Source organism: Pseudomonas sp. H3_D04, assembly GCF_054669175.1.
In genome coordinates this window covers 739,920-796,379 of record NZ_CP162801.1, presented here as the reverse complement: position 1 = coordinate 796,379, position 56,460 = coordinate 739,920, and the positions used below count along the sequence as shown (strand labels likewise).

At 58.5% G+C, this 56,460-nt stretch carries 57 protein-coding genes, 1 tRNA gene and 1 pseudogene (1 of these 59 cut by a window edge); 22 read left to right on the top strand and 37 right to left on the bottom strand.

Annotated features, from left to right (window positions below):
• Positions 1-83: 83 nt before the first annotated feature.
• Positions 84-572, top strand: a complete 489-nt coding sequence (locus AB4N91_RS03840) for an RDD family protein (protein WP_077748705.1) — start codon at positions 84-86, stop codon at positions 570-572.
• A gap of 137 nt (positions 573-709) precedes the next feature.
• Here the strand turns inward: AB4N91_RS03840 and nadA are convergent, their stop codons facing one another.
• From nadA to AB4N91_RS03740, 20 genes are all read right to left on the bottom strand, one after another.
• Positions 710-1,768, bottom strand: a complete 1,059-nt coding sequence (gene nadA / locus AB4N91_RS03835; RefSeq protein ID WP_077748706.1) for a quinolinate synthase NadA — start codon at positions 1,766-1,768, stop codon at positions 710-712.
• A 1,091-nt stretch (positions 1,769-2,859) separates the two neighbouring features.
• Positions 2,860-3,999, bottom strand: coding sequence for a dTDP-4-amino-4,6-dideoxygalactose transaminase (gene rffA, locus AB4N91_RS03830; protein ID WP_102595471.1), 1,140 nt, complete (start codon positions 3,997-3,999; stop codon positions 2,860-2,862).
• Positions 4,000-4,236: 237 nt separating this feature from the next.
• Positions 4,237-4,312 (bottom strand) — tRNA-Lys (locus AB4N91_RS03825).
• Between the two features lie 63 nt (positions 4,313-4,375).
• On the bottom strand, positions 4,376-5,068 hold the full coding sequence (queC, locus tag AB4N91_RS03820) for a 7-cyano-7-deazaguanine synthase QueC (protein WP_154501453.1): 693 nt from the start codon (positions 5,066-5,068) through the stop codon (positions 4,376-4,378).
• Between the two features lies 1 nt (position 5,069).
• Positions 5,070-5,717: a 7-carboxy-7-deazaguanine synthase QueE gene (queE, locus tag AB4N91_RS03815; protein WP_010457446.1), complete on the bottom strand. Its 648-nt coding sequence runs from the start codon at positions 5,715-5,717 to the stop codon at positions 5,070-5,072.
• 167 nt (positions 5,718-5,884) lie between these two features.
• Complete coding sequence (gene ybgF, locus AB4N91_RS03810) at positions 5,885-6,724, bottom strand: tol-pal system protein YbgF (RefSeq protein WP_077748707.1); 840 nt, start codon at positions 6,722-6,724, stop codon at positions 5,885-5,887.
• A gap of 6 nt (positions 6,725-6,730) precedes the next feature.
• A complete protein-coding gene (gene pal, locus AB4N91_RS03805; RefSeq protein ID WP_003178634.1) occupies positions 6,731-7,228 on the bottom strand; it encodes a peptidoglycan-associated lipoprotein Pal in 498 nt (165 codons plus the stop codon).
• A gap of 52 nt (positions 7,229-7,280) precedes the next feature.
• Positions 7,281-8,549 (bottom strand): Tol-Pal system beta propeller repeat protein TolB, encoded by a 1,269-nt coding sequence (tolB, locus tag AB4N91_RS03800; RefSeq protein WP_187699818.1) that lies wholly within the window; start codon positions 8,547-8,549, stop codon positions 7,281-7,283.
• A 29-nt stretch (positions 8,550-8,578) separates the two neighbouring features.
• Positions 8,579-9,658, bottom strand: a complete 1,080-nt coding sequence (gene tolA, locus AB4N91_RS03795; protein WP_010457470.1) for a cell envelope integrity protein TolA — start codon at positions 9,656-9,658, stop codon at positions 8,579-8,581.
• Entirely contained in the window at positions 9,658-10,110 is a 453-nt protein-coding gene (gene tolR, locus AB4N91_RS03790) for a protein TolR (protein ID WP_161807482.1), read from the bottom strand. The genes tolA and tolR overlap by 1 nt, the downstream gene beginning before the upstream one ends.
• A gap of 23 nt (positions 10,111-10,133) precedes the next feature.
• Positions 10,134-10,829, bottom strand: a complete 696-nt coding sequence (gene tolQ, locus AB4N91_RS03785; RefSeq protein ID WP_008147369.1) for a protein TolQ — start codon at positions 10,827-10,829, stop codon at positions 10,134-10,136.
• Positions 10,819-11,286 carry a tol-pal system-associated acyl-CoA thioesterase gene (ybgC, locus tag AB4N91_RS03780; RefSeq protein ID WP_010457477.1) on the bottom strand — a complete coding sequence of 156 codons (468 nt, stop codon included), beginning with the start codon at positions 11,284-11,286 and terminating at the stop codon, positions 10,819-10,821. Before ybgC ends, tolQ begins: the two co-directional genes overlap by 11 nt.
• A gap of 126 nt (positions 11,287-11,412) precedes the next feature.
• Positions 11,413-12,474 carry a Holliday junction branch migration DNA helicase RuvB gene (ruvB, locus tag AB4N91_RS03775; protein WP_008147374.1) on the bottom strand — a complete coding sequence of 354 codons (1,062 nt, stop codon included), beginning with the start codon at positions 12,472-12,474 and terminating at the stop codon, positions 11,413-11,415.
• Entirely contained in the window at positions 12,475-13,089 is a 615-nt protein-coding gene (ruvA, locus tag AB4N91_RS03770; protein ID WP_077748709.1) for a Holliday junction branch migration protein RuvA, read from the bottom strand. It lies immediately after the preceding gene.
• A gap of 115 nt (positions 13,090-13,204) precedes the next feature.
• Positions 13,205-13,729: a crossover junction endodeoxyribonuclease RuvC gene (ruvC, locus tag AB4N91_RS03765; RefSeq protein WP_008147379.1), complete on the bottom strand. Its 525-nt coding sequence runs from the start codon at positions 13,727-13,729 to the stop codon at positions 13,205-13,207.
• Between the two features lie 126 nt (positions 13,730-13,855).
• Positions 13,856-14,602, bottom strand: a complete 747-nt coding sequence (locus tag AB4N91_RS03760) for a YebC/PmpR family DNA-binding transcriptional regulator (protein ID WP_008072427.1) — start codon at positions 14,600-14,602, stop codon at positions 13,856-13,858.
• 120 nt (positions 14,603-14,722) lie between these two features.
• Complete coding sequence (gene aspS, locus AB4N91_RS03755) at positions 14,723-16,498, bottom strand: aspartate--tRNA ligase (RefSeq protein WP_042932630.1); 1,776 nt, start codon at positions 16,496-16,498, stop codon at positions 14,723-14,725.
• Between the two features lie 94 nt (positions 16,499-16,592).
• Positions 16,593-16,814: an FmdB family zinc ribbon protein gene (locus AB4N91_RS03750; RefSeq protein WP_010457489.1), complete on the bottom strand. Its 222-nt coding sequence runs from the start codon at positions 16,812-16,814 to the stop codon at positions 16,593-16,595.
• A gap of 135 nt (positions 16,815-16,949) precedes the next feature.
• Positions 16,950-17,288 (bottom strand): ribbon-helix-helix domain-containing protein, encoded by a 339-nt coding sequence (locus tag AB4N91_RS03745; RefSeq protein WP_010457491.1) that lies wholly within the window; start codon positions 17,286-17,288, stop codon positions 16,950-16,952.
• A 264-nt stretch (positions 17,289-17,552) separates the two neighbouring features.
• Entirely contained in the window at positions 17,553-18,023 is a 471-nt protein-coding gene (locus tag AB4N91_RS03740; protein ID WP_010457493.1) for a Dps family protein, read from the bottom strand.
• 307 nt (positions 18,024-18,330) lie between these two features.
• Here AB4N91_RS03740 and AB4N91_RS03735 point away from each other — a divergent pair, with 307 nt between their 5' ends.
• Positions 18,331-18,933 carry a cold-shock protein gene (locus tag AB4N91_RS03735; protein ID WP_010457494.1) on the top strand — a complete coding sequence of 201 codons (603 nt, stop codon included), beginning with the start codon at positions 18,331-18,333 and terminating at the stop codon, positions 18,931-18,933.
• 61 nt (positions 18,934-18,994) lie between these two features.
• Here AB4N91_RS03735 and AB4N91_RS03730 read toward each other — a convergent pair whose 3' ends face one another.
• Together AB4N91_RS03730 and AB4N91_RS03725 are read right to left on the bottom strand one after the other, a co-directional pair.
• Positions 18,995-19,201: a SlyX family protein gene (locus tag AB4N91_RS03730; protein ID WP_010457497.1), complete on the bottom strand. Its 207-nt coding sequence runs from the start codon at positions 19,199-19,201 to the stop codon at positions 18,995-18,997.
• A gap of 3 nt (positions 19,202-19,204) precedes the next feature.
• Entirely contained in the window at positions 19,205-19,630 is a 426-nt protein-coding gene (locus AB4N91_RS03725; RefSeq protein ID WP_042933027.1) for an HIT domain-containing protein, read from the bottom strand.
• 875 nt (positions 19,631-20,505) lie between these two features.
• Here AB4N91_RS03725 and AB4N91_RS03720 point away from each other — a divergent pair.
• Positions 20,506-21,774 carry an OprD family porin gene (locus AB4N91_RS03720; RefSeq protein WP_010457501.1) on the top strand — a complete coding sequence of 423 codons (1,269 nt, stop codon included), beginning with the start codon at positions 20,506-20,508 and terminating at the stop codon, positions 21,772-21,774.
• Positions 21,775-21,940: 166 nt separating this feature from the next.
• Here AB4N91_RS03720 and AB4N91_RS03715 read toward each other — a convergent pair whose 3' ends face one another.
• Both AB4N91_RS03715 and AB4N91_RS03710 read right to left on the bottom strand, forming a co-directional pair.
• Positions 21,941-22,783, bottom strand: a complete 843-nt coding sequence (locus AB4N91_RS03715) for a mechanosensitive ion channel family protein (RefSeq protein WP_010457503.1) — start codon at positions 22,781-22,783, stop codon at positions 21,941-21,943.
• A gap of 148 nt (positions 22,784-22,931) precedes the next feature.
• The gene (locus AB4N91_RS03710; protein ID WP_007906601.1) at positions 22,932-23,417 is read right to left on the bottom strand and encodes a YajQ family cyclic di-GMP-binding protein; all 486 of its coding nucleotides are present in this window, start codon (positions 23,415-23,417) and stop codon (positions 22,932-22,934) included.
• A 139-nt stretch (positions 23,418-23,556) separates the two neighbouring features.
• On the opposite strand from AB4N91_RS03710, the gene AB4N91_RS03705 reads away from it, so the two are divergent.
• The 3 genes from AB4N91_RS03705 to AB4N91_RS03695 are packed head-to-tail and all read left to right on the top strand — an operon-like array spanning position 23,557 to position 27,141.
• Positions 23,557-24,474, top strand: a complete 918-nt coding sequence (locus AB4N91_RS03705; protein WP_010457507.1) for a putative 2-dehydropantoate 2-reductase — start codon at positions 23,557-23,559, stop codon at positions 24,472-24,474.
• 45 nt (positions 24,475-24,519) lie between these two features.
• Positions 24,520-26,556 carry a sensor histidine kinase gene (locus AB4N91_RS03700; protein ID WP_042933026.1) on the top strand — a complete coding sequence of 679 codons (2,037 nt, stop codon included), beginning with the start codon at positions 24,520-24,522 and terminating at the stop codon, positions 26,554-26,556.
• A gap of 3 nt (positions 26,557-26,559) precedes the next feature.
• Entirely contained in the window at positions 26,560-27,141 is a 582-nt protein-coding gene (locus AB4N91_RS03695; protein WP_010457512.1) for a cob(I)yrinic acid a,c-diamide adenosyltransferase, read from the top strand.
• 114 nt (positions 27,142-27,255) lie between these two features.
• Here AB4N91_RS03695 and AB4N91_RS03690 read toward each other — a convergent pair whose 3' ends face one another.
• The 4 genes from AB4N91_RS03690 to secA all read right to left on the bottom strand — a co-directional run bounded on the left by AB4N91_RS03690 (position 27,256) and on the right by secA (position 33,007).
• Positions 27,256-28,206, bottom strand: a complete 951-nt coding sequence (locus AB4N91_RS03690) for a Nudix family hydrolase (protein ID WP_010457514.1) — start codon at positions 28,204-28,206, stop codon at positions 27,256-27,258.
• On the bottom strand, positions 28,203-28,835 hold the full coding sequence (locus AB4N91_RS03685; protein ID WP_010457515.1) for a glutathione S-transferase family protein: 633 nt from the start codon (positions 28,833-28,835) through the stop codon (positions 28,203-28,205). The genes AB4N91_RS03690 and AB4N91_RS03685 overlap by 4 nt, the downstream gene beginning before the upstream one ends.
• Before the next feature lie 97 nt (positions 28,836-28,932).
• Positions 28,933-30,150, bottom strand: coding sequence for a bifunctional glutamate N-acetyltransferase/amino-acid acetyltransferase ArgJ (argJ, locus tag AB4N91_RS03680; RefSeq protein ID WP_010457517.1), 1,218 nt, complete (start codon positions 30,148-30,150; stop codon positions 28,933-28,935).
• Between the two features lie 121 nt (positions 30,151-30,271).
• Complete coding sequence (gene secA, locus AB4N91_RS03675; RefSeq protein WP_010457520.1) at positions 30,272-33,007, bottom strand: preprotein translocase subunit SecA; 2,736 nt, start codon at positions 33,005-33,007, stop codon at positions 30,272-30,274.
• Between the two features lie 307 nt (positions 33,008-33,314).
• Here secA and AB4N91_RS03670 point away from each other — a divergent pair, with 307 nt between their 5' ends.
• Positions 33,315-33,770 carry a DUF721 domain-containing protein gene (locus AB4N91_RS03670; protein WP_008147416.1) on the top strand — a complete coding sequence of 152 codons (456 nt, stop codon included), beginning with the start codon at positions 33,315-33,317 and terminating at the stop codon, positions 33,768-33,770.
• 68 nt (positions 33,771-33,838) lie between these two features.
• Here the strand turns inward: AB4N91_RS03670 and AB4N91_RS03665 are convergent, their stop codons facing one another.
• A complete protein-coding gene (locus AB4N91_RS03665; RefSeq protein WP_010457524.1) occupies positions 33,839-35,326 on the bottom strand; it encodes a helicase HerA-like domain-containing protein in 1,488 nt (495 codons plus the stop codon).
• A 188-nt stretch (positions 35,327-35,514) separates the two neighbouring features.
• On the opposite strand from AB4N91_RS03665, the pseudogene AB4N91_RS03660 reads away from it, so the two are divergent.
• The 5 genes and pseudogenes from AB4N91_RS03660 to AB4N91_RS03640 form a co-directional block, all read left to right on the top strand.
• Positions 35,515-36,498 (top strand): annotated as a pseudogene (locus AB4N91_RS03660) (HAMP domain-containing protein); the annotation flags it as partial.
• Between the two features lie 141 nt (positions 36,499-36,639).
• Entirely contained in the window at positions 36,640-37,404 is a 765-nt protein-coding gene (locus AB4N91_RS03655; protein WP_427701491.1) for a methyl-accepting chemotaxis protein, read from the top strand.
• Between the two features lie 194 nt (positions 37,405-37,598).
• Entirely contained in the window at positions 37,599-38,720 is a 1,122-nt protein-coding gene (locus AB4N91_RS03650; RefSeq protein ID WP_102594735.1) for a glycosyltransferase family 4 protein, read from the top strand.
• Entirely contained in the window at positions 38,713-39,489 is a 777-nt protein-coding gene (locus AB4N91_RS03645; RefSeq protein ID WP_154912398.1) for a DUF2334 domain-containing protein, read from the top strand. Before AB4N91_RS03650 ends, AB4N91_RS03645 begins: the two co-directional genes overlap by 8 nt.
• A complete protein-coding gene (locus tag AB4N91_RS03640) occupies positions 39,486-40,481 on the top strand; it encodes a lysylphosphatidylglycerol synthase transmembrane domain-containing protein (RefSeq protein ID WP_154912397.1) in 996 nt (331 codons plus the stop codon). Before AB4N91_RS03645 ends, AB4N91_RS03640 begins: the two co-directional genes overlap by 4 nt.
• On the opposite strand, the gene AB4N91_RS03635 is transcribed toward AB4N91_RS03640, so the two are convergent.
• Positions 40,468-40,644 carry a hypothetical protein gene (locus AB4N91_RS03635; RefSeq protein WP_010457533.1) on the bottom strand — a complete coding sequence of 59 codons (177 nt, stop codon included), beginning with the start codon at positions 40,642-40,644 and terminating at the stop codon, positions 40,468-40,470. The two genes, AB4N91_RS03640 and AB4N91_RS03635, sit on opposite strands and share 14 nt — an antisense overlap.
• A gap of 86 nt (positions 40,645-40,730) precedes the next feature.
• The gene (purU, locus tag AB4N91_RS03630; RefSeq protein ID WP_102594732.1) at positions 40,731-41,579 is read right to left on the bottom strand and encodes a formyltetrahydrofolate deformylase; all 849 of its coding nucleotides are present in this window, start codon (positions 41,577-41,579) and stop codon (positions 40,731-40,733) included.
• Positions 41,580-41,919: 340 nt separating this feature from the next.
• Between purU and mvaT the strand changes: the two genes are divergently transcribed.
• Positions 41,920-42,297 carry a histone-like nucleoid-structuring protein MvaT gene (gene mvaT / locus AB4N91_RS03625; protein WP_007933316.1) on the top strand — a complete coding sequence of 126 codons (378 nt, stop codon included), beginning with the start codon at positions 41,920-41,922 and terminating at the stop codon, positions 42,295-42,297.
• Positions 42,298-42,396: 99 nt separating this feature from the next.
• Here the strand turns inward: mvaT and sbcB are convergent, their stop codons facing one another.
• Entirely contained in the window at positions 42,397-43,827 is a 1,431-nt protein-coding gene (gene sbcB / locus AB4N91_RS03620; protein WP_010457539.1) for an exodeoxyribonuclease I, read from the bottom strand.
• 182 nt (positions 43,828-44,009) lie between these two features.
• On the opposite strand from sbcB, the gene AB4N91_RS03615 reads away from it, so the two are divergent.
• The 8 genes from AB4N91_RS03615 to AB4N91_RS03580 all read left to right on the top strand — a co-directional run bounded on the left by AB4N91_RS03615 (position 44,010) and on the right by AB4N91_RS03580 (position 51,700).
• Positions 44,010-44,735 carry an RDD family protein gene (locus tag AB4N91_RS03615; protein ID WP_010457542.1) on the top strand — a complete coding sequence of 242 codons (726 nt, stop codon included), beginning with the start codon at positions 44,010-44,012 and terminating at the stop codon, positions 44,733-44,735.
• Positions 44,732-45,709 (top strand): stage II sporulation protein M, encoded by a 978-nt coding sequence (locus tag AB4N91_RS03610; RefSeq protein WP_460112133.1) that lies wholly within the window; start codon positions 44,732-44,734, stop codon positions 45,707-45,709. The genes AB4N91_RS03615 and AB4N91_RS03610 overlap by 4 nt, the downstream gene beginning before the upstream one ends.
• Positions 45,696-47,240 (top strand): DUF4129 domain-containing protein, encoded by a 1,545-nt coding sequence (locus AB4N91_RS03605; RefSeq protein ID WP_200666883.1) that lies wholly within the window; start codon positions 45,696-45,698, stop codon positions 47,238-47,240. The genes AB4N91_RS03610 and AB4N91_RS03605 overlap by 14 nt, the downstream gene beginning before the upstream one ends.
• Positions 47,237-48,400, top strand: a complete 1,164-nt coding sequence (locus tag AB4N91_RS03600; protein WP_077748718.1) for a DUF4350 domain-containing protein — start codon at positions 47,237-47,239, stop codon at positions 48,398-48,400. Before AB4N91_RS03605 ends, AB4N91_RS03600 begins: the two co-directional genes overlap by 4 nt.
• Complete coding sequence (locus AB4N91_RS03595) at positions 48,397-49,398, top strand: AAA family ATPase (RefSeq protein WP_010457549.1); 1,002 nt, start codon at positions 48,397-48,399, stop codon at positions 49,396-49,398. The genes AB4N91_RS03600 and AB4N91_RS03595 overlap by 4 nt, the downstream gene beginning before the upstream one ends.
• Complete coding sequence (locus tag AB4N91_RS03590) at positions 49,395-50,726, top strand: DUF58 domain-containing protein (RefSeq protein WP_460112132.1); 1,332 nt, start codon at positions 49,395-49,397, stop codon at positions 50,724-50,726. Before AB4N91_RS03595 ends, AB4N91_RS03590 begins: the two co-directional genes overlap by 4 nt.
• A gap of 106 nt (positions 50,727-50,832) precedes the next feature.
• On the top strand, positions 50,833-51,051 hold the full coding sequence (locus AB4N91_RS03585) for a hypothetical protein (RefSeq protein WP_010457552.1): 219 nt from the start codon (positions 50,833-50,835) through the stop codon (positions 51,049-51,051).
• 265 nt (positions 51,052-51,316) lie between these two features.
• The gene (locus AB4N91_RS03580) at positions 51,317-51,700 is read left to right on the top strand and encodes a DUF6124 family protein (protein WP_010457553.1); all 384 of its coding nucleotides are present in this window, start codon (positions 51,317-51,319) and stop codon (positions 51,698-51,700) included.
• A 147-nt stretch (positions 51,701-51,847) separates the two neighbouring features.
• Here the strand turns inward: AB4N91_RS03580 and AB4N91_RS03575 are convergent, their stop codons facing one another.
• A complete protein-coding gene (locus AB4N91_RS03575) occupies positions 51,848-52,207 on the bottom strand; it encodes a PilZ domain-containing protein (protein ID WP_010457554.1) in 360 nt (119 codons plus the stop codon).
• Positions 52,208-52,451: 244 nt separating this feature from the next.
• Positions 52,452-52,829 (bottom strand): tetratricopeptide repeat protein, encoded by a 378-nt coding sequence (locus AB4N91_RS03570; protein ID WP_010457555.1) that lies wholly within the window; start codon positions 52,827-52,829, stop codon positions 52,452-52,454.
• A 157-nt stretch (positions 52,830-52,986) separates the two neighbouring features.
• Between AB4N91_RS03570 and pyk the strand changes: the two genes are divergently transcribed.
• Positions 52,987-54,438, top strand: a complete 1,452-nt coding sequence (gene pyk, locus AB4N91_RS03565) for a pyruvate kinase (RefSeq protein ID WP_010457556.1) — start codon at positions 52,987-52,989, stop codon at positions 54,436-54,438.
• 92 nt (positions 54,439-54,530) lie between these two features.
• Here the strand turns inward: pyk and AB4N91_RS03560 are convergent, their stop codons facing one another.
• The 3 genes in view from AB4N91_RS03560 to AB4N91_RS03550 are tightly spaced (at most 31 nt apart) and all read right to left on the bottom strand, a layout consistent with a single transcriptional unit that may run on beyond the window.
• The gene (locus AB4N91_RS03560) at positions 54,531-55,280 is read right to left on the bottom strand and encodes an enoyl-CoA hydratase-related protein (protein WP_010457557.1); all 750 of its coding nucleotides are present in this window, start codon (positions 55,278-55,280) and stop codon (positions 54,531-54,533) included.
• A gap of 31 nt (positions 55,281-55,311) precedes the next feature.
• Positions 55,312-56,247: an iron-sulfur-binding ferredoxin reductase gene (locus tag AB4N91_RS03555; protein WP_102594723.1), complete on the bottom strand. Its 936-nt coding sequence runs from the start codon at positions 56,245-56,247 to the stop codon at positions 55,312-55,314.
• Positions 56,240-56,460 carry the 3' end of a GGDEF domain-containing protein gene (locus AB4N91_RS03550; protein WP_145309188.1) on the bottom strand. 886 nt of this gene lie beyond the right edge of the window, so 221 of the gene's 1,107 nt are visible here — the last part of the coding sequence; its start codon lies beyond the right edge, outside the window; it ends in the stop codon at positions 56,240-56,242. The genes AB4N91_RS03555 and AB4N91_RS03550 overlap by 8 nt, the downstream gene beginning before the upstream one ends.

The following is a 56,460-nucleotide window of genomic DNA, read 5'->3' as shown; positions in this document are numbered from 1 at the left end:
GAAAAAGCCCCTGATGCTGACATCAGGGGCTTTTTTGTGCGCGTAAATCCGTAAAATAGCTTTTTTTCCGTCCAGAGGCTGTCATGTCGAAACACCTGCTCAACCCCCAGGGCGACTTTCCCGCCGCCACCCTGGGCCGTCGCCTGGCAGCGATGTTCTATGACTTCCTCTTGTGCACCGCCCTGCTGATCGTCACCAGCGGCATTTACAAGATGATCCAGATGGCGATCATCGGCGAAGACAAAATGCGCACATTGACCGAATCCGGCGCGCTGGACGGTGATCCGCTGCTATCGACGGTGTTGCTGTTTGTGTTGTTTGGTTTTTTTGCCAAGTTCTGGACCTGGTCCGGTCAGACGCTGGGTATGCAGGTGTGGTGCATTCGCGTGCAGAACGCGGATGGTTCGTCCATCAGCCTGTGGCAGGCGCTGCTGCGGTTTGTCGTGTCGATCGCATCGCTGTTGTGCGTTGGCCTTGGGTTCTTCTGGTCGCTGTTCGATAAACAGAAACGCAGCTGGCATGACATGTACTCGAACACGCAGCTCGTGCGCATTCCGAAGAAGAACAAGTAGCTGCGGGAAGCAAAAACCACTGTGGGAGCGAGCCTGCTCGCGATGGCGGTGCCTCAGTCAACATACATGTGACTGACGGACCGCCATCGCGAGCAGGCTCGCTCCCACAGTTTTTATCCCACAGTTTTTGCGAGTACTTAAGCGTTACCGGCCAGTTTCATCCGAGCAGCCTGGGTGAAGTCGAGCATCCGCTTCAACGGCCGAATCGCCTGCGGAATCAACGCCGGATCCACAAAGATCTCGTTCGTCCCCTCCTTCAAGCACTTCAGCGTGCGCTCAAGGGTGTTCATCGCCATCCACGGGCAATGTGCGCAACTGCGGCACGCTGCGCCGTTACCAGCCGTTGGGGCTTCGATGAAGACCTTGTCCGGGCACAGCTGCTGCATCTTGTAGAAGATGCCGCGATCGGTGGCGACGATCAGGGTCTTGTTCGGCAGGCTCTGTGCCGCCGCAATCAACTGACTGGTGGAACCGACGGCGTCCGCCAGCTCGATCACCGAGGTCGGCGACTCCGGGTGCACCAGAATCGCGGCGTCCGGGTACAGCGCCTTCATGTCTTCGAGCTGCTTGGACTTGAACTCTTCGTGAACGATGCAGGCACCGTCCCACAGCAGCATGTCCGCACCGGTCTGGCGCTGGATATAAGTGCCCAGATGCTTGTCCGGGCCCCAGATGATGGTTTCGCCGTTATCCATCAGGCTTTCGACGATCTCCAGCGCGCAGCTGGACGTTACCACCCAATCCGCCCGGGCTTTGACCGCCGCCGAGGTGTTGGCATACACCACCACCGTGCGTTCCGGATGCTGATCGCAGAACGCCGAGAACTCATCCACCGGGCAACCCAGGTCCAGCGAGCAGGTCGCTTCCAGGGTTGGCATGAGAATGCGTTTTTCAGGATTGAGGATTTTCGCGGTTTCGCCCATGAACTTCACACCGGCGACCAGCACAGTCTTGGCCGGGTGAGCACTGCCGAAGCGCGCCATCTCCAGTGAGTCGGAGACGCAACCACCGGTTTCTTCGGCCAGGGCCTGAATCACCGGATCGCAATAGAAGTGAGCAACCAGCACCGCGTCCTGAGCCTTGAGCTCGGCAGCGATGGCGGCACGGTAAAAAGCTTCCTCTTCAACGGTCAGCGGCTTGGGCTGCTTGGCGTCGAGGTGGGCTTGAACCAGAAGGCGTTCGGAAATTTGCGTCATGTTCGCAAGACCTGCAGGCGCTTTCGCGCGAAAGTCGAGTATACACCCGGCTCCAGACCCTTCAGGGTACCGCCGGGAGAGTGAGTATCATCAGGCACGGACAGCGGTGAAGCTGCGCAAGGCTACAGAATATCGCTCGGAGACAAAAGACCATTTCAACCAGAATCCGATATTTAACAGGGTGTTACTCAAATCCCGAAACACGTAAAAATTGCCAACACTGACAGTGTGCAATGCTGATCCGCCAAAACCCCCAGCTGCTTATTAAAAAACCAGGGGTGCAATAAGATAAAGCCACAGAGCAGAAGGTACGCATACGCAATCCCCACATAAAAATACAGCAACAGCAAACAAACAAACAAACAAACAAACAAACAAACAAACAAACAAAGCATGCGCCTCGTTTTGACATAGGCCGCAATAGCCAACATAACAAAAAAGTATGACAACTGAGATTCCGGCGTTCTCAATGCCGATTGTTAATATACCCAACCATAGCCCCAAAGCCATACTCTCTGGTCGGATGCGCTAGAAGCGGATTACCGAAATTAAAAAAATCGGAGCGAACAAAATGATAACACCATATATCAATGCACGCCCACATTCAACTTACAGCTCACGAAGAATAAAAACAATTAGAAAAAATGTGAGTGGCGTTAAAACAAAACCAAAAGAATATTGACTTCGCCCCCACTTAACCCCAAATACTGGAGGGTATACACAATCGCACCGGATGCCCAGCAACCGGGCACCGTCAACGACCCCAAAGCTCCTTAATAACTGAGGTAGGTTTCTTCATCCCAAGCGTTAACATAGATGAAATTTACAGACTCAAAGTAGGCGTAAATCATAGGGAAGGCGTAAGACAGATATGCCAACACCACAAAAAGCACGCTCAGCCCCCCCCCGGATACTTTCTTTGATGCCTGCTTCAATGCTACGAAAACATAATGCAAAAATCCCATATCAGGAAAGCAAACCTTAATACGCCAGTTTTGGAGACACTTACTTCAACATACTACTTACTTTTATCATAGGTGCCATATACCCGCCTCATTAACATAACCGTGCTGCACTCACTGTCGAGAAGATTACCCAACAGCTCGCGCCAAAACCTCCACCACTTTATCTTGCTGCTCGGACGTCAGGCCAACCCAAAGAGGCAAACGCAACAAGCACTCTGACAGTGCGTTGGTGACCTCCATGGAACCATGAACTCTTCCGTAGCGCTGCCCCGCCGGTGATGAGTGAAGAGGCACATAGTGGAATACGGCATAGACATCGTTACGCTTAAGCTCTTCCAGAACAGCTTGTCGATCAACACTTGGTGCCAGCAACACGTAATACATGTGCGCATTGTGCTGACAATCATCCGGGACGATTGGACGACGCAACAATCCCTTCCGCTCCAGTGGAGCAAGTGCAGTATGGTAATAGTCCCAGATCGCCAAACGTCGATTGGTGATGCTGGTAGCTTCTTCAAGTTGTGCCCAAAGAAATGCAGCGATCAACTCTCCAGGCAAAAAGGAAGAGCCTACTTCTTGCCAAGTATATTTATCTACCTGACCACGAAAGAAACGACTGCGATCAGTGCCTTTCTCTCGAATGATTTCTGCGCGTAACGACAGTTGCGGCTCATTTACCAAAAGAGCACCGCCCTCGCCCGAAATAACGTTCTTCGTTTCGTGAAAACTAAAAGCACCAAGATCACCGATGCTTCCAAGAGCCCGTCCTTTATAGGCAGACATCACACCTTGAGCAGCATCCTCAACGACTTTGAGTCCATGTTTACGAGCGATGTGCATGATCGTGTCCATCTCACAGGACACACCCGCATAATGAACAGGAACAATCGCCTTGGTGCGTGGAGTAATAGCCGCTTCAATCAGCGTTTCATCCAGATTCAATGTGTCTTTACGAATATCTACAAATACAGGAATAGCACCACGCAGCACAAAAGCATTGGCGGTTGAAACGAAGGTATAGGAAGGCAAAATCACTTCATCACCAGGTTGTACATCAAGTAACAACGCGGCCATTTCAAGTGCAGCGGTACAAGAGTGAGTAAGCAGCGCTGTATTACAGCCGGTGGCCTGTTCAATCCAATGATGACAGCGCTTGGTAAAAGATCCATCACCAGCCAGCATATTCCCGAACTTGGCCTCTGCTATGTAGTACAGCTCTTTACCCGTCATATAGGGACGATTGAATAGTATCTTTTCAGTGCTCATGCCTGCTCCGACTAGGTAAGTCTCTGCCACTTCCACTTTGTCTCAGTATGTCAGATGAGCCTGCCATTACGAACGGCCACGTCAAAAAATAGCCCAGCCATGGTCTGCATGGATTACGCGCCTGCCAAAGCCATGTACCACCGCCCGCATCGCGCCGCGCACTTTCTTCCGGACAAAAAAAAATCCGGAAATCCTCACTTGCGTGGGCCTTCCAGACTTTTAAAACTGCTACAAAAATGGTGGGTCGTGTGGGATTCGAACCTACGACCAATTGGTTAAAAGCCAACTGCTCTACCAACTGAGCTAACGACCCGCTGTGTGGTGGCGCGTATAATACTGATTTTTAAGGACTATTCAACACCTAATTTGAAATAAATCAAAAATAAGGTGTTGGGTCGCTCACGCCGGCCGCTGCAAAGCCTTCTGCACGCAGTCGGCAGCTGTCGCATTTACCGCACGCACGACCATTATCGTCCGCCTGATAGCAGGAAACGGTCAGCCCGTAATCGACCCCCAGCTTCACGCCTGCCTGGACGATCTGTGCCTTGCTGAGGTTCTGCAGTGGCGCCTGGATGCGGAAGCCATTGCCCTCTACACCGGCCTTTGTCGCCAGATTGGCCATGCGCTCGAAGGACTCGATGAATTCGGGACGGCAGTCCGGGTAACCGGAATAATCCACCGCGTTCACGCCGATGAAGATGTCGCGCGCGCCGAGCACTTCAGCCCAACCCAGCGCCAGAGACAGAAACACCGTGTTGCGCGCCGGCACATAAGTGACTGGAATGCCTTCCCCCAACTCTTCAGGAATGTCGATGCTGCTGTCGGTCAGTGCCGAGCCGCCCATACCGTTCAAATTGAGGCCGATCACCTTGTGCTCGACCACGCCCAGGTCGCGGGCGACTCGTTCTGCGGCGTGCAACTCTACTTGAGACCGCTGACCGTAATCGAAGCTCATGGTGTAGCAGCTGTAGCCTTCAGCACGGGCCATGGCCACGACCGTCGCGGAGTCGAGACCGCCGGATAGCAGGATGACCGCACGTTTTTCAGCAGTGTTCAGTTGTTCAGTCATCTCAGCGCCCCGGCTCGTCATTCCAAAGATATTTATGCAGCTGCAATTGCAGACGCACTGGCAGGTTGTCCGCCACCACCCAGTCAGCCAGATCCCGCGCATTCAGGTCATGGTGGCTTGGCGAAAACAGCACTTCGCCCGCACGCGTGTCCAGGCCGTACTGAATCAGCTTGGACACCGCCCAGTCGTAGTCTTCCCGCGAGCAGATGACAAACTTCACCTGGTCGTTGGGCGTGAGCAGTTCGATGTTTTCGTAGCGGTTGCGGTGTGCTTCTTTCGACCCTGGGGTTTTCAGGTCGACAACGCGACTGACCCGGGAATCTACCGCCGAGATATCGAGAGCACCACTGGTTTCCAGTGACACTTCGTAACCGGCGTCACACAACTGCTTGAGCAATGGGATGGCATTGGGTTGCGCCAGCGGCTCGCCACCGGTGACACAGACGTAACGCGGACGGAAACCGGCCACTTGCTCGAGGATGTCGTCGAGGGGGCGAATGGTGCCGCCGGTGAACGCGTAGGCGCTGTCGCAGTATTGGCAACGCAATGGGCAACCGGTCAGGCGCACAAAAACTGTGGGCAGCCCGGCAGTCCGCGTTTCACCCTGCAACGAGTAGAAAACTTCGGTGATTCTCAATGTGTCTTGCATAGTCGCCACGGGCATAACAGCTAAACAGGCTGTCCGCCTCCGTCAGGCACTTCAAGGAACCCCGCCAACGCGCAGATCCCAAAAAGCGTGTTTCAGAAAAAGGGCGTGAATTCTAACGAAAAAACCCGCGACAGGCGCGGGTTTCTTCAAAACGGGTCAAGCAGCCCTTACATTTTTTGCAGATCACGCTGGGCCAGCTGCGCAGCGGAAGTGCCCGGATACTGGGACACAACCTGTTGCAGAATGCCTTTGACCTTGTCGGTGTGACCGAGGCGGCGTTCTACATCAGCCAGCTTGTACAGCGAATCAGGCACTTTGGGGTGCTTGGGGTATAGCTGCGAAACCTTGGCAAATGCCTGACCTGCACCTTGCAGATCGCCTTTGGCCAAATTGACTTCGCCCAACCAGTATTGGGCATTGCCCGCGTACTGGCTGTTCGGGTACTTGCGCAGGAACGCGGCAAAAGCCTGACTGGCCTTGTCGAAGTCCTTGGCTTTGATCAGGTCGAAGGCTGCATCGTAATACAGTTTTTCCTTCGCCGGATCAGCCGGTTCGCTACCCGCAGCAGGTGCTTGAGCGGCGGCCGCTCCTGCACCTGCGCCAGCGGCGGCACCGGGGGCATTCAAACTGCCACCGGTGGAAGAATTATCAGGAGTCGCGGCTGGTGCAACGCCGGTTCCTATGCGCCGATCAAGATCCTGATATCGCTCCAGGCTCTCTTGCTTCATGCGCGCTACATCATTCTGCAGAACTTCGATCACACCCTGTTGGCGTGAAATCTGCTCCTGCATGGATTGCAATTGGTTGAACAGCTCGCCCTGTGCCGAGACAGGGGTCGAAACCCCTCCCCCGGCATAGGCGCCGTTCGTACCGTAACCCGCAGGCGGATTGCTACTCCCGCTATTGTTATAGCCGGAGTCGTTATCGACCACAGGAACCGCAGCCCACACCGCAAGCGGTGCGAGGCTGAGAGCCAAAACAGTTACAGCACGACGGCACGTTCGCATGACGAATTACTTACGCAGTTCGACGCGACGGTTTTGAGCCCAGGACTGCTCGTCGTTGCCGGTAGCAACTGGACGCTCTTCGCCGTAGGAAACCAGTTCCAGCTGAGCTGGGGAAACACCTTGCAGTACCAGGTAACGCTGAACGGCTTTCGCACGACGCTCGCCCAGTGCCATGTTGTACTCACGAGTACCACGTTCGTCGGTGTTGCCTTCCAGAACAACGCGAGCGCCGTTTGCTTTCAGGTCTTTGGCGTGAACGTCCAGAGCGCGCATGGCTTCTGGCTTCAGGTCCGAGCTGTCGTATTCGAAGTAGAAGGTAGTGATTGCGCGCAGAGCAGCTTCTTCGCTCAGGGAGCCATCAACGGCACCAGTGTTTGCGCCGTAACCAGCGTTTGGATCAACAGCGCCTTCACCGGCATTGTCGCCGCCTTTGGACGAGCAACCTACAGCTACAGCCATGGCCAGAGCCAGCGCAGCAAATTTACCAAACTTCAGCATTTCCATCGTGAAACTCCTAATGAACCCCAGTGTGTTAAGTAAAACGTGTAGCGCCGCGTCAGTTCAGGTAAGGGGACCAGGAAGGTTCTCTGACTTCGCCTTGTGCGGTAGGAAGCGGGAGCCTTACGCGTCCATTAATGGACACGAGCATCAAGACTCCCCGGCCCTGCTGGCGGGTGGCGTAGATTACCATGGTGCCGTTGGGCGCAACAGTAGGCGACTCGTCCAGAGTGCTATCAGTGAGGATCTTTACACTACCGCGCTGCAAATCCTGGGCCGCCACCTTGAAATTAGTGAAGCCATCCTGGCGGTGAATCATCACCAGGGTCTTTTCATCAGCCGAAAGTTTAGGGTTGGCGTTGTAGTTACCAATAAAGGTCACGCGTTCCGCACCGCCACCACCGACGCTGGTTTTGTAGATCTGTGGCTTGCCGCCACGGTCGGAGGTGAAGTAGATGGTCGAACCATCCTTGCCCCAGAACGGTTCGGTGTTGATACCGGGACCATTGGTGACGCGAGAGATCTGACGCGAGCCCAGGTTCATCACGTAGATGTCCGGGTTACCGTCTTTCGACAGTACGAATGCCAGGCGATTGCCATCCGGCGACCAGGCAGGCGCGCCATTGAGGCCTTCGAAGTTGGTGATCTGCTCACGGCGACCGGTGTCGATGTTCTGCATGAAGATACGCGGACGCTTCTGCTCGAACGAAACGTAAGCGATGCGCTTGCCGTCCGGTGCGAAACGCGGCGACAGGATCGGCTCGCGCGATTGCAGCAGAGTCACGGCGCGGGCACCGTCATAGTCCGAGCGTTGCAGCGTGTAGCGCGTGTTCTTCTCGGAGAAACGTTCGGCCGTCACGTACAGCAGGCGTGTCGAGAACGCACCTTTGATACCGGTGAGTTTTTCGAACGACTGATCGGCGATGTAGTGCGCCATGTCACGCAGTTGATCGACGCTTCCCGACACGCTGCCGGTCAGCACTTGCTGTTCGGTGGCGACGTTGAACAGAGCGTATTGAACCTGCAGGCGACCGCCCGCTGGAACGATGCTGCCGACCATAATGTACTGAGCGTTGATCGCCTTCCAGTCACGGAAAATGATTTCGCTGGCCTGGCTCGGCTGGCTGATCATGTTCTGCTTTGGAATCGGCGCGTAGTAACCCGAGTTGCGCAGGTCGTTGCCGATGATTTCGGCCATGTCATCCGGCAGCACGGTGCCGCCCTGGAAACCGAATGGCACTACGGCAATTGGAGTTGCCTGGGAGCTACCACTGCTGACCAGGATATTTTTTTCATCTGCGGTGGCCAGTCCTGCAAAGCAGAACATGACGACAAGCAGTCCTCGAAGAAGGTTTCTCACAAGGCTAGATCCTCAGGTGTGAATGTCATCTTGAATGAACGATAGGGTGCGAAATCAGCTGGCTTCAGACCCTGCATTTCGGTCAATCGACCAATATTTTTTACCGCCGCTACCGCTGAACTGTCGAACGGTACATCACCGCTGGACTTGGCAACCGATACGCCGGAGATTGTTCCATCAGGCAGCATGTTGATTTGCAGAATCACTTTCATGCCCTTGCGGGCCGACGGTGGCTGCGCCCAACCTTCGGAAGCACGCGAGCGAATCAAATCGTCGAAGTTACCCGCGACTTCATCACCCGTTTCATCCGCCAAGGCCTGCTGACGCTCCGTCGTGTCGGAAAGCAGATCGGCCAGGGCCTGAGCTTTTTTCTCATCGACGGATTTACGCGCCGCTTCCTGCGATTTTTTCTTCGCAGCATCGGCAGCAGCTTTCTTCTTCGCGTCTTCGGCGACTTTCTTCTTCGCCTCTTCAGCTTCGGATTTCTTCTTGGCGTCTTCCGCGGCTTTCTTCTTCGCGTCTTCGACAATCTTTTTCTTGGCTTCTTCAGCGGCCGCTTTCTTGGCCTCTTCTTCAGCCGCTTTCTTGGCTTCTTCTTCAGATTTCTTCTTGGCTATATCAGCCAATTGTTTCTCTTCGGCCTTTTTGGCTTCGGCGGTCTTCTTCGCTTCATCGGCTTTCTTGGCTTCATCAGCCTTTTTTGCCTCTTCCGCTTTCTTGGTCTCGTCGGCCTTCTTGGATTCTTCGGCTTTTTGAGCCGCATCTTCCTTCTTTTGTTCCGCGGCCTTGATCGCTTCCTGTTCGATCTTTTTCTGTTCCATCTGTTCGACTTCGGTCTGACGCGCGGCGGATTTCTTCGCCTCACCCGCAATCTTCTGATTGGTCTGGGTGGTCGCCTGACTTTTCGATTTCAGTTGGTACAAGGTCGCCTGGACAATCGGCTTGGCCGGCGGCAACTCCGGTGTGAAGGCGAAACTGACGAACAGCATGCCGAACACCAGCACGTGCAAGACAATCGCCAGGACACTAGGCCAGAAGTAGCTTTCCGAGGCGGACGGCTCTCGCATTTGCTGCATCAGGGTGCCTCGGTAATCAAGCCAACATTACCGACCCCGGCTTTCTGCAACCCGCCCATGGCGCCCATCACGGAACCGTAATCGACGGTCTTGTCACCGCGGATGAACACCTGGGTGCGCTTGCCGCCTTCAGTACCGGCGCGAATGATCTTGGTAACCGCGTCAGTCATCTGCGGCAAGGTCATGGCCTTGTCCTGTTGCTTTTCAGTGTCGACTTCGCTGCCAAGGTTCCAGTAGTAGGTCTTGTCAGCCTTGATCGAAATGGTCAGGACCTGGGTGTTGTTGTCCTGCGGCAAGGCTTCGCTGGAAACCTTGGGCAGATCAACTTTCACGCCCTGATTGAGCATCGGAGCGGTCACCATGAAGATGACCAGCAGCACCAGCATCACGTCGATGTAAGGCACCACGTTCATCTCGGCAACCGGCTTGCGCTTTTTGCGAGCTCGAGCGATTAAAGCCATTGGAAATTACCTGCTTATTCTTCGCTGGTGTGCACTTTGCGGTGCAGGATCGCCTGGAATTCATCGGCGAAGGTGTAGTAACGGCCCAGCAGGGTTTCACTGCGAGCAGCGAAACGGTTGTAAGCGATAACGGCCGGGATGGCTGCGAACAGGCCGATCGCGGTAGCAATCAGTGCTTCGGCGATACCCGGAGCCACGGTGGCCAGGGTCGCTTGCTGGGCAGTGGCCAGGCCACGGAAGGAGTTCATGATCCCCCAGACCGTACCGAACAGACCGATGTACGGGCTGACGGAACCGACGGTAGCGAGGAACGGCAGGCTCTGTTCGAGCTTTTCTTCTTCGCGGGAAATGGCGACGCGCATGGCACGGGCCACGCCTTCCATGACCGCTTCCGGGTCAACGCCTGGCTGCTGACGCAGACGGGAGAATTCCTTGAAACCGGCACGGAAGATCTGCTCGACGCCCGAATCCGGGTCCGGGTTGCTACCGGCCTGACGGTAGAGTTTGGACAGGTCGATGCCGGACCAGAAGCGCTCTTCAAAGCTCTCCAGGGCACGTCGACCGGCGCGCAGCAGGTTGCTGCGCTGAAAGATCATGATCCATGAGGTCACCGATGCGGCTACCAGGATCAGCATTACCAGTTGCACCACGATACTGGCATTGCTGACCAGGCTCCACATGGAGGAATGGTCGACGACGTTAGCTTCCACGCTTTATCTCCTGCTTTGAGTGTGTACCCGCGCCGCTCACGTCGGCAAAGGCCGCACGTAGAGCTTCGGGAATGGCCCGGGGTTTTAAACTTTCAGTGCGCACACAGGCCACCAGAAACTGCCCTTCGCAGAGCAGCGCATTATCCGTGGCTCGCCTGACCTGCTGTTTGAAGCGCAGGCTGACACGGTTCAATTCGATTACTTCAGCGCTTACCAGAAGCTCGTCGTCCAGTCGCGCCGGCGCGTGATAACGCGCTTCGCTGGAATGCACGACAAACAACAGGTCCTCGCCTGCCAGCTGGGACTGGGCAAAGCCCAGATCCCGGAGCCGCTCGGTTCGAGCCCGTTCCATAAACTTGAGGTAATTGACGTAATACACGATGCCGCCCGCATCGGTGTCCTCGTAATAAACGCGACAACGAAGTGCGAAAGGCTCAAGCCCGTTTTGCGCGCGCATACTCTAGTGCTTACTCCTCAGGTTGCCAATCCGGCCAGGCAACTGTTTTTCATTGATTCGCGGCTTTCTGGCAAAAGCACGGTCCTAGGACCGCGCAAATCCCGAATAAATCGGCCCGAAAGGTGATTAATCGTCTACCGCATCGAGGAACTCGTCTACAACGGGCATCTCGCCCAATCGTGACGGAATGTTTAAACCGAAGTGCAGATACGCGTGCCGAGTGACCACTCGCCCCCGCGGCGTGCGCATGATGTAGCCCTGCTGGATCAAATATGGCTCCAGCACGTCTTCAATGGTGTGACGCTCTTCGCTGATCGCCGCGGCCAGACTGTCCACACCCACCGGCCCACCGTCGAACTTCTCGATCATGGTCAACAGCAGGCGCCGGTCCTGGTGATCGAAGCCACGCTCGTCGACGTCCAGCAGGTTCAAGGCCAGGTCGGCGATCGGTTTGGTGATGTGGCCCTTGGCACGCACTTCGGCGAAATCCCGAACCCTGCGCAACAAACGGTTGGCGATCCGCGGCGTGCCACGGGCACGACGGGCGATCTCAAAGGCGCCCTCCGGGTCCAGCGGCAAGCCGAGGATGTTCGCCGAACGACTGACAATCGTCGCCAGGTCGGCGGTGTTGTAGAACTCCAGGCGCTGGACGATGCCAAAGCGGTCGCGTAACGGGTTGGTCAGCATGCCGGCCCGCGTCGTCGCCCCCACCAGGGTGAACGGCGGCAGATCCAGTTTGATCGAGCGCGCAGCCGGCCCTTCACCAATCATGATGTCGAGCTGGAAATCTTCCATGGCCGGGTACAGCACTTCCTCGACGATCGGCGAGAGCCGATGGATTTCATCGATAAACAGCACGTCGTGGGGTTCAAGATTGGTCAACAGCGCCGCCAGATCACCCGGGCGCTCAAGCACCGGGCCCGAAGTGCTCTTGATCGACACGCCCATTTCCTGGGCGATGATGTTGGCCAGGGTGGTTTTACCCAGACCCGGCGGGCCGAAAATCAGCGTGTGGTCCAGGGACTCGTTACGCCCGCGTGCGGCCTGGATGAACAACTCCATTTGCTCGCGAACGGTCGGCTGGCCAATGTACTCGGCCAGGCTGACGGGGCGAATCGCCCGGTCCTGGACTTCCTCGCGGTCGCGAGGGCCGGGCGTGGCGGCAATCAGACGATCAGCTTCAATCACTTAGATCATTCCCTTCAGGGCACGACGAATCATGTCTTCACTGCTCAAACCTTTCTCCTTGATCGCGGAAATCGCCTTGCTGGCTTCCTGCGGCTTGTAGCCCAGGGATATCAGCGCGCTGACCGCGTCATTTTCGGCGGTGGCAACCGGCGCCACATCAGGCCCGCCCGGCTGGTTCGGCACCAGGGCGAACATCGCCGGCACGGTTTCCCAAGCCTTGAAGCGGTCCTTGAGTTCCACCAGTAAACGCTCGGCCGTCTTTTTGCCCACGCCCGGCACCTTGGTCAGCGCCGAGGTGTCCTGGGATTGCACGCAACGGACCAGCTCATCCACTTCCAGGCTCGACATCAATGCCAGGGCCAATTTCGGCCCCACACCATTGAGACGGATCAACTCGCGAAAAAAGTCTCGCTCACGCTTGCCGAAGAAGCCATAGAGTAACTGCGCGTCTTCACGTACGACCAAATGGGTGTGCAAGGTCAGCGGTTCACCGACCGACGGCAAGCGATAGAGCGTGGTCATGGGCACTTCCAGCTCATACCCCAGACCGTTTACATCCAGAATCAGGTGCGGCGGCTGTTTCTCAGCCAGTGTGCCGCGCAAGCGTCCAATCACGTTTCAGATCCTTGAGCGTTGGCCAGATCAATGACTGGCGACTGACAGAACAAGGGGTTTGCGCCGACAACACAGGCGCAAAACCCTCATTCGCTAAAAATGATTGCTGATGCTATCAGAGACGCAGGCGCCCGCCACGACTGCGTGCCGTTCCCAGGCCATGGGGCAACAGGCTGGAACGGGTATGCGCGTGGCAAATGGCAATGGCCAGGGCATCCGAAGCATCGATTTGCGGCTTGCTGGTCAATTTCAGCATGTGCATGACCATCATCTGCACCTGCTCTTTATTGGCGGCACCGGTGCCGGTCACTGCTTGTTTGACCTGGGTTGCGGTGTACTCAGCGATTTCCAGGCTTTCTTCGGCACCCGCCACGATCGCGGCGCCCCGGGCCTGACCAAGCTTGAGGGCAGAGTCGGCATTGCGCGCCATAAAGACTTTTTCGATGCCCATGGTCACCGGGCCGTAGGTCTGGATGACTTCACGCACACCGCGATAAACGATTTGCAGACGCTCATGCAGTTCGCCGGACCCGGTGCGAATGCAGCCCGACGCCACATACACGCAACCACGCCCGGTATCGCGTACCACGCCATAACCGGTGATGCGCGAACCGGGGTCGATACCAAGAATTAAAGTCATAACGCCTGCAGCTCAAAAATGATGCCTGCCGGCAATTGCTTGCTCGGCGTAAAGGCAGAAGCCGGACATGCCTGGCGGTGAAACATCACCGCCTGCACTTCCGGCTTCAAGAGTATTGCAGATCAATCAACCCAGCTGTGCGGCCACCGACTCTGGAATATCCGCGTTGGAGTAGACGTTCTGCACGTCATCCAGGTCTTCAAGCATGTCGATCAGCTTGAGCACCTTCTCGGCGCCTTCCAGGTCCAGTTCAGCGCTGGTGGTCGGCAGCATCACGATTTCCGCATCATCACCTTTGAAACCTGCCGCTTCCAGCGCGTTACGCACGGAGTAGAAGCCGGCGAACGAGGTGAACACGTCAATCGAACCGTCTTCATGGGTGACCACGTCATCGGCGTCGGCTTCCATGGCCGCTTCCATCAGCGCGTCTTCATCGACACCTGGCGCGAAGGAAATCTGCCCCTTGCGCTCAAACAGATAAGCCACCGAACCGTCAGTCCCCAGGTTGCCACCGCACTTGCTGAACGCATGGCGAACAGCAGCTGCGGTGCGGTTACGGTTATCGGTCATGCACTCGACCATTACCGCCACGCCACCCGGGCCATAGCCTTCGTAGGTCAGTTCGACCATGTCGTCGGTATCGGCTGCACCGGCACCGCGGGCGACTGCGCGATCAATGATGTCGCGACTCATGTTCGCACCAAGCGCCTTGTCCAGCGCCAGGCGCAGGCGCGGGTTGGAACCCGGATCACCGCCGCCCTGACGGGCCGCAACGGTCAGCTCACGAATCCACTTGGTGAAAATCTTGCCCTTCTTGGCATCCTGACGTTCTTTGCGGTGCTTGATGTTCGCCCACTTGGAATGACCCGCCATATCTCGCTCCGAATTTCTCTTTGAAACATCGCCCGCCGCGCACGTTGTGTCGGCCAGCAACAAAAAATCTCGACCTAAAGAAAAGGCGCATCCCGGAAGGATGCGCCTTTGCGGTCAGCTTTACTCAGCCTTTGGTGTTTCGCGCAGACGAATGTGCAGTTCGCGCAATGCCTTGGCATCTACAGCACCCGGTGCCTGAGTCATGACGTCAGCCGCGCTCTGGGTTTTCGGGAAAGCGATCACTTCACGAATCGACTGGGCGCCGGTCATCAGCATGACCAGACGGTCCAGGCCGAAGGCCAGGCCACCGTGCGGCGGCGCGCCGTATTTCAGGGCGTCGAGCAGGAAGCCGAACTTCTCTTCCTGTTCCGCTTCATTGATACCCAACAGGCGGAACACGGTCTGCTGCATTTCCTTGCGGTGGATACGGATCGAACCGCCACCCAGCTCGGTGCCGTTCAGAACCATGTCGTAGGCACGGGACAGAGCGATCGCCGGGTTGGCTTCCAGTTCTTCCGGGGTGCACTTCGGCGCGGTGAACGGGTGGTGCAACGCGGTGAAGCTGCCGTCGTCGTTCTCTTCGAACATCGGGAAGTCGACAACCCACATCGGCGCCCACTTGCAGGTCAGCAGGTCCAGGTCGTTGCCGACCTTGATCCGCAGCGCGCCCAGGGCTTCGCTGACGATCTTGGCTTTGTCGGCGCCGAAGAACACGATGTCGCCATCGACCGCGCCAACACGATCGAGGATCACGTTGAGGTTGGCTTCAGGGATGTTCTTGACGATTGGCGACTGCAGGCCTTCAACACCTTTGGCGCGCTCGTTGACCTTGATGTACGCCAGGCCCTTGGCACCGTAGATGCCGACGAACTTGGTGTAGTCGTCGATCTGCTTGCGCGGCATGCTCGCAGCGCCTGGAACGCGCAGGGCGGCAATACGGCACTTCGGGTCGTTGGCCGGGCCGCTGAACACCTTGAAGTCGACGTCTTTCAGCTGGTCTTCAACGTCAACCAGTTCCAGCGGGTTGCGCAGGTCAGGCTTGTCGGAACCGTAACGACGCATGGCTTCTTCGAAGGTCATGTGCGGGAAGTCGCCGAACTCCAGGTCCAGCACTTCCTTGAACAGGTTGCGGATCATTTGTTCGGTGATGGCCATGATCTCTTTTTCATCGAGGAAGCTGGTCTCGATGTCGATCTGGGTGAATTCCGGCTGACGGTCGGCGCGCAGGTCTTCGTCGCGGAAGCACTTGGCAATCTGGTAGTAACGGTCGAAGCCGGCGACCATCAACAGTTGTTTGAACAGCTGCGGCGATTGCGGCAAGGCGAAGAAGCTACCGGCGTGGGTACGGCTCGGCACCAGGTAGTCGCGAGCGCCTTCTGGCGTGGCACGGGTCAGGATCGGCGTCTCGACGTCGAGGAAGCCGTTTTCGTCGAGGAAGCGACGGATGCTGGTGGTCATGCGCGAACGCAGACGCAGCTTCTCGAGCATTTCCGGGCGACGCAGGTCGAGGAAGCGATAGCGCAGGCGGGTTTCTTCACCGACGTCGGAGAACTCGTTCAGCGGGAACGGCGGGGTTTCCGACTCGTTCAGCACTTCCAGTTCATAGCCCAGCACTTCGATCATGCCCGACGCCATGTTGGCGTTGGTGGCACCTGCCGGACGCAGGCGAACCTTGCCGGTGATCTTCACGACGTATTCGCTGCGCACGCGATCGGCGGCGGCGAAGCTCTCGGCGCGGTCCGGGTCGAACACCACCTGGGCCAGACCATCACGATCACGAATATCGAGGAAAATCACCCCACCGTGGTCACGGCGACGGTGCACCCATCCGCAAAGGGTAATTTCCTGGCCTTCCAGGGCTTCGTTCAGTTGGCCGCAATAATGGCTGCGCATCATGGTAGTGGTTTCACTTCTCGTAATCGAAATTCGGTTGGAGGCCTTGCAGGTGTTGCAAGAGCTCGCGCGTGTCGTTCAACTCAGGTTCCAGACCTTAGTCAGCTTTGTCGCCGCCGGCCAGATTCTTCTTGGAACCGGTCTTGAAATCGGTTTCGTACCAGCCGGTGCCGCTCAGGCGGAAGCCCGGCATGGACAGCATCTTTTTAAGCTCTGGCGCCTGGCAGGCAGGGCAGTCGACCAGCGGTGCTGCGCTGATCTTTTGAATGGCTTCCAACTGATGACCACAGGAAGCACATTGATAGTCGTACATCGGCATGGGGGTTGTCTCGGCGATCAGATTGCTACCGCGCACGCTGGGTTTTGCGGCAAAGAGCGGGATTATATCCATTAAATGCAGCCTGTGCAGCCGTAAGACTGCACAGACTGACACTCTGTCCGATCACCTGCGTGGCTAGGGCATTGCGACGCTGCCCCCTTCTTTCAGGCTGTGCACGACGCAGACAACCCGCACCAGCCCGGTAAAGTTCTTGACCCCGCCATGACGCAAGTGCACTTCGCGATCCACATGGGACAGCAGCGCACTGACCGTACAACAATTGACCTTGGCCATATCGCCCAGAATATCCCAGTACACCTGCTCAAGCCGCAAGCAGGTGGCAAAGCCGTTCAACCGCACCGACCGGGATAAGGGCCGGGCCAGCCCCATATCAAATTCGCTGACAAATGGATCAATCCTTATCTCCTTGACCGGACTGACCCTCCCCTCGCTTCGCCTGTCTTCGTAATCCATATCGTTGACACTCCTTTGTCATCCTTGCCTTCTGTAAGAGCACTCTCCGTGGCCCTATAAAAGCGCAGGCGCAAAGGTATATCCAGATGACTTTATGACCATCGACGTAGGATAAGCCAACAACTGAAGGGCGATCATGGAGAGCGTCCTAGGCCGGCTATTTTCCTACGCCGCCAGACGATTTTTAACGAGCTTAAAAGCGATTTGAAGAAGGCAAAAGACCGCGAATAACACCCGACGGGCGTCATTCGCGTAGTGACGATATTACTGATCCAGCAGAGACCGCAGCATCCATGCGGTTTTTTCGTGGACTTGCATGCGCTGGGTCAGCAGGTCAGCCGTCGGCTCGTCGCTGACTTTTTCCAGCAGCGGAAAGATTCCGCGGGCGGTACGGGTGACCGCCTCTTGCCCATCGACAAGCTGCTTGATCATGTCTTCAGCGCTCGGCACACCAGCTTCTTCTTTAATAGAAGACAGCCGCTCATAAATCGAATAGGCGCCGGGGGCAGGAAACCCGAGGGCGCGAATGCGCTCGGCAATCGAATCGACGGCCAGGGCCAACTCGTTGTATTGCTCCTCGAACATCAGGTGCAGGGTCCGAAACATGGGACCGGTGACGTTCCAATGGAAGTTATGGGTTTTCAAATACAGCACATAAGTGTCCGACAGCAGACGCGAAAGCCCGTCAACGATGGACTTGCGGTCCTCTTCACTGATACCGATATCGATTGCCATGTTTTTCCCCTAAAGGTGATGAGTTCATCCAACAGGTGCAGGACCACTCTAGCAAGCCTGCCACCCCCTCGCCGCCCTGGATTGCGCAATGACCTGCGACAAATCGCCCCGCGAAGCACCGCTGGACTGCCTGATTTGAGTAGCTGCAGGCTTTGCTGTTAAATAGACCGTGTGTCGCGACCGCCTATTTTTCGGGGGCTGCGCATAGGCTGGTACCGGGTACGTGTCCAACGCCTCTTATTGTTCTGAAGCGAACCGTGCTCCATCAGCTCTTCCTTGTGATCCGTCTTAACGTGAGTTAATCAAAATGTTGAAAATCGTCCACCTGCTAATGGGCGCAGCAGCTTTGCTGCTGTCCTTCATCCCTAGCCTGCAACCCGAAGCTGCTCCTTACCTGCAACAACCCGCTGCGCTGTACCTGGCCTTTTTCGGCCTGCTTAACCTGACCCTCGCTCCGGTTATCCCTTACTGGAACAAAGGTCCTCGTCACCAACTGCAAAACCTGGTCAGCGCCCTGCTGGTCCTGGCCGTCGTCCTGCAAACCCTGACGTTGCTCGCGCCGATGCCTGTCATCGCCGGTCAACCTGCCGTCCTGTTCAGCCTGGTGGCTGCACTGATCGCCGTTCTCCTGCACCTGGCTATCAGCTTCTACAAATCCTCGCCGGCCGCCGCCTCGCCAAGCTACGACATGAGCAACCGCGATACCGGCACCGTCAAGTGGTTCAACACCTCCAAAGGCTTCGGCTTTATTTCCCGTGATTCCGGCGATGATATTTTCGTGCATTTCCGGGCCATTCGTGGCGAAGGTCACCGTGTTCTGGTTGAAGGCCAGCGCGTGGAGTTCTCTGTCATGAATCGTGACAAAGGGCTGCAAGCCGAAGATGTGATCGCTGCATTGCCGCGTCGCTGATTCAAGGCTAAAAAAAACCGCGAGCAGCTGAGCTGTTCGCGGTTTTTTATTGCCTGCGGTTTCAATAATGAGGCGGAGGTGCTTCTTCTTCGAAGGTTTCGAACTGCCCGGCCATTTCTTCCTGGCGCTTGAGCAATGCAGCCATCTGCAATTGCAGGCGTTCAACGGCGCGCTGCTGCGTTGCCAGCACATCACTCAATGACTGGATGGTGTCATCCTGAAACGCCAGTTGGCTCTCCAGATCGGTAACGCGATCTTCCAGGCTCATGATTCAACCCTCCAGAAACGTGAAATGTTCGGTTAACAGCAGACGCAGGCGCTCGCGAATGGCCGCAATTTGCGCTGCGCTGTAAGGCACGGCCGGGTGTTTGCCCCAGACCGGGGCTGGCCAGGCGGCGTCCTCACGCTTGCGCACAATGACATGCATGTGCAACTGACTGACGACATTACCCAGCGCCGCGACATTCAGCTTGTCGGCGTCGAACGAATCCTTGAGCAGTTCTGCCAGCGCGGTCGTTTCCTGCCACAGCTGCTGTTGATCTGCGACACCTAACTGAAATATCTCACTGATATCTTCACGGCGTGGCACCAGGATGAACCAGGGGTAGTTCGAATCATTGGATAACAGCAACCGGCAAAGCGGGAAATCGCCAATCGGTAGCGTGTCTTGTTGAAGTCGTGGATCTAAAGCGAACACCGCGCGCACTCCCGCCAGGTCATCATTTTTCAGCTTAGCGCCCATCCTGACAGGCTGCGCACCAAGCGACAGGACGCCAGCATACCCGTGAACGCCACTGCCTTCACGCCGCACGAGCGCCCCTAAATGGGCCTTTTTTGCTCACGGCGCACCATTACAGAACCGCAGACCACGCCAAAAATGCTGAAATGACTGATAACCAATGAAAAGTTCCAGATGAGTCCGTTACCGCACTGTTTGATATCAGCACAGTGATTAAGATTTTTTGCACCAAAACCGCACAGTGCGTCTACGCTGAGTGCGTCAGCATCCGAGAATTACTCAACGAGGGGTGAACCGGTAACATTTTTCGTTGTCACGCTTTCCGTTTCAGTGGTGCAACACCATGCAATGCACGGCGTCAAGCGTACAAAAAACACGCTTGAAGCCCCCGGTTTCATGAGGTTTTTATAGCGACAGGCAGGTTTCCAGAAAAAAACAGCTACAGAATTCTGGTTTGTGCACGCTTGTTGCATTCACACCCACATAGCTTTGGAAGCCTCCGCTGGAAGTGGAAGCCTCAAGGCCAATAAAAATAGCGGCAGGGTTGCCCAATGGAGATTCAAACGTTTCACCAGGGACTCTTTTTAGCGATGCACAAGCCTTGGAAAACAACGTTAAAGTTGCCAATCCGCTTGCGTCGAGGCAGTAAATTTGCGACATCTACCAAGCTGTTTGCGACAGGGTCGTAAAGAAGCTGAAAGGTTAGATACGCAAGTATCGCCAACATGGTCGGCGTGATATAAGTTTGCGCCGACACAAAAAGAAAGAGCCGCCCAGATAAAAAAACAGGTGGGACGGCAGTACTCTTCTAAAAACCAAAGGAGCAAATCACGATGCGCGTGATGAAGTGGAGCATGATCGCACTGGCTGTTTCGGCTAGTACCTCGCAGTTCGCAATGGCGTCTTCTCAAGAGGAATCCAAGGGCTTTTTTGAAGATCAGAGCCTGAATGTCAAAAGTCGCATGCTGTACATGAACCGCGATTTCAAGAACGGTGCCTCCAACAACCAAAGCACCGCAAATAAACAACGTATCACAGGCTACCGCGAAGAAACCGGCCTGGGCGTCCAAGCTGTTTATGAGTCGGGCTTCACCCAAGGTACTGTTGGTTTCGGTTTAGACGCCTTGGCCAATGGCATGATCAAACTGGACAGCGGTCCAGGCCGCACCGGTAACGGCATGTTCGGCAAGGACAGTGATGGCACGCCAGAAGACACCCAATCCAACGCTGGCGGCGCAGTTAAATTCCGCTTGTCCGACACTGTTCTGAAATACGGTAACCAATACGTTGCCAGCCCTGTCTTCTCTACTGACGACAGCCGTTTGCTGCCAGAAGTTGCTACCGGTACTTTGATCACCAGCAAAGAAATCAAAGGCCTTGAATTGAGTGCTGGTCATTTCACCGCGATGCGGGCGCAGAACCAAATGGGGCGCGATAGCCTTGGTCTGAAAGCCGCAGATATTGCCGGTGCAACCTACCAGTTCACCGACAATTTTGTTGCCGGCGTAGCTGCTTCCGATGTTGACGACCATTTCAAGAAGCAATACATCAACGCCAACTACACCCTGCCGATCAACGAAGATCAGTCCCTGAACTTCGACTTCAACGGCTATCGCTCCAAGAGCCAGGGTCAAGAGCTGAGCGGTGACGTTGACAACCGCATCTGGTCCCTCGCAGCGGCCTATAGCCTTGGCGCACATAAATTCACCTTGGCTCACCAGCGTTCGACCGGTGACACCGGTTATGTTTATGGCGTTGACGGCGGCGGTACTATCTTCCTCTCCAACTCCGTTCAATACTCCGACTTCAACGGTCAAGACGAGCGCTCCTGGCAGGCTCGCTATGACCTGAACATGAAGAGCTACGGCGTTCCTGGCTTGAGCTTCATGACTCGTTACATCCGTGGCGACAACATCACCACCGGTGACACTGAGTCCAAAGAACACGAATGGGACTTCGAGACCAAGTATGTTCTGCAAAGCGGCCCAGCCAAGGACCTGTCTTTCCGCGTACGTAACGCGGTCTATCGTGCAAACTCCGCATACGATAGCGACAAAGTTGACACCCGTCTGATCATTGAATATCCGCTGAGCATCTTGTAATTCAGCGCTAATTCGACAGCTACACAGCACGGCAACAAAAAAAACGCTCACCTGAATCAGGTGAGCGTTTTTTTGTGCCTGGTTTCCATACCGTCTTTTGATTGTTGCCAGTTCGATAGCAACCTAACAGTACAATACTGACAACCTCCAAGTGACAACGAAGACGTTATTGCGGCACAGTCTCCTGAACCACACGAATAACCCGCTGTGGAAACGGAATATCGATACCCGCCGCTTTCAAACGATCCCGGGACTGTTCATTGAACATGAACATCACATCCCAGTAATCCGCGGTCTTCACCCAAACACGCAGCGAAACAGTAATCGAACTGTCTCCCAGGGTCGAAATAACGGCTTGTGGTGCAGGTTCTGCCAGGATGCGTTCATCTTTGGCCAAATCCAGCAACACTTCACGGGCCTTCTGCAAGTCCGCTTCGTAGTCCACGCCCACATCAAATACAACTTTGCGGGTTGGCTGACGATTTGTATTGGTAATGATACCGTTCGACAAGTTGCCGTTAGGCACAATGATGGTCTTGTTATCGCCAGTGCGCAGTACGGTGTGGAAAATCTGGATACTGTCGACCGTACCGGCAACGCCTTGGGCTTCGATCCAGTCACCGATGCGGAACGGACGGAACAACAGAATCAGCACGCCGCCAGCGAAGTTCGCCAGACTGCCCTGCAAGGCCAGACCGATGGCCAGACCCGCCGCACCAATGGCCGCCACGAACGAAGTGGTTTCCACGCCGATCATTGATGCCACGCTGACTACCAGCAAAACCTTGAGAATAATGTTCGCCAGACTGCTGATGAAACCTTGCAGCGCGAGGTCGGCATTACGCAACGCCAGCAGGCCGCCAAGTTTTTGCGCCACCTTGCTGATCAACCACCATCCGACTGCCAGCGTGATGACTGCCAGCAGCACGCGGCTGCCGTACTCCATGATCATCGGGATCCAGGCTTGGGATGCCTTGACCAGGTTGTCCACTTCGGTATTCAAATCCATCTACTTTCTCCTGGGTTAAGCACAATCCGGGTGGGAGCGACGGTGCGGCGATCCGACCTGCTCGCGAAGAGGGCAGTCGACATCACCAATGAATGACCCACCGCTTTCGCGAGCAGGCTCGCTCCCACAGGGTTCCCGCATTGCTAGGTCAGTCGCGGAAGTTGTTGAACTGCAGCGGCATATCGAAAGTCTTGGCGCGCAGAGCTGCAATCGCCTCCTGCAAATCATCACGTTTCTTACCGGTGATGCGCACTTGCTCGCCCTGAATGGCGGCCTGAACCTTGAGCTTGGCGTCCTTGACGTGAGCGACGATTTTCTTCGCCAGCTCTTTGTCGATGCCCTCCTTGAGGACGGCTTCCTGTTTCATCAGCTTGCCCGACGCGTAGGCATCCTTGACTTCAAGGCACTGCACGTCGATCTTGCGCTTGACCAGGGCCAGCTTGAGGATCTCGATCATCGCCTCGAGCTGGAAGTCAGCCTCGGCGGTCAGGTTGACGGTCAGGTCCTTTTCCTTGAATTCAAAGGTGCCCTTGCCTTTCAGGTCATAACGGCGATCGAGTTCCTTGACGGCGTTCTCGACCGCGTTGGTGACTTCGTGTTTGTCCAGTTCGGATACCACGTCGAACGACGGCATGTAATCTCTCCAATAAAAGGCGCGCTCGATAGCGATGGCGCGCGCTTGGCTTGCGGTTAAAATCGGGCTCATTATAACGGGTCTTTTCCAACCGATACTGCGAGCCTCACATGCCTGTGCCAAACCGAGCAAAAAGCTGATGTCCACCACCTGGCATGTATTGGGCGCCGGCAGCCTCGGCACCTTGTGGGCCACCCGCCTGGCGCGGGCCGGGGTGCCGGTCCGGTTGATCCTGCGCGATGAGCAACGCTTGCAGGCATATCAGGCGGCCGGAGGGTTGACGCTGGTGGAACACGGCGAAGCCAGCACCTATGACATCCCCGGTGAAACACCCCACGGCAACGAGCCGATCCACCGTCTGCTGGTGGCGTGCAAAGCCTACGATGCCGAAAAGGCCGTGGCGCAACTGGCGCCGCGCCTGGCGCCTGATGCCGAACTGATCCTGTTGCAGAACGGCCTCGGCAGCCAGGACGCCGTCGCCGCGCAGGCTCCCCAAGCGCGTTGTGTATGCGCCTCAAGCACCGAAGGCGCGTTTCGCGATGGCGACTGGCGTGTGGTGTTCGCCGGTCACGGCTACACCTGGCTGGGAGATGCCGGTCATCCGGTCGCGCCGATCTGGCTGGACGACTTGACTGCCGCCGGTATTCCTCACGAATGGAGCACCGACATTCTCACGAGGCTGTGGCGCAAACTGGCGCTCAACTGTGCGATCAATCCGCTGACCGTGCTGCACGATTGCCGCAACGGCGGCTTGCAGGAACACCATTGCGAAGTCGCCACCCTTTGCGTCGAACTGACCGATTTGCTGGAACGCTGCGGTCAGCCGGCAGCCGCCGAGGACCTGCAACAGGAAGTCGAACGGGTGATCCATGCCACCGCGGCCAATTACTCCTCGATGCACCAGGACGTCGCAAGCCAGCGCCGAACCGAAATCAGCTATCTGCTGGGCTATGTCTGCAAAGTGGCCTCGCGGCACCAGTTGAACCTGCCCCACCTCAATCAATTACAGCAGCGGCTGATTGCCCATCTTCAAAGCCTTGGATTGCCCAGCGACTGAGCAGCGGCTACGCTGGCCACTTGTTCCTTTTCAGCGATGAACCTGATGCCATTGCGCCAGCGTCTCGAAAACCTTCCCGTCGGCCAGAAACTGCTGGCCGCCCTGCTCGTGCTGTTGATCACCATCCTGCTGGTCGCCAACCTGACCTTTATCAGCGCCGCGTATTACATCTCCCAGGAAAGCATGGCGCCCCAGGCCTTGCAGACCATCGGCCGACTGGTGTCCAACCCGAGCCTGGTGGCCGACGCCTTGAAGTCGCCGCAAAGCGCGGAACGCCTGCTCAACGAACTCAATAGCTATTCACCGCTGCGGGCGGCGGCCTTGTATGACGGCAAGGGTGAGCGATTGGCGCAATTGCAACATGGCGAGAAGCTGCAACTGCCAGAACGCTATCGGCATATCGAAGCCTGGCAGGCCACCGAGTTTCGCAGCAATCAGATCATCACCCTGCCCCGCCCTGGCACCGCGCCGGGCCACCTGTTGTTGGTGGCCAGCAGTGAACTGCCAATGGCGTTCTACACCGGAACCCTGACTGCCAGTCTCGGCATTCTGATCTTCAGTGTGCTGTTATGGCTGGTGATCGCCCGGCAGATCAAGCGCCTGATTACCCGGCCGATCCATCAGCTCGAAGAGCTGTCCCGGCAAGTGACCCGCGAAGAAAACTACGCCCTGCGCGCCTCCCGTGGCAACCACGACGAAATCGGCAGCCTCGCCGAGGCCTTCAACACCATGCTCTCGCGGATCGAAGCCCGGGAGCAGCAGCTCAAACGGGCCCGGGACGATTCCCAGGCGGCTTACGATCAGGCGCAAGGCCTGGCCGAAGAAACCCGCCACACCAATCGCAAGCTGGAACTCGAAGTCCAGGTGCGCAGCAAGATCGAGAAAAAACTTACCGGTTTCCAGAACTACCTCAACAGCATCATCGACTCCATGCCGTCGGCCCTGATCGCCCTTGATGAGCAGCTCTACGTGACCCAGTGGAATCAGGAAGCCAGTGCGCTGTCCGGCACACGTCTGGACGAAGCCTTGAACCAGCCGATCTTCCTCGCCTTCGAACCCTTGAAGCCATTTCTGCCGCAGCTCAAGCAAACCGTCGAGCAGCACACCGTGGCGAAGATCGAGCGCGTGACCTGGTTCAAGGACGATGAACCCAAGCATTACGCCCTGACCTTCTACCCGCTGATGGGCGGCGCCGGGCGCGGCGTGGTGATCCGGATCGATGACATCACCCAGCGTCTGTCGCTGGAAGAGATGATGGTGCAGTCAGAAAAAATGCTCTCGGTCGGTGGCCTCGCCGCGGGCATGGCCCACGAGATCAACAATCCGTTGGGCGCGATCCTGCACAACGTACAGAACATTCGGCGGCGCCTGTCACCTGACTTGCCGAAGAACCTCGAACAGGCTGAGCTAGCCGGTATTTCCCTGGACACGGTCAACAAATACCTGCAATTGCGCGAAGTACCGCAGTTGCTTGATGGCATTCAACAGGCTGGCGCCCGGGCCGCGAAAATTGTCACGCACATGCTCAGCTTCAGCCGCCGCAGCACCCGGCAAATGGCCCCGTGCGACCTGCCGGCGCTGATCGATCAGGCGGTGGAAATCGCCGGTAACGACTTCGACCTGGCCATCGGTTTCGACTTCAAGGGCCAGGCGATCATCCGTCAGTTCGACCCGGCGCTGGGCCCGGTGCCCGGCACGGCCAACGAACTGGAACAAGTGCTGCTCAATTTGTTGAAAAACGCCGCCCAGGCCATTCACCAACGTGAAGACGACAGTGAACCCGGGCGAATCATTCTGCGCACCCGGCTGAATCCGCCGTGGGCCGAAATCCAGGTCGAGGACAACGGCATCGGCATGAGCGAGAACGTGCGCAAACGCACCTTCGAGCCGTTCTTCACCACCAAGGAAATCGGTCAGGGCACAGGCCTTGGCTTGTCGGTCTCGTATTTCATCATCACCAATAACCACAAGGGGCAGATGGAGGTGCAATCGACGCCGGGCCAAGGCACCTGTTTCACTTTGCGTCTGCCGCTGGCGGGCTCCCCCGTCATCTCTCAAGAACTCAATCAGCTATCGAGGTAACCCATGGGCTTTCGCTTGTCGAAGATTTACACCCGCACCGGCGACAAAGGCGAAACCGGACTCGGCGATGGTCGCCGCGTGCCCAAGGACCATCCGCGGATCGAGGCCATTGGCGAAGTCGATACGCTGAACAGCCAAGTGGGCGTGCTGCTGGCCGGATTGGCCGCAGAAAGTGCTGCGAATCCGGGTTTGAACGAGGTGATTGAGGTTTTGGCGCCTTGCCAGCATCGGTTGTTCGACCTCGGCGGCGAGTTGGCGATGCCGGAGTATCAGGCGTTGAATGCAGCGGAAATCGAACGGTTGGAAACGGCGATCGATCTGTGGAATGAGGAGTTGGGGCCGCTGGAGAACTTCATTCTGCCGGGAGGTTCAGCGCTGATTGCCCAGGCCCATGTGTGCAGAAGCCTGGCGCGCAGCGCGGAGCGGCGGTGTCAGCAGTTGAATGCGATTGAACCGTTGGCCGGGGTTGGCTTGGCGTACATCAATCGGCTGTCGGATGTGTTGTTTGTGGTGGCGAGGGTGATTGCCAAGCGGCAGGGGGTTGCCGAGATTCTTTGGCAGGCGGCTGCTAAACCTCAGGAATAATTGGCGTATTCGAGGACGCTATCGCGAGCAGGCTCGCTCCCACAGTTGACCGAGTTCCTCCAGAAGGAATGCGATCAAAGGTGGGAGCGAGCCTGCTCGCGATGAGGCCGGTGGCTACATCACAGAATCAGGCCAGAACGCCCGAATCCCCGCCACTCCCTGCGCCCCCGCCTCCCAAGCCTTTTGCTGTTCCGCCGGGCCAACACCACCGAGCAAGAACACCGGTTTGCTGAAACCGTCGATCAACGCCGCCACCTGCTCCCAGCCCAACGGCAGCGCATCCGGATGAGTCTGGGTCGGCTGCACCGGTGACAAGGTCACAAAATCCACGCCCATCTGCTCGGCCAGCGCCAGCTCTTCAGCGTTGTGGCAAGACGCCGCCAACCAGCGCGACGCCGGTAACGGTCGACCCGCCGCTGCATATTTGCGCAACTGCGCTGACGTGATGTGCCAGCCGGCGGACGGGAAGTCACCCAGCCACTCGAACGGGCCCTTGATCATCAACTGCGCCTTGCCAGCACACAGCCCCGCCGCATCCACCGCCAGATCGCGGTATTTCGGATCGTAGCCGTTGGGTGCCCGCAGCTGGATCAGCTTGATGCCGCCAGCGATGGCTTTCTGGATTCCACGCAGCAAGGCCGGGGTTTCCAGGTCTTCAGGCGTAATCAAATACTGCGCAGGCAAACGTGCAGCCGCCACGATCGGCTGGTTGGCCGCCGGGAACTCATAGCTCAGCAGATCACGTTGGCCCACCCATTCCAAAGGCTGGCCTTCGGCGCCATGGGGCTCGCCGGTAAAGGACGAAACTTCCCAAACGTCCAGCAACACTTGCTTGTCCGGGTAATCGTGGCGGACTTTGATCAACGGTCGCGCGGCGCTGACCACAATGCCCAACTCTTCCTGGAGTTCGCGAGCCAATGCGCTTTCGACGGATTCGTCATCCTCGACCTTGCCCCCGGGGAATTCCCACAAGCCGCCCTGGTGCTGGGTGTCGGCACGGCGTGCGATAAGGATCTTGCCGCTGCTGTCGCGGATAACGGCGGCGGCTACGTGTACTCGTTTCACTGCCCAATCTCCTCCAGGCCAGCCTTCTGCCAGGCCTTGAACGATGGCCATTGATAGACGGTTTCAACGTAGGCTTCGTCCACCGCCGGCAATTTCACCTGATAGGTGCGCAGGCGCACGGCAATCGGGGCGAAGAAGGCATCGGCGAGGGTCGCGCCACCGAACAGGAACGGACCGGTTTCAGTGGCGACCGCACGGCATTCAGCCCACAACGCCAGCATGCGCTCGATGTCTGCCTGAACCTCAGGAGGCGTCGGCGATAGCGGTGCGTCGCGGCTCAGGTCGAACGGCATGTTGCCGCGCATGGCAAAGAACCCGGCGTGCATCTGCGCACAGGCCGAACGGGCCTGGGCACGGGCGGCGGTGTCTTTGGGCCAGAGGCCAGCGTCGGGGAACTGCTCGGCCAGGTATTCGGCAATCGCCAGAGAATCGGCGATGGTGCCGTGCACGGATTTCAGCAGCGGGACTTTGCCGGTCGGCGAATGCTTGAGCAGGCGTTCGCGGGTGTCCGGCTGGCCCAGCTTGATCAGTTCTTCGGTGTACGGGGCGCCAGTGAGGTCAAGGGCCAGTGCGCCGCGCAGGGACCAGGAGGAAAGCAGTTTGTCGCCGATGATCAGGTGGAGGCTCATGTTCGGGACCTTTTGAGAAGGGAAGCGGGCCAGCATTTGCAGTGTCTGGTCGGCCGTCTTCGCGGGCGATCCGACGTGCCCGCGAAAGCGATCTATCTTATGTGCGGTATTCGGCGTTGATCTTCACGTATTCGTGGGACAGGTCGGTGGTCCAGATGGTTTCGCTGCAATCGCCGCGACCCAGTTCGATACGGATGGTGATTTCTTCCTGCTGCATCACCGCCGCGCCCTGGGCTTCGGTGTAGGTCGCGGCGCGGGCGCCACGGCTGGCGATGCAGACTTCGCCGAGGAACACGTCGATCTTGCTGACGTCCAGGTTCGGTACGCCGGCACGGCCAACGGCAGCAAGGATGCGGCCCCAGTTCGGGTCGGACGCGAACAGCGCGGTCTTGATCAGCGGCGAGTGCGCCACGGTGTAACCGACGTCCAGGCATTCCTGATGATTGCCGCCGCCATTGACTTCAACGGTCACAAATTTGGTCGCGCCTTCGCCGTCACGCACGATGGCCTGGGCCACGTCCATGCACACTTCGAACACGGCTTGTTTCAGCTTGGCAAACAACTCGCCTTCGGCGCGGGTGATTTCCGGCAGCGCGGCCTGACCGGTGGCGATCAGCATGCAGCAGTCGTTGGTCGAGGTGTCGCCGTCGATGGTGATGCGGTTGAACGACTTGTTGGCACCGTCCAGCAGCAGATTCTGCAACACGTCGCGGGAAACTTTGGCGTCGGTGGCGATGTAGCCGAGCATGGTCGCCATGTTCGGACGGATCATGCCCGCGCCTTTGCTGATGCCGGTAACGGTAATAGTCACGCCGTCATGCTGGAACTGGCGGCTGGCGCCTTTGGGCAAGGTGTCGGTGGTCATGATGCCGGTGGCAGCGGCTTCCCAGTTATTCACTGACAGGTCGTCAAGGGCTGCTTGCAGCGCACCTTCGATTTTCTCGACTGGCAGCGGCTCACCGATCACACCGGTGGAATACGGCAGCACCAGGCTGGCGTCAACGCCGGTCAATTCAGCCAGTTTCGCGCAGGTGCGCTCGGCGGCGGCCAGGCCAGGTTCGCCCGTGCCGGCGTTGGCATTGCCGGTGTTGGTCAGCAGGTAACGTACCGGGCCTTGCACTCGTTGCTTGGCCAGAATCACCGGAGCGGCGCAAAAGGCGTTCAGGGTGAACACGCCCGCGACCGTGGAGCCTTCGGCGCAGCGCATGACCACAACATCCTTGCGCCCCGGGCGCTTGATGCCGGCCGAGGCGATACCGAGTTCAAAACCGGCAACCGGGTGCAACGTTGGCAAAGGACCAAGACCAACAGCCATGAATGCGCTCCTTAATAAATGATGTCAGCACCGCTCTCAGGAAGAACGGTGGTGTAAATGGCAAAACGCCGCGACGGCTGATGCCGGTCGCGGCGCGGGTATTTCAGCGTATGAAACGGGTTTACTGGATCTGCCCGTGGCAATGCTTGAATTTCTTGCCCGAACCGCAGTAGCACAGTTCGTTACGGCCCAGCTTCTGTTCGTTGCGAACCGGTGCAGTGGCGAGGGCGACATCGACCTCTTCACCGAGCAGTTCCGGTTGCTCAAGACCTGGCGCTTCGTCGTGCAGGAACTGCATGCGCGCCGCCAATGCCTCGGCTTCCTGACGCAGGCGTTGCTCTTCTGCTTCCGGATCTTCGCGGCGAACCTGAACGTGCGACAGCACACGGATCGAGTCGCGCTTGATCGAATCCAGCAGCTCGGAGAACAGCGTGTACGACTCGCGCTTGTACTCTTGCTTCGGGTTCTTCTGTGCATAACCACGCAAGTGGATGCCGTGACGCAGGTGATCCATGGTCGACAGGTGGTCTTTCCACAGGTCGTCGAGCACGCGCAGTACGATTTGCTTCTCGAAGGTGCGCAGTGCATCGGCACCGGCCTGATCTTCTTTCTCGTTGTAGGCAGCGATGAGCTCCTGCATCAGCTTCTCGCGCAGGGTTTCTTCGTACAGGTGATCGTCTTCGTCGAGCCATTTCTGGATCGGCAGCGCCACACCGAAGTCGCTCTGCAACGCAGCTTCCAGACCGGCCACGTCCCACTGCTCTGGCAGCGATTGCGGTGGAATGTGCGCACTGATGGTCGCGTTGAGCACGTCCTGACGGAAGTCGGCGATGGTTTCACCGATGTTGTCGGCGGCCAGCAACGTGTTACGCATGTGATAGATCACTTTACGCTGTTCGTTGTTGACGTCGTCGAACTCGAGCAGTTGCTTGCGAATGTCGAAGTTACGACCTTCAACCTTGCGCTGAGCCTTCTCGATGGCGTTGGTCACCATACGGTGCTCGATCGCTTCACCGGACTGCATGCCCAAGGCTTTCATGAAGTTCTTCACCCGGTCAGAGGCGAAGATGCGCATCAGGCTGTCTTCCAGCGACAGGTAGAAACGGCTGGAACCGGCGTCACCCTGACGACCGGCACGACCACGCAGCTGGTTGTCGATACGGCGCGATTCGTGACGCTCGGAAGCGATCACCTGCAAGCCACCCGACTCCAGCACTTGCTGGTGACGTTTCTGCCAGTCGGCCTTGATCTGGGCAATCTGCTCAGGGGTCGGATTTTCCAGGGTCGCAACTTCCACTTCCCAGTTGCCGCCCAACAGAATGTCGGTACCGCGACCGGCCATGTTGGTGGCGATGGTCAGCGCACCCGGGCGACCGGCCTGGGCAATGATCTCGGCTTCTTTTTCGTGGAACTTGGCGTTCAGGACCTTGTGTTCGATGCCTTCCTTCTGCAGCAACGCAGACATGTGCTCGGACGTTTCGATGGTTGCAGTCCCCACCAGCACCGGACGGCCCAGAGTCATGCATTCCTTGATGTCGTTGATGATCGCCGCGTATTTCTCTTCGGCGGTCAGGAACACCAGGTCGTTGTAATCTTTACGCGCCAGCGGTTTGTTCGGTGGAATGACCATCACCGACAGACCGTAGATCTGGTGGAATTCGAACGCTTCGGTGTCCGCAGTACCGGTCATGCCGGACAGCTTGTTGTACAGACGGAAGTAGTTCTGGAACGTGGTCGAGGCCAGGGTCTGGCTTTCGGCCTGGATGTTCAGGTTTTCCTTGGCTTCGATGGCCTGGTGCAGGCCTTCGGACAAACGGCGACCCGGCATGGTGCGGCCGGTGTGTTCGTCGACCAGGACGACCTGGCCATCCTGCACGATGTATTCGATGTTGCGATTGAACAGCTTATGAGCGCGCAGACCGGCATAAACGTGGGTCAGCAGGCCCAGGTTGTGCGCCGAATACAGGCTCTCGCCTTCAGCCAGCAGGCCGACGCGGGTCAACATGTCTTCGATGAACTGGTGACCGGCTTCGTTGAGCTCGACCTGACGGGTCTTCTCGTCAACGGTGTAATGGCCAGCCTTGGTGACTTCGCCTTCCACTTCTTCGACGTGCAATTCCAGCTGCGGGATCAGTTTGTTGATCTCGATGTACAGCTTGGAGCTGTCCTCGGCCTGACCGGAAATGATCAGCGGGGTACGGGCTTCGTCGATGAGGATGGAGTCGACTTCGTCGATCACGGCAAAATTGAGTTCGCGCTGGAATTTTTCTTCCATGCTGAACGCCATGTTGTCGCGCAGGTAGTCGAAACCGAATTCGTTGTTGGTGCCGTAGGTGATGTCGGCGGCGTAAGCAGCGCGCTTCTCTTCCGGCGGCTGGAATGGGGTGACCACACCGACCGTCATACCGAGGAATTCGTAGAGCGGACGCATCCAGTTGGCGTCACGACGGGCCAGGTAGTCGTTCACCGTCACAACGTGCACGCCCTTGCCGGACAGCGCGTTGAGGTAAACGCCCAGTGTTGCCACCAGGGTCTTGCCTTCACCGGTACGCATTTCCGCGATCTGGCCTTCATGCAAGGTCATGCCGCCAATCAGCTGGACATCGAAGTGGCGCATACCCATGACACGCTTACCGGCTTCGCGGGCGACCGCAAAGGCTTCTGGCAGCAGCTTGTCGAGGGTTTCCCCTTTGGCGATGCGGGCCTTGAACTCGTCTGTCTTGGCACGCAATTGATCGTCCGAAAGGGCCACCATTTGCTCTTCGAAGGCATTGACGAGTTGCACCGTCTTGAGCATGCGTTTGACTTCACGCTCGTTCTTGCTTCCAAAAAGTTTCTTTAACAAAGGCGCAAACATATCGGCAGGATCTTCCACACTAAAGGGATGGAGGGCGGCCCCGTGAGTCGCCCGTGCAGCCCTCATGGCCGCATGCGAACGAGCATTCTACCCGGAAACGATGGTGAGGAAAGTGGCGTTGTTCCACGATGCATGCACTGCGCTGTGACGGGGCTCACTTAAAATAAGGGCTTTTTGCGCAACTTCAAGCCATTCGCGGCAGAAGTTACTTGTTGATTTAATGGGTAAAGCGCTCGCAAAGCAATGGGTCGGGCGCATGTGATGCTTTCTGCTACCATGGCGGCTCTGTTACTTCAGGTGTCTGATCATGGCATTTCGCCCTCTCACGGCCAGAGCACCCGCCGTTCTGCTTCGCGAAGCCAAGCCGCTGAAAGCCATTTTTGGCCATGCTCAACGCCTGGGTCATCTGCAACGTCTGCTCGAAAGCCAGTTGCAGCCTGCTGCGCGCGAGCATTGCCATGTGGCCTCGTGGCGCGAAGGCAGTTTACTGCTGATCGTCACTGACGGTCATTGGGCCACCCGCCTGCGTTACCAGCAAAAACGCCTGCAACGCCAGTTACAGATGTTCGACGAGTTCGCCAGCCTGACGCGGATTCTGTTCAAAGTGCAGCCCCCCACCGTTCAGCAAGGGGCGGCGGGGCATACCATCAGTTTGTCGACGGATGCCGGCGCAACCATTCAGGCCACGGCCGATGGCATCAGCGATCCGAATCTGCGAGCGGCGCTGGAACGCCTTGCGGCCCACGCCAAACCCAAAACCTGAAATTGATGTTTCACCTGTAGGATCGCCGCACCGCTCGCTCCTACAGGGTTGTGTCCAGCCAGTGGTTGTCAGCGGCGTTTACTGCCACCGAGCAGCGAGCCCATCAGTCCGCGTACCAGCTGCCGGCCCAATTGATTGGCCGCCTGGCGCATCGCCGATTTCAGCGCCTGCCCCGCCGCCGTGCCGAGGAATTCCCCGGCCTTGTCGGTGAAACTCGGCTCTTCGGCGGCCGGTTTACCCGGAACGGCCTCAGGCTCCGGCGCCAACCCTTTACGACCCATCAATATTTCATACGCCGATTCCCGATCAACCGGCTTGTCATACCGCCCCTTGAACGGCGACCCGGCGATCAGCATCGTGCGCTCGGTTTCGGTCAACGGCCCGATCCGCGATTGCGGTGGGGCGACCAAGACACGCTGAACCATCTCCGGCGTGCCCTTGTCCTGCAAGGTGCCGACCAGCGCCTCGCCGATCCCCAGTTCGGTCAACACCGACAGGGCATCAAACGCCGGGTTCGGCCGGAAGCCCTCCGCCACCGCTCGCAGGGATTTCTGCTCCTTGGCGGTGAAGGCGCGCAAACCATGCTGGATACGCAGGCCGAGCTGAGCCAGCACGTCATCCGGCAAGTCGCCCGGTGATTGCGTGACGAAATACACGCCCACGCCTTTGGAACGAATCAGCCGCACCACCTGCTCCAGGCGATCCTGCAAAGCCTTGGGCGTGTCGGCGAACAATAAATGCGCTTCGTCGAAAAACAGTGCCAGCAGCGGTTTGTCCGAATCGCCACGCTCCGGCAGTTGCTCGAACAACTCGGCCAGCAACCACAGCAGGAATGTCGCATACACCTTCGGCGCTTCGTGGACCAGACGACTGGCATCCAGCAAATGAATGCGCCCACGGCCGTCAGCCGTCGGTTGCAGAATGTCTTCGAGTTGCAGCGCCGGTTCACCGAACAGCGCTTCGGCACCTTGTTGCTCCAGGGTCGCCAGACGCCGCAACAGCGCCTGACTGGAACCGGTGGTCATCAACGCCGCGTCGTCCCCCAGCAACTCAGGGTTGTCACGCAGGTGATTGAGCAGCGCCTTCAGATCCTTGAGGTCCAGCAGCAACAACCCTTCGCGGTCCGCGACCTTGAACGCGGCATACAGCGCCGACTGCTGGCTGTCGGTCAACTCCAGCAGGCTGCCGATCAGCAACGGCCCCATTTCGCTCAAGGTGGTGCGCAATGGATGACCGGACTCACCGTGAATGTCCCACAGGGTGACCGGGTAAGCCGCAGGCTTGTGGTTGAGCCACGGCATCCCGGCGATCCGCTCGGCGATTTTGCCTTGAGGGTTGCCGGCGGCACCCAGGCCACACAGGTCGCCCTTGATGTCTGCCGCGAACACCGCCACGCCCGCGTCGCTGAAGGCTTCGGCCAGTCGCTGCAACGTGACGGTTTTACCGGTCCCGGTAGCGCCCGCAACCAGGCCGTGACGGTTCGCCAGGCGCATGGCCTGGGAGATAGGCTGGCCGGCAAGGTCAGCGCCGATAACGAGTTGCGATGAGTCAGGCATTTTGTCACCCATGGTTAATCTTTGATCCTGCACGGCCGATACAAATAGTTGTGAGACCAATCCGAAAATAGCGTCGGTAATTCCCTAAGGAGAGGATGGAAATATCAGCTTTTTTTCAACATTGCCCATTTTGCGTGCCTTTATAAAAGCACGCTCAGGACATTAAGACCTTAGCGGAACCCCAAGCCATGAACAAAAACCTGCGTTTCAGCCATAAAATCTTGCTTGCCGCCGCCCTCATCGTCATTGCCGCCTTCGCCTCGTTCACACTGTACAACGACTACCTGCAGCGCAACGCCATTCGCGAAGACCTGGACAATTACCTCAACGAGATGGGAGACGTCACCGCCAGCAACATCCAGACCTGGCTGACTGGCCGTATCCTGCTGATCGACAACCTCGCTCAAAACATAGCCGTCAATCCTGAACAGGCCAACGTCGCGAGTCTGCTTGAGCAGAAAGCCCTGACGTCGACTTTCATGGCGTCCTACCTGGGCGACTCCACCGGCAGCTTCACGATTCGTCCCGACGCCAAAATGCCTGCCGGTTTCGATCCGCGGGTACGTCCTTGGTACAAAGGCGCCGAAAGCAGCAGCACGGCCACCGTGACCGAACCTTACATCGATGCGGCCACCGGCCAGACCATCATCTCCATCGCCACCGCCTCGAAAAAGGCCGGGCAAAGCGTGGGTGTGGTGGGCGGCGACTTGAGCCTGCAAACCCTGATCGACACCCTCAGCGCCCGTGATTTCGACGGCATGGGTTACGCCTTCCTGGTCAGCGCCGACGGCAAGATCCTGGTGCACCCGGACAAAGCCCTGGTGATGAAGTCCCTGAGCGAGGCGTACCCGAACAATACCCCGCGCATCAGCAGCGACTTCAGTGAAGTCGAAGTGGACGGCAAGACTCGCATCGTCACCTTCACGGCGATTAAAGGCCTGCCATCGGTCCACTGGTACATCGGCCTGTCGGTCGATAAAGACAAAGCTTTCTCGATGCTCAGCGAATTCCGCGCCTCGGCGGTCGTCGCGACGATCATTGCCGTGGCGATCATCATCGCGTTGCTCGGCATGTTGATCCGCATCCTGATCCAGCCGCTGCATGTCATGACCCGCGCCATGGAAGACATCGCCGACGGTGAAGGCGACCTGACCAAACGTCTGACCATCGTCAATAACGACGAATTCGGCGTTCTAGGCACAGCGTTCAACCGTTTTGTCGAACGTATTCACGGTTCGATCCGTGAAGTGTCCTCGGCCACCGGCCAGGTCAACGAAGTCGCGCTGCGTGTGGTCGCCGCGTCGAATTCGTCGATGTTCAACTCCGACCAGCAAGCCTCGCGCACCAGCAGCGTGGCCGCCGCGATCAACCAGCTCGGCGCCGCCGCTCAGGAAATCGCCCGCAACGCTGCACAGGCGTCCAGCCAGGCCAGCGATGCCCGCAGCCTCGCCGAAGATGGCCAGCAAGTGGTGGATCGCAGCATCAAAGCGATGAATCAGCTGTCGAGCATGCTCAGCGCTTCGAGCACCAACATCGAATCGCTGAACAGCAAAACCGTGAACATCGGGCAGATTCTCGAAGTGATCACCAGCATCTCCCAGCAAACCAACCTGCTGGCGCTCAACGCTGCCATCGAAGCGGCCCGCGCCGGTGAAGCCGGGCGTGGTTTTGCCGTGGTGGCTGACGAAGTACGCAACCTGGCGCACCGCACACAGGAATCGGCGCAACAGGTGCAGACCATGATCGAAGAGCTGCAAGTCGGCGCCCGTGAATCCGTCAGCACCATGAGCGACAGCCAGCGCCACAGCCAGGACAGCGTGGAAATCGCCAACCTGGCGGGCGAGCGCTTGAACAGCGTGACGTTGCGTATTGGTGAGATTGACGGGATGAACCAGTCGGTGGCGACCGCGACCGAGGAACAGACGGCGGTGGTGGAGTCGATCAACGTCGACATTACCGAGATCAACACGCTGAATCAGGAAGGCGTGGAGAACCTGCAATCGACGTTGCGGGCGTGTTCGGACCTGGAGCAGCAGGCGGCACGTCTTAAGCAGTTGGTGGGCAGTTTCCGTATTTGATGCGGCATTGAGGTCCTCTTTGCGGGCAAGCCTCGCTCCTACACGGATTAGCGTTAACGTGTAGGAGCGAGGCTTGCCCGCGAAGGCGTTTTGAAATACACCGCAAAAACCTCGCTGATCTGCGCGCCACAAAACCCCGACCGAACATCTATCCTTCATAAAGGTCAACCAAGGGAGAACAACGGACCGGAGGGATGCTCACTGTGCATATCGCGGACATCACCATGTTCTACGCCCCGGCCAGCGGTGGCGTGCGCACGTATCTGGATGCCAAGCACCGTCGCCTGAGCATCAAGCCAGGCATTCGCCACAGTTTGCTGATTCCAGGGGCACACCTGAGTGAGCATGACGGCGTCTACTCAGTTCCAGCCCCGGCCCTGCCTTTCGGCAAGGGTTATCGTTTTCCTCTCCGCTTGGCGCCATGGCGAAATGTCCTGCATGATTTGCAGCCTGACCTGATCGAAGTCGGCGACCCTTACCTCACCGCATGGGCAGCTCTGGATGCGCGCCGGCAACTGGATGTGCCGGTGATCGGCTTTTATCACTCGGACCTGCCACTGCTGGTCAGCAATCGAATGGGCAATTGGGTGACCCCGAATGTCGAGGCCTATGTCCGCAAGCTGTATGGCAACTTCGACCGGGTGCTGGCACCGAGTCAGGTCATGGCCGACAAGTTGATCGGTCTTGGCGTGAAGAATGTGTTTGTCCAGCCGTTGGGGGTCGACCTGCAAACGTTCAATCCCCAAGCAAGGGACAGCGGCTTGCGGGCCGAGTTAGGCATTGATGAAAACACCCATCTGCTGATTTTTGCCGGCCGTGGCTCCAAGGAAAAAAACCTGCCGGTCTTGCTCGGTTGCATGAAACGTCTGGGGCCTCGTTATCATTTGTTGCTAGTCGGTTCTTCCATGCCCGCTGTGGTGCCGGACAACGTGACTGTCGTCGATGAGTTCTGCCCGGCCACGCAAGTCGCGCGCTTGATGGCCAGCGCTGACGCGTTGCTGCATGCCGGCGATCAGGAAACCTTCGGCCTGGTGATCCTCGAAGCCATGGCCAGCGGTATTCCGGTGGTGGCGGTAGCCGCCGGGGCCTTTCAGGAAATCGTCACCGATCAATGCGGCTTGCTCTGCGCGCCGAACAATCCCCTGGCGATGGCCAATGCCGTCCGCGAGCTGTTCAGCCACGACAGCGCCGCCCTGGGTATGCGCGCCCGCAGCCATGTCGAACAGCATTACGCCTGGGACACCGTGGTCGACAGCCTGCTGGGGCACTATCACGCAGTGCTCGGCAGCCAATGGCCGCTGACCGCCAATGGTTGAGCCCATGAACCTGCCCAGCCTGGTACTCGTGCTGCATGACGTTGCGCCGCAGACCTGGGCCGATTACCAGCCTTTTGTCGAGGCTGTCGATGCCCTGGGCGAGGTGCCGATGACCTGGCTGGTGGTGCCCAACTTCCACAAGCACAACGACCTGGACGAGCATCCGGGATTTCGCCGCTGGCTGACCAGCCGAGTCGCCCGAGGTGACGAACTGGCATTGCACGGCTACTTTCATTGCGACGAAAGCCCTCCTCCCAGCAATCCCAGAGACTGGTTCATGCGCCGGATCTATACCCACGAAGGCGAGTTTTACAGCTTGTCGCAAGCCGCCGCCCTCGCCCGCCTGCGTGCCGGAATCGAAGTGTTCCATCGTTATCGCTGGCCACTGGAAGGCTTCGTCGCCCCGGCGTGGTTGATGAGCGAAGGCACTCGGCAGGCGTTACGCCAGTTACCGCTGCGCTACACCAGCGATTCACAGCATCTCTATCGGCTGCCGGACTTCAAGACCATCGATGCGCCGGGACTGGTCTGGAGTGCGCGCAGCGCCTGGCGCCGGGGGCTGTCGAAAATCATCAGCGACCAGCGTGAACAGCGCTGGCGGCACGCGCCGGTGATTCGCCTTGGACTGCACCCGGTGGACATGCGTCATGGATTTTCGCGCAACTATTGGCTGCAAACCCTCAAGCGCTTGCTCGATGAGGGGCGAGTGCCAATGACCAAGGCCCAGTGGCTCTCTTTTCACAGTGATCGTCTCGGTCGCGCCGCATGAGCCGGGGCATTCTGCTGTTTATCGCCCTGCTCGCCGCGGTGCTGATTCCATTGCTGCTGGGCGGCAACGAGACGTGGTCGCGGCTGCAAAATTTCCCCTTGAATGAATTGCTGATCATGTTCGGCATGATCTTGCTGTGCTGGGTGGTGAACACCCTGCGCTTGCGCCTGTTGCTGGGCGATCAGTGCGACAAGGTCGGCCGGGGCAAGAGTCTTGGCGTAGTGATGGCCGCCGAGTTCGCCTACTGCGCCACCCCAGGCGGCAGCGGCGGCCCGCTGACCATCATGGCGCTACTGGCGCGCAATGGCGTGCGCCCGGCACGGGGCAGCGCGGTGTTCGCCATGGACCAACTCAGCGATCTGCTGTTTTTCCTCTGCGCGCTGAGCGGGATTCTGATCTATGCGTTGTTCCAGCACCTCAGCGAACGCCTGGAATGGCTGCTGATCGTCAGCGCCGTCTCCATGTTTGGCGGGTTGCTCAGTTGCGTGGTGGTGGCGCGCTACCATCGACTGCTGATTCGCCTGAGCGGGCGACTGCTCGTTCGCCTCAACGTCAAAGGCACCACGCGCCTGCGCTGGGCACGCAAGCTCCTGCACTTCCTGGCGGCGTTCACTGACACGCTGAAGTTGCCCGTTCTGACGTTGATCAAGGTGTTTGCCCTGACCTGCGTGCATTGGCTCCTGCGGTATAGCGTGCTGTATCTGGCGTTGCGCGGGCTCGGGGCCGACTTGCAGTGGGCCTGGTGCTTTCTGATCCAGATGCTTTCACTGAGTGCAGGGCAATTCAGCCTGCTGCCGGGCGGTGCGGGGGCGGCGGAGTTGACTTCAGCGGCGCTGTTGGCGCCCATGGTGGGGAAATCCACCGCCGCGGCGGCGATTCTGATCTGGCGGACGGTGACGTATTACTTCTACCTGGTAGTGGGCGGCCCGGTGTTTCTGCTGATGCTGGGGCGGCCGCTGCTGAAGAAACTGATGAAGTTCAAGCAGGCTTAGGCTTGTCTTCGGGTTGCTGCTGCAACTGCTCCCACAACTCGGCGGCACCGGGAAACTCCGTGCCGTCTTCAGGGCTCATCTCATCCGGGTCGTAGCGACTCAAACAGCCCTCCCCCAACGTGGCGGGGGCCTTGGAAGTGGCTTTGTCGAGTGGATCGGCCATGGTCATGTCCTCAGTGCAGAAACGGCGAAGGGCCTGAAGCGATTGAACGCCCAGGCCCTTCGAATTTCAACCGTGATGTGCGGCGATCAGAACACTACGGTCTTGTTGCCATGCACCAGCACCCGGTCTTCCAGGTGATAACGCAGACCGCGGGCCAGCACCATTTTCTCGACGTCACGGCCGAAACGCACCATGTCTTCAATGCTGTCGCTGTGGCTGACGCGCACCACGTCCTGCTCGATGATCGGACCGGCGTCCAGCTCTTCGGTCACGTAGTGGCACGTCGCGCCAATCAACTTCACGCCACGCATCGAGGCCTGGTGATACGGCTTGGCGCCGACGAACGACGGCAGGAAGCTGTGGTGAATGTTGATGACCTTGTGCGCATATTCCCTGCACAACGCGGGCGGCAGGATTTGCATGTAACGGGCAAGTACCACCACTTCGGCATCGTGATGTTTGACCAGGCGCGAGACTTCGGCGAAGGCCGGCTCTTTGTCCTGTGGATTGACCGGCACGTGGTAATAAGGAATGCCGTGCCACTCGACCATGCTGCGCAAGTCGTCGTGGTTGGAAATCACACAGGAAATTTCGCAATCCAGTTCATCACTGTGCCAGCGGTGCAGCAAGTCGGCCAGACAGTGGGACTCACGGCTGGCCATCAACACAACGCGCTTTTTCTGCGCGGTGTCGGTAATGCGCCAGTTCATCGAGAACTCTTCGGCAATGGGTGCAAACGCTTCGCGAAAGGCCTCAATACCGAAAGGCAGCGAGTCGGCACGTATTTCGTGACGCATGAAGAACCAGCCATTCTGATTGTCCGAGTGATGGCTTGCTTCAGTGATCCAGCCGTTATGTGACGCCAGAAAGTTACTGACTTTAGCAACGATGCCGACGCGGTCCGGGCAAGCAATCACCAGCCGAAAAGTGCGCATGAGGGGGAAACTCCAGAACTTCGCAAAGGCCGCCATTCTAGCGATTGCGCAGCAAAACTGCAGTATCGATGACACATTGACCTGCACGCGGGTCAGTGGAACAGATTCCGGCAGCCCCTCACCACCCGCGCGATGGTGTTCTTGTAGTCAATCTTCAAGCGCTCAATTGTGAATATCTGTGATGACTGCATCACACTTTTAACTCTGCGTTGAATTGGCGTCCTATTCATCGCAACTAATTTAAATAAAAAGCCGGTTAAATGTTTACTTGATGAAACACCCTGACTATTATTGCGGCACTGTCACCCTGCCATCCAGCGCCCAACATAAGGTAGTCCTCATGTCCTTGATCAACGAATATCGCGCCACCGAAGAAGCTATCAAAGAGCTGCAAGCCCGTTTGAAGAACCTGTCCCAAGACGACAAACTGCAAACCGAGCTGGAATTCGAAGGCAAACTGCGCACCCTGATGGGCGAATACTCCAAGTCCCTGCGTGACATCATCGCGTTGCTGGACCCAGAGTCCAAGACCAAAGCACCACGTGGCGGCGCAGTAAAAACTACTGGCACCAAGCGTGCTCGCAAAGTTAAACAATACAAAAACCCGCACAACGGCGAAGTCATCGAAACCAAAGGTGGCAACCACAAGACTCTGAAAGAGTGGAAAGCCAAGTGGGGCGGTGACGTGGTTGAAGGCTGGGCTACCCTGCTGGGCTAAGCCCAATAGGTTGTCAAAGACTTATCCGTGACAAAAAATAACGCCAGCTGATGCTGGCGTTTTTTTATGCCCGGAATACAGCCCGGGCATTTTTCGTTTTCAAAGATTCAAACGTTTGCGTAATTCCTGGACATAATTCTGCCATTCACTCAGTACCTCTCGCTGAAACGTTGTAGCAGTAACGCTCAATTGGGCTGCGGCTTCTACGAAACTTTCAAGCGTATTGGGCGCCCCCCACTCCGGGGTCGACAAACGTTGCTGACAGAATGTTTGCCAGCGCTCTTGCTCCTCGGAATTCAACGTATCGGGGAAGTTGCGTGCGCGATAACGAAACAATAATTCAGGTAAACGTTCGTCATCGAAAGGCCATTGCTGTTGTGATAATTGGGCTGGGTCGGCGGCCCTGACTTGCTCACATAGACGACGATCCCGATCACCGATAAAACCATCGTATAACTGTTGTTCGGGGTCCCGGCTCGGAGTGAAATCTTCGCTGGCATAAATAGCCAACACTTTATCTCGCCAAACTTGTTGTGCGTCACTTAGCCGCAGTACGCGATCCTGATAAAGCGCCATGTCCAGCCCCAGGCGTTGCTGATCGTCAGGACGAAGTACCGACAGCGGCGCCACCACCGGGCACTTGTTGATATGAATGAGCTTGAGCGGCACCGGCAATTCGCCGTCGGCCAGGTCATCACGGCGGGTATACAGGCGCTGACGCAAGGTTTCTGCGTCCAGATCAAGCAACCCCTGGGGATCCAGATGCAGGTCACAGACAATCAGGGCGTTCTTGTTGCGTGGATGCCAGGCCAGTGGCAACACCACACCGACATAACTGCGAGCCGCCGAGAATCGTCCGGAAATGTGCACCATCGGCTGTAACAGCCGAATCTGATCCATCACCTTTTGTTTGCCGCGCAACTGGAACAACCAGTCATACAACTTCGGCTGCTTCTCGCGAATAAGCCGAGCCAGGGCGATGGTGGCGCGAACGTCCGACAGCGCCTCGTGGGCATTGCCGTGGTCAATGCCATTGGCGGCGGTCAGCCGTTCGAGTTTAAGCGTCACCCGCCCTTCATCATCGGTTGGCCAGACAAGGCCATCGGGGCGCAAGGCGTAGGCCGCACGTACCACATCAATCAGGTCCCAGCGGCTGTTGCCGCCCTGCCACTCGCGCGCATACGGGTCGAAAAAGTTTCGGTACAGGCTGTAACGGGTCATCTCGTCATCGAAGCGCAACGTGTTGTAACCCGCGCCGCAGGTCCCCGGTGCCGCCAGTTGAGCGTGCACCCGGGTCATGAAGTCGGCTTCGCTCAAACCGTGTTCGGCCAGCTGGCTGGGCGTAATACCGGTGATCGCGCAGGCTGCTGGATGCGGCAGGATGTCGTCGCTGGGCTGACAGAAGAGGTTGACCGGCTCGTCTATTTCATTGAGATCGAAGTCGGTGCGAATCCCCGCCACCTGGAGGGGGCGGTCGCATCGGGGATTGATGCCGGTGGTTTCGTAGTCGTACCAGAAGATCGAGGTCACGGGCTGTTCCTGAACTGAAGATCGGCAAAGTCTAGGCGTTCACATCCCGCCCCGGCCAGTAACTTGTCATTCAATCACTTCTGGTTTCGCAACGTGCAATACATAGTTATGTCGTTTTCCCCCGAGAGGCTGCTAGCATCGGACAGACATCGAATCCCGAACAGGCCACATCAAGGTTGCCCATGCTCGAGACCACAGCACTGCCAAGGAATGCGACGCTGCCCCCACCACTGGACACGCGGTATCAAGTCGAAACGCCCGAAGGCATCGACTTGCCACTGCGCCCGGCCGGGTTGATGGTTCGTGCGCTGGCGTTCTCCATCGACCTCGGGTTGCGCGGGCTGATACTCGGCGTGCTGTTTATCGTGTTGGCGTTTCTGGGAAAACTCGGTGCCGGGCTGGGCTCGATCCTGCTGTTCGGGGTCAGCTGGTGGTACATGGTGCTGTTCGAGGTCCTCAATCAGGGCCGTTCGCCGGGCAAACAATGGATGGGGTTGCGCGTGGTACATGACGACGGCACCCCGATCGGATGGTCCGCCTCGCTGTTGCGTAACCTGTTGCGATTCGTCGACCTGTTGCCGTTTGGCTACTTCCTCGGCGCCATCAGTTGCCTGCAACACCCCTCCTTCAAACGCCTCGGTGACCTGGCCGCCGGCACGCTGGTGATCTACCGCGAACAGCCATTGACCCGACCGCAACTGCCCGACGTCCAGCCTCGGCGCCCGGCCTTTGCCCTGACGCTACCCGAGCAACGTGCCGTCCTCGGGTTTGCCGAGCGCCAGGGCGAACTTTCCGAGGCGCGCAGCCATGAACTCGCGTCCATCCTTGCCCAACCCTTGCAGGTTCCCGCGCCACGCGCCGTGGCGGAACTTAACGCCATCGCTCGTGGTTTGTTGGGGCCCGCATGAAGCAAAGCCTTTTCGAAAATCGCCACAAGGCCGAATGGGCGCGGTTTTCCCTGGTGCTTGAACAACTGGAGCGCGGCAAGGACGCTTCCGGTATCGCCACTTTCCCGAAAGACTATCGACGGCTCTGCCAACAACTGGCACTGGCTCAGGAACGGGGCTACAGCAGCTTCCTGATCGACTCCTTGCAGCAGCAGGTGCTGCGCGGGCATCAACAGCTTTACCGGCATCGCAGTCGACTGGGCGCCAACATACTGAGCTTTATCCTTGCCGGCTTCCCGCGGCTGGTGCGCGAACAATGGCGCTTTGTGCTCGCCGCCAGTCTGATGTTTTTTGGCAGTCTGATCGGCTTTGCGCTGCTGGTGTATCTGTTCCCGGACCTGGTCTACAGCCTGATCCCGGCCGAGCAGGTCAGTGAGATGCAAAGCATGTACGACCCGGTCGCCGGCCATTTGGGCCGCTCGGCGGAACGCGCCGCCAGCGAAGACTGGGTGATGTTCGGTTACTACATCATGCACAACATCGGCATCGCCTTTCAGACCTTCGCCAGCGGGTTGCTGTTTGGTCTGGGCAGCGCATTTTTCCTGCTGTTCAATGGCTTGATGATCGGTGCGGTGGCGGGACACTTGACGCACATCGGTTTCGGGCAAACCTTCTGGTCCTTCGTGATTGGTCACGGCGCGTTCGAACTGAGCGCCATCGCCCTGGCCGGTGCCGCCGGCCTGCAACTGGGCTGGGCGTTGATCGCGCCGGGACGCCTGCCCCGCGCCGAAGCGTTGCGACTGGCAGCGCGCAAAAGCGTGTTGCTGATCTGCGGCGTCATGCTGTTTCTGCTGATTGCCGCGTTTATCGAAGCCTACTGGTCGTCGATGACCGCGCCGGCCCCCATGACCAAATACCTGGTCGGCGCGGCGCTCTGGTTGTTGGTGGCGACTTACTTGCTGTTTGCCGGACGGAACCGCCATGCGCCTGAGTGATGCCACGGTCGTCATCCGCCCGCGCAACTCCTGGGAAGCCATGGACCTGGGCGTGCTGCTGAGCCAGCGCCATCGACGGTTGCTGATGACCAGTTGGGCCATCATCACCTTGCCGATCTTCGCGCTGCTCAGCTTTTTCCTGTGGGATTCACCCTCCCTCGCCGTGTTTATCTTTTGGTGGTTGAAACCGGCATTCGAGCGCTTGCCGCTGTATATCCTGTCCAAAGCCATGTTCGGCGAAACGCCCACCTTGAAACAGGCGCTGCGCCAATGGCCGAACCTGCTCAAGCCACAACTGTTGGCCAGCCTGACCTGGCGACGCCTGAGCCTGAGCCGCAGCTTTCTGATGCCGGTGGTGCAACTCGAAGGCCTGGCGGGCGATGAACGACAGCAGCGCTTGCGGGTGTTGCTGCAGCGCAACGCCGGTGCAGCGCAGTGGTTGACGATCATTGGCGTGCACCTGGAAAGTGCGCTGTGGATTGGCCTGATGGTGCTGTTCTATATGTTCCTGCCACAGCAGGTTGAACTCGACTGGAGCTGGCAGACCTTGATCGACGTGGCCAGCCAGGACTGGCGCTGGCTGGAACACCTGACGAATTTCTTTTACGTGCTGGTGCTGATTGTCTGGGAACCGATCTACGTGGCCTGCGGTTTCAGCCTTTATCTGAATCGGCGCACGGTGCTGGAAGCCTGGGACATCGAACTGGTGTTCCGCCGATTGCGCCAACGCCTCAACACCACGGCGGTCACTCTGCTGCTGGCAGCGATAATGCTGGTGCCGACCACGCAAAACGTCTGGGCCGCCGAGCCGGTCATTACCCCGGACAGCCCACGTCTGCTGGACCAACCACTGACCAGCCAGGCCTCTAGGGACACCATCAAAACAATCCTCGATCAGCCCCCGTTCACGAACAAGGAAACGGTGACCCGCTATCGATTTGGCGAAGACAAACCCGACACCAAAACCCCGGACGACGGGAAAACACCCGAATGGCTGAAGGCTTTGGCCAGTCTGCTCGACAGCCAGCGTTTCGGCTTTATTGCCAACCTGATTGAAGTTCTGCTCTGGGCCGCCGTAATGAGCGCCATCGGCGTGTTGATCTGGCGTTACCGCGACTGGTTGCAGGCATTCGTCAGTCGTCGGCGGGTGTTGAACCGACGAGCCGCGCGTCCGTTACCGCAGCAAGCATTCGGCCTGGACCTGAGCCGCGAAACCCTGCCCGCCGACATTGCCGCCAGCGCTGAAAGTCTCTGGCAAACCAACCCGCGCGCGGCCCTCGGGTTGCTCTATCGCGCACTGCTCAGCCATTTGTTGCACGACCACAACATGGCACTGAAACCCGCCGACACCGAAGGCGAGGTGCTACAACGCGTCGAACAACTGCACCAACCGGCCTTGCTCGCTTTCAGCAAAACCTTGACCGGGCACTGGCAAAACATGGCCTACGGGCATCGATTGCCACCCGCGCATTTGCAACAGGAACTGTGTGACGGCTGGCGAACCTTGTTCGGCCCGGGAGCCGTCCGTTGAACCGGCGCTGGTGGCTTTCGGTCGGCGTGTTCATCACTGTACTGGTGGGCGCGCTGAGTGTTTATCTGTACCTGAAAGCCACGCCGTATCAGGCCGAAATCGATCACGGCCCCACGCCCGAAGCCCAGGCCAATCCCTATCTGGCCGCCGAGCATTTCCTGCGCAAACAGGGTCTGACCGTCGGCCATGCCAACAGTCTCGACGTTCTGCCCAGCCTCGACCCGCATCAGCACAGCCTGTTGTTGCTCGGTGATCGCTACAACATGACCCCACGCCAGATTGATCAAGTGATGAACTGGACCCGGGCCGGCGGGCGCCTGTTGTTTGTCGCCCAGTCGCTGTGGGATGAAAAGACCGGCCAGAGCAATGACCTGCTGCTCGATCGCGTGCAGGTGCATCAGTCGCTGAGCAAAGACCTCAAGGAGCCTCCACCGGACATCCTTGACGACCCGTTCCCCAAACTGACCAAGCTGTACCTGGAAGACGAGAACGCGCCGGCCTACGCCAGTTTCGATACGGCGTTCCACCTCGAAGACCCGAATAACCTCGCGCAAGCCTGGGCCAACAGCGGCAAGGCCACGCACATGATGCAGTTGAAACACGGGCTCGGCTCGATCATCGTCGTCACCGACGCCGACCTGTGGAAAACTCCGGACATTGCCCAATACGACAATGCCTGGCTGCTCTGGTACCTGACCGCCGACACGCGCGTGACCCTGCTGTTCAATACCGACCACGACAGTCTGCTGACCTTGCTGCTGCGCAACTTCCCTCAGGCGTTGGTCGCCCTCATCGCCCTGATCGGTCTTGCGCTCTGGCATGTCGGGGTACGCCAGGGTCCGCTGCTGGCACCGGCGTCTAAAGGTCGCCGGCAACTTCAGGAACACCTGCGCGCCAGCGCCGATTTCATGCTGCGCCGCAGCGGTCAGCACAGCCTGTTGCAAGCCTTGCAGCAAGACATCCTGCGCCGTGTCCGCCACCGACACCCCGGCTTTGAACAACTCGGCGTCGCCGAACAATGGCTGGTGCTCGCGCGCCTGACCGGCCAGCCCACACGCGCCATCAGCCAGGCGATGAGCCCGCGACCGAAACAGCGGCTGTCCAGCGCTGAGTTCAGTCGACAGGTCGCCCACCTGCAAACCTTGAGGAACACGCTATGAGTCAACAGATCGAGCCCGGCAGCGCGACCCACGCCGCCCAGCAACGCCAGCGCGCCAGTCAGTTGGCCCAGGCCGTGCGCAATGAGTTGCAAAAAGCCGTGATCGGACAGAACAGCGTGATTGACGACGTTCTCACTGCACTGATCGCCGGCGGCCACGTGTTGCTCGAAGGTGTGCCGGGGTTGGGCAAAACACTGCTGGTACGTGCCCTCGCCCGCTGCTTCGGCGGCGAATTTGCGCGCATCCAGTTCACCCCGGACCTGATGCCCAGCGACGTCACCGGGCACGCGGTCTACGACCTGAACACAGAGCAGTTCAAACTGCGCAAGGGTCCGATATTCACTAACTTGCTGCTGGCTGACGAGATCAACCGTGCGCCGGCGAAAACCCAGGCCGCGTTACTTGAGGCCATGCAGGAACGCCAGGTCACTCTGGAAGGCCGCGCCTTGGCCATCGTGCAACCGTTCATGGTGCTCGCCACGCAAAACCCGATCGAACAGGAAGGCACGTATCCACTGCCCGAAGCTGAACTCGACCGTTTCATGCTCAAGGTGCGCATGGATTACCCCGACGCCGATCAAGAGCTGAACATGGTCCGCCAGGTCAGCCGCTCGACCCGCGCCGACATGCTCGACGTGCAACCGCTGCGCACCGTGTTGCAAGCCAAGGACGTGATGGCCTTGCAGCGCATCGCCAGCGACCTGCCGCTGGACGATCAAGTCCTCGATTACGCCGTGCGCCTGGCCCGCACTACTCGCACCTGGCCAGGCCTGACCCTCGGCGCCGGGCCTCGCGCGTCCATTGCCCTGGTGCGTTGCGCCCGCGCCCGCGCGCTGCTGCGTGGCGGCGACTTCGTGATCCCGGATGACATCAAGGGTTGCGCCTTGTCGGTGCTGCGCCATCGCGTCCGGATCGCCCCCGAGTTCGACATCGAGGGGCTGGATGTCGATCAGGTGCTCAAGCAGTTGCTCGATCAAGTGCCGGCGCCGCGTCTGTGAAACCGTCGCGCCTGTTGCTGATCTGGCTCGCCATCTTGCTCGCCATCGGCATCGTGCTGGGCATGTTGCAGGCACTGGACATCGACATGCCCTCAACCCTGTTGTCGATCAACTGGGGATTGTTGCTGGCGCTGCTGGCCCTGGCCGTTCTCGACGCCGTTCGCCTCAAGCGTTTGCCCTCGCCACGCCTCCAACGCCAGATGCCCGGCAGCCTTGCACTCGGCCGTTGGAGCGAAGTGCGGCTGGAGGTCGAGCATGACTTTGATCAACCACTGAACATCCAGATCTTCGACCATGTTCCGGAAGGCCTGAGCTTCGAAAACCTCCCGCTGCTGGGAGCACTGCAACCCGGTCAACAGAGCCTTGTGGGCTATCGATTGCGTCCCCTCAAGCGCGGCCACTTCACCTTCGAACACTGCGAAATCAACCTGCCGAGTCCAATGGGCCTGTGGTCCGGCAAACGCCTGCTGAACGTGACCGACAGCACCCGCGTCTACCCCGACTTCGCCCGTCTCTATGGCGGTGAACTGCTGGCGGTGGACAACTGGCTCAGCCAGCTCGGCGTGCGCCAGCGCCAGCGTCGTGGCCTGGGCCTGGAATTCCATCAACTGCGCGAATTCCGTGAAGGCGACAGCCTGCGCCAGATCGACTGGAAAGCCACCGCCCGCCAACGTACACCGATCGCCCGTGAGTACCAGGACGAGCGCGACCAGCAAATCATCTTCATGCTCGATTGCGGCCGCCGGATGCGCAGCCAGGACGGCGAACTCGCCCATTTCGATCACGCACTCAATGCCTGCCTGTTGCTCAGCTACATCGCCCTGCGCCAGGGTGATGCCGTGGGCCTGAGCACGTTCGCCAGTGATCGCGCGCACTACCTCGCCCCGGTCAAAGGCACGGGGCAGCTCAATGTGTTGCTCAACACCGTCTATGACCTCGACAGCACCCAACGCCCCGCCGACTACCACGCTGCCGCCACCCAGCTACTGGCCCGCCAGAAACGCCGGGCGCTGGTGGTGCTGGTCACCAACCTGCGTGACGAAGACGACGACGAACTGCTCACCGCCGTCAAACGCCTGAGCAAACTGCATCGGGTGCTGGTGGCGAGTCTGCGCGAAGACGTGCTCGACGATTTGCGGCACGCGCCAGTGCAAACCTTGCCGGAGGCGCTGGCCTATTGCGGGACGGTGGATTACCTGAATGACCGGGCGCAACTCCATGAGCAGTTGAGTGCTCATGGAGTGCCGGTGGTGGATGCCCGGCCCTCAGAGTTGGGGGCCGGGTTGGTGACGCGGTATTTGGGGTGGAAGAAAGAAGGTGCTATGTAATAGCGATAAAAAAGGTGGCGATGTCCGGTCTCAGCAATGCAGCAAAGCTGAAGTTAATAATTTCAATGACAATCCGAAATACCAAATAGCTAGCAAGGAATAAATCATGGACGATAAATATCTATTCGCGTCAGTGCTAATCAAGATCAACCAGAACCAACTAGCGTTGGGTGCGGCTATGGATGAGCTCACTATCTGGGCTGAGAAGCAAGGTGCGAGCGATGTCGCTGGCCACATAAGAGATGCACTAGAAACGCTGGATCAAAATCAAGAGTTTATCTCGTTGGCTCTTCTCTCTGTGTCAACTGACTTCAAAGGAGAATAGGTATCCCCGCTTTATAGTCCCTTTACCCGAAGCGAAGAGTGACGGAGTGGAGAGACTCGCTTTGCTGTGGCCAATGGTCATGACCATTGGCCAAGCCTGCATTCACCCTGGTCCTACACGTATATACAAGAAGCCGTACAACGGCTACATAATCAGTTGCTTCTGCCTACAACCTGCGGTGCCCCCGACTGACTTCGGGCGAGAGTCACCCCGATTAAGGTTCTCCTATCGCTACTTATCAGCGATCCAATAAGGAGTTAACCCCATGTCGAAGGCTACACCTGCCCCTTCCGAGCCTACGTGCTCAGCCTATGCCACTTTCGATCCAAAAAAACTTCATACCGCCGCCCAAAAAGCGCTGAACCACCATCTCGCTCAAAAAAAAACCAAATCGTGCTTTGCTAACGAACGCACCACCGAGGAACGCGCCATGAAGATGTTCACCGTTGTCCCTGATGCCAACCCCGAAGCCTTGACCATCGAGACCTACGAAACATTCTCGACGGTCAGCATTCTGCTACTCGACCTGGCGGAAAGTCTGGACGACAAGCCGCGGCATCTGGCGATGGCGATTTATCGGATGAGTGAGTTGGGGTTGATGCTGGTGGAGCGGTCGCTGGATAACGAAAAGGCGATCAAGACGACCTGAGCTTGATTATCAGGCGCCTGAGCTGACGTCATCGCGAGCAGGCTCGCTCCTACAGGGGATTTTCAGTGACCACAAAATTTATGGACAGCCGATACCCCTGTGGGAGCGAGCCTGCTCGCGATGGCCATTGCCGATGCATCACAACACTCAGGCAGACGCCGGCATCGGCTGAAAACTGAAGTACTGCGTCAACGCCTCCACCAATTGCCCATACTCCGGCGGTGCCCGTTGCAGGCTGAACCCGGCGTCGTAATGGTGGGGGGTTTCGTCTTCGTGGCACCACAAACAACAGGCCGTCAGGTCAATGACCTGTTGGCAACCGTCGCTGGCGGGGATTTTCAAACGCAGGTCAAAGTCGACGCCCACCATCATGGGCAACTGGCTGATGAGCATCAGCCCGTCGGCGGACACATTGCCCAGAAAGCCGATGGGTTTGTCGGTGACGCTGTTGAATACTTTCAGAAAATACGGCAGTTGATGCCGCTCGATCCGGCGGTCGGTAAACATGCGCAGTTGGCCCAGCAAGGCCCTTAAGCAGGGCCGCACTAATGCTTCGGAACGTGCCGTTTTTGCTTTTGTTGAAAAGCCTGGCGCGCTCTCCCCGTTCCCGGTGCGTCAGTCCATGAATCCGCTGACGCTTACGGCTGCCGGTCACAGGTATGACCTCGGTCTAGAGACATGGCTCTAAAACCGATCCATTCGACTATAGCTCACCACCGCCGGGCGGCCAGCCTTTGCACGACAACGGCAATCAGAACCGCGTCGGGCGCACGGCGGCCGCGGCGCTGCGAGTCGGGTAATGTCCCAGGCTCTGCAAGGTTTCCAGACGGGCGCGGGCGCGGTAGGCGTATTCGCTTTGCGGGTAGGACGCCATGATGAACTGATAAGTCTGCGCCGCATCGATGAACAGCTTCTGCCGTTCCAGGCACTGGCCACGCATCATCGACACTTCCGGCCACACATAAGGCCGCGCACGGCTGGAGCGTTCGACTTTGGACAATTCGAGCATCACCTGCTCGCAATTGCCGCGATCGTAAGCGCTGTAGGCATTATTCAAATGATGGTTCATAGACCAACGGGCGCAACCCGTCACACTGAGGGCAAGGGCGGCAATGAGCACGAATCGCATGGGGGATCTCCTGTCTTGAGCTCTGTATCGACCCGTGAGCAGAAATCTTCAGGAATGTTCGGTTAAAGAAACAAACGAAAAAGTAGTGCAAACGAACAATGACTACACCCGCTGACCATAGTAGCCTCACTCAGCGCTTGAACTCAGGAGTCTTTGCATGTCCGTCCGTCGTACCAAAATCGTCGCTACCCTTGGCCCGGCCAGTAACTCGCCGGAAGTTCTCGAACAGCTGATTCTGGCTGGCCTGGACGTCGCCCGCCTGAACTTCTCCCACGGCACCCCCGACGAGCACAAGGCTCGCGCGAAGCTGGTGCGTGACCTCGCGGCCAAGCACGGTCGTTTCGTGGCCCTGCTGGGTGACCTGCAAGGCCCGAAAATCCGGATCGCCAAATTCGCCAACAAGAAGATCGAGCTGAAGATCGGTGATCAATTCACCTTCTCCACCAGCCATCCTCTGACCGAAGGCAACCAGCAAGTGGTCGGCATCGACTACCCGGATCTGGTCAAGGATTGCGGCGTGGGCGACGAGCTGCTGCTCGACGACGGCCGCGTGGTGATGCGCGTCGATACCGCCACCGCCACCGAACTGAACTGCACCGTACTGATCGGCGGCCCGCTGTCCGACCATAAAGGCATCAACCGTCGCGGCGGTGGCCTGACGGCGCCGGCCCTGACCGAGAAAGACAAGGCCGACATCAAGCTCGCCGCCGAGATGGAAGTGGACTACCTCGCCGTGTCCTTCCCGCGCGACGCTGCCGACATGGAATACGCCCGTCAACTGCGCGACGAGGCCGGCGGTACGGCCTGGCTGGTGGCGAAGATCGAACGCGCCGAAGCCGTGGCCGACGACGACACCCTCGATGCACTGATCAAAGCCTCCGACGCCGTCATGGTGGCCCGTGGTGACCTCGGTGTGGAAATCGGCGACGCCGAGCTGGTGGGCATTCAGAAGAAGATCATTCTGCACGCACGCCGCCACAACAAGGCTGTGATCGTGGCGACCCAGATGATGGAGTCGATGATCCAGAACCCGATGCCGACCCGCGCCGAAGTGTCCGACGTAGCCAACGCCGTGCTCGACTACACCGACGCCGTGATGCTCTCGGCGGAAAGTGCTGCCGGCCTGTACCCGCTGGAAGCCGTGCAAGCGATGGCGCGCATCTGCATCGGCGCGGAAAAGCATCCGACCAGCAAGACCTCCAGCCACCGCATCGGCAAAGTGTTCGAAAGCTGCGACCAGTCCATCGCCCTGGCGGCCATGTACACCGCCAACCACTTCCCGGGCGTGAAGGCGATCATCGCCCTGACCGAAAGTGGCTACACGCCGTTGATCATGTCGCGCATCCGTTCTTCGGTGCCGATCTACGCGTTCTCCCCGCACCGCGAAACCCAGGCCCGCGCGGCGATGTTCCGTGGCGTCTACACCGTTCCGTTCGACCCGGCATCGCTGCCGCCTGAGCAAGTCAGCCAGGCCGCGATCGACGAGTTGCTCAAGCGCGGCGTTGTCGAGAAAGGCGACTGGGTCATCCTGACCAAGGGCGACAGCTACCACACCATCGGCGGCACCAACGGGATGAAAATCCTGCACGTTGGCGATCCGATGGTCTGAGTGATCGGCTGCTGAAAAGCAAAAGCCCCGCCATGTGAATGGCGGGGCTTTTTTGTTGATCGCTCCCACGATCTGCGTGGGAACGATCGATGTCAGTGTCGGCTGATAAAAGCCGACAATGCCGCCATCGCCTCAGGCGAGCGCAACCTTTGGGTGAACAACGCGCCCTCTTCTTCGATCACTGTGCGCAGCTGCTCCCGGTCCGGCGCTTTCATCAATTGCTTGCTGATCCGCACCGCTTCCGGTGGCAATGACTCAAACCGCAACGCCATCTCCCGCGCCTTGGCCAACGCCGCTTCGCCACTGCCCAACGCTTCGGTGGCAATGCCCCACGCCGCAGCCTGCTCACCGCTAAACCCTTCACCCAACAGCAACAGCTCCGCTGCTTTGGCATGCCCGAGCAATCGCGGCAGGATCAGGCTCGAACCAAACTCCGGGCACAACCCGAGGTTCACGAACGGCATGCGCAACCGCGCATCACGGCTGACATACACCAGATCGCAATGCAGCAACAGCGTCGTGCCGATCCCCACCGCCGCGCCCGCCACGGCGGCGATCACCGGTTTGCGGCATTCCAGCAAGTTGAGCATGAAGTGGAACACCGGGCTGTCGAGGTTGCTCGGCGGTTGCTGGATGAAATCGGCGATGTCGTTGCCGGCAGTGAAGCACTCGGCGCTGCCGGTGATCAGCACGGCGTTGATGTCGGGGTCGGTGTCGGCCTGTTTCAGCGCGTCGGCCAAGTGGCTGTACATGGCGCGGGTCAGGGCGTTTTTCTTGTCGGGGCGGTTCAGGCGCAGGGTCAGCAGGCCGCGTTCGCGTTCAAGCTGGATGGCATCGGTCATGGCGAGTCTCGCGTCGTTAAACGATCAGCGCTCAACCACGGGGAACAAAGACATCCGCCAGCAGTTGGTTGCGCGGCAGTCCGGCCAGGTACAAACGCCGGGCAAAGGCGTCGACACTGTCGGGGGCTCCGCAGACTAAGGCCAGGGTTTGCCGGGAAACAAGCCGCAGTTGCGCCAACGCTTGCGGCAACTCGGCCGGGGTCCAGCATTCAATGCTGAGGTTTTCACGCACATCGGCCATGGCTTGCAGGGGCTTGGCCAGGTAATGCTCGCTGGCGTCATGGGCGAGGTGAATGACGCGGATGGCGCCTTGGTGATCCTGACGCAACGCTTCGCGCAACACACCGAACAACGGCCCCAGTCCCGTACCGGCCGCCATCAGCCACAGTGGTCGAGTGCTCCAGTCCGGGTCATATTGCAACGCTCCGCCACGCAGTTCGCCGAGGCGGATCGGGTCGCCGATTTTCAGCTGACGGGCCGCGTCGCTGAATTCACCCCGCTGTCGACAATCGAGGTGGAACTCCAAAAAGCGGTCCTCTTCCGGCAGGCTCGCCAAGGAGTAGGGCCGTGCCACGTTGCCCGCCCACAACACCAGATGCTGCCCGGCGCTGTAGCGTAACGGTCGCTCGGTGGTCAGGCGCAACCGCAATACGCTGGCGCTCAACCAATCAACGGCGACGACTTGCGCGGGGCGGCCGTCGACGTGTGGATCGAAGGCATGCACCTGCAAGTCCTCGACCACCTGGCACTGACACGCCAGACGCCAACCTTGCTGACGCTGTTCAGCGCTCAAGGCATCGGGACGGCTGTCGCTGGGCAAGCCTTGAACGCATTGCACCAGGCACGCATGGCAACTGCCGGCGCGACAACTGTAGGGCACGGCCACGCCGTTCTGATTCAGGGCATCGAGCAGGTTGCTGCCCGGGGCCACGGACCAATGGCGCTCGCCGACGCGCAACTCAGGCATCGACGTTCTCCCACGCCGCCGCGCAGCGATTGCGCCCGTCACGCTTGGCGCGGTAGAGCGCCTGGTCGGCGCGCTGCAGGGCGTCATCGAGATCATCGCCCAGCTCCAGCAACGTCATGCCGGCGGACAAGCTGAGGTGGGCGACGTTGAGTCCGATCAACTCGACATCGGTAAAGGCGATGCGCAGCCGCTCGCAACAAGAGGTCAGGCGTT

Bases quoted from the DNA above. Each gene is read 5' to 3' on its own strand.
- AB4N91_RS03705 (WP_010457507.1), top strand. From the start codon at position 23,557: ATGTCCACCACCTGGCATGTATTGGGCGCCGGCAGCCTCGGCACCTTG.
- AB4N91_RS03595 (WP_010457549.1), top strand. From the start codon at position 48,397: ATGAGTCAACAGATCGAGCCCGGCAGCGCGACCCACGCCGCCCAGCAA.
- AB4N91_RS03580 (WP_010457553.1), top strand. From the start codon at position 51,317: ATGTCGAAGGCTACACCTGCCCCTTCCGAGCCTACGTGCTCAGCCTAT.
- AB4N91_RS03640 (WP_154912397.1), top strand. From the start codon at position 39,486: ATGAGCCGGGGCATTCTGCTGTTTATCGCCCTGCTCGCCGCGGTGCTG.
- AB4N91_RS03735 (WP_010457494.1), top strand. From the start codon at position 18,331: ATGTTGAAAATCGTCCACCTGCTAATGGGCGCAGCAGCTTTGCTGCTG.
- tolA (WP_010457470.1), bottom strand. From the start codon at position 9,658: ATGCAGCAAATGCGAGAGCCGTCCGCCTCGGAAAGCTACTTCTGGCCT.
- AB4N91_RS03570 (WP_010457555.1), bottom strand. From the start codon at position 52,829: ATGCGATTCGTGCTCATTGCCGCCCTTGCCCTCAGTGTGACGGGTTGC.
- ybgC (WP_010457477.1), bottom strand. From the start codon at position 11,286: ATGCGCGCGCAAAACGGGCTTGAGCCTTTCGCACTTCGTTGTCGCGTT.
- aspS (WP_042932630.1), bottom strand. From the start codon at position 16,498: ATGATGCGCAGCCATTATTGCGGCCAACTGAACGAAGCCCTGGAAGGC.
- AB4N91_RS03720 (WP_010457501.1), top strand. From the start codon at position 20,506: ATGCGCGTGATGAAGTGGAGCATGATCGCACTGGCTGTTTCGGCTAGT.
- secA (WP_010457520.1), bottom strand. From the start codon at position 33,007: ATGTTTGCGCCTTTGTTAAAGAAACTTTTTGGAAGCAAGAACGAGCGT.
- AB4N91_RS03745 (WP_010457491.1), bottom strand. From the start codon at position 17,288: ATGGATTACGAAGACAGGCGAAGCGAGGGGAGGGTCAGTCCGGTCAAG.
- AB4N91_RS03750 (WP_010457489.1), bottom strand. From the start codon at position 16,814: ATGCCGATGTACGACTATCAATGTGCTTCCTGTGGTCATCAGTTGGAA.
- tolB (WP_187699818.1), bottom strand. From the start codon at position 8,549: ATGTTCTGCTTTGCAGGACTGGCCACCGCAGATGAAAAAAATATCCTG.
- AB4N91_RS03700 (WP_042933026.1), top strand. From the start codon at position 24,520: ATGCCATTGCGCCAGCGTCTCGAAAACCTTCCCGTCGGCCAGAAACTG.
- AB4N91_RS03670 (WP_008147416.1), top strand. From the start codon at position 33,315: ATGGCATTTCGCCCTCTCACGGCCAGAGCACCCGCCGTTCTGCTTCGC.
- AB4N91_RS03560 (WP_010457557.1), bottom strand. From the start codon at position 55,280: ATGACCGATGCCATCCAGCTTGAACGCGAACGCGGCCTGCTGACCCTG.
- mvaT (WP_007933316.1), top strand. From the start codon at position 41,920: ATGTCCTTGATCAACGAATATCGCGCCACCGAAGAAGCTATCAAAGAG.
- ruvC (WP_008147379.1), bottom strand. From the start codon at position 13,729: ATGACTTTAATTCTTGGTATCGACCCCGGTTCGCGCATCACCGGTTAT.
- AB4N91_RS03840 (WP_077748705.1), top strand. From the start codon at position 84: ATGTCGAAACACCTGCTCAACCCCCAGGGCGACTTTCCCGCCGCCACC.
- AB4N91_RS03695 (WP_010457512.1), top strand. From the start codon at position 26,560: ATGGGCTTTCGCTTGTCGAAGATTTACACCCGCACCGGCGACAAAGGC.
- AB4N91_RS03730 (WP_010457497.1), bottom strand. From the start codon at position 19,201: ATGAGCCTGGAAGATCGCGTTACCGATCTGGAGAGCCAACTGGCGTTT.
- AB4N91_RS03665 (WP_010457524.1), bottom strand. From the start codon at position 35,326: ATGCCTGACTCATCGCAACTCGTTATCGGCGCTGACCTTGCCGGCCAG.
- AB4N91_RS03615 (WP_010457542.1), top strand. From the start codon at position 44,010: ATGCTCGAGACCACAGCACTGCCAAGGAATGCGACGCTGCCCCCACCA.
- AB4N91_RS03685 (WP_010457515.1), bottom strand. From the start codon at position 28,835: ATGAGCCTCCACCTGATCATCGGCGACAAACTGCTTTCCTCCTGGTCC.
- AB4N91_RS03585 (WP_010457552.1), top strand. From the start codon at position 50,833: ATGGACGATAAATATCTATTCGCGTCAGTGCTAATCAAGATCAACCAG.
- AB4N91_RS03610 (WP_460112133.1), top strand. From the start codon at position 44,732: ATGAAGCAAAGCCTTTTCGAAAATCGCCACAAGGCCGAATGGGCGCGG.
- purU (WP_102594732.1), bottom strand. From the start codon at position 41,579: ATGCGCACTTTTCGGCTGGTGATTGCTTGCCCGGACCGCGTCGGCATC.
- pyk (WP_010457556.1), top strand. From the start codon at position 52,987: ATGTCCGTCCGTCGTACCAAAATCGTCGCTACCCTTGGCCCGGCCAGT.
- AB4N91_RS03715 (WP_010457503.1), bottom strand. From the start codon at position 22,783: ATGGATTTGAATACCGAAGTGGACAACCTGGTCAAGGCATCCCAAGCC.
- ybgF (WP_077748707.1), bottom strand. From the start codon at position 6,724: ATGCGAACGTGCCGTCGTGCTGTAACTGTTTTGGCTCTCAGCCTCGCA.
- argJ (WP_010457517.1), bottom strand. From the start codon at position 30,150: ATGGCTGTTGGTCTTGGTCCTTTGCCAACGTTGCACCCGGTTGCCGGT.
- queE (WP_010457446.1), bottom strand. From the start codon at position 5,717: ATGCAAGACACATTGAGAATCACCGAAGTTTTCTACTCGTTGCAGGGT.
- AB4N91_RS03575 (WP_010457554.1), bottom strand. From the start codon at position 52,207: ATGTTTACCGACCGCCGGATCGAGCGGCATCAACTGCCGTATTTTCTG.
- AB4N91_RS03645 (WP_154912398.1), top strand. From the start codon at position 38,713: ATGGTTGAGCCCATGAACCTGCCCAGCCTGGTACTCGTGCTGCATGAC.
- AB4N91_RS03655 (WP_427701491.1), top strand. From the start codon at position 36,640: ATGTTCAACTCCGACCAGCAAGCCTCGCGCACCAGCAGCGTGGCCGCC.
- pal (WP_003178634.1), bottom strand. From the start codon at position 7,228: ATGGAAATGCTGAAGTTTGGTAAATTTGCTGCGCTGGCTCTGGCCATG.
- AB4N91_RS03760 (WP_008072427.1), bottom strand. From the start codon at position 14,602: ATGGCGGGTCATTCCAAGTGGGCGAACATCAAGCACCGCAAAGAACGT.
- AB4N91_RS03710 (WP_007906601.1), bottom strand. From the start codon at position 23,417: ATGCCGTCGTTCGACGTGGTATCCGAACTGGACAAACACGAAGTCACC.
- AB4N91_RS03740 (WP_010457493.1), bottom strand. From the start codon at position 18,023: ATGGCAATCGATATCGGTATCAGTGAAGAGGACCGCAAGTCCATCGTT.
- queC (WP_154501453.1), bottom strand. From the start codon at position 5,068: ATGACTGAACAACTGAACACTGCTGAAAAACGTGCGGTCATCCTGCTA.
- AB4N91_RS03605 (WP_200666883.1), top strand. From the start codon at position 45,696: ATGCGCCTGAGTGATGCCACGGTCGTCATCCGCCCGCGCAACTCCTGG.
- rffA (WP_102595471.1), bottom strand. From the start codon at position 3,999: ATGAGCACTGAAAAGATACTATTCAATCGTCCCTATATGACGGGTAAA.
- AB4N91_RS03635 (WP_010457533.1), bottom strand. From the start codon at position 40,644: ATGGCCGATCCACTCGACAAAGCCACTTCCAAGGCCCCCGCCACGTTG.
- nadA (WP_077748706.1), bottom strand. From the start codon at position 1,768: ATGACGCAAATTTCCGAACGCCTTCTGGTTCAAGCCCACCTCGACGCC.
- AB4N91_RS03555 (WP_102594723.1), bottom strand. From the start codon at position 56,247: ATGCCTGAGTTGCGCGTCGGCGAGCGCCATTGGTCCGTGGCCCCGGGC.
- AB4N91_RS03650 (WP_102594735.1), top strand. From the start codon at position 37,599: ATGCTCACTGTGCATATCGCGGACATCACCATGTTCTACGCCCCGGCC.